The sequence below is a fragment of the Algoriphagus sp. PAP.12 genome, assembly GCF_026652115.1.
Lineage (GTDB): Bacteria > Bacteroidota > Bacteroidia > Cytophagales > Cyclobacteriaceae > Algoriphagus.
In genome coordinates this window covers 1-57671 of record NZ_JAPPSQ010000006.1, presented here as the reverse complement: position 1 = coordinate 57671, position 57671 = coordinate 1, and the positions used below count along the sequence as shown (strand labels likewise).

General features: G+C 40.3%; 43 protein-coding genes and 1 pseudogene (1 of these 44 running past the window's edge). 36 read left to right on the top strand and 8 right to left on the bottom strand.

Annotation, left to right across the window (positions count from 1 at the left end):
- From O0V13_RS09005 to O0V13_RS08995, 3 genes are all read left to right on the top strand, one after another.
- Nucleotides 1-391, top strand: partial view of a tetratricopeptide repeat protein gene (locus O0V13_RS09005; RefSeq protein ID WP_268034652.1) — the 3' end only. 500 nt of this gene lie to the left of the window's left edge; only the last 391 of its 891 coding nucleotides appear in the window; the start codon falls outside the window, past its left edge; it ends in the stop codon at nt 389-391.
- A 57-nt stretch (nt 392-448) separates the two neighbouring features.
- Complete coding sequence (locus O0V13_RS09000; RefSeq protein WP_268034651.1) at nt 449-1903, top strand: serine hydrolase domain-containing protein; 1455 nt, start codon at nt 449-451, stop codon at nt 1901-1903.
- A 90-nt stretch (nt 1904-1993) separates the two neighbouring features.
- A complete protein-coding gene (locus O0V13_RS08995; RefSeq protein WP_268034650.1) occupies nt 1994-2473 on the top strand; it encodes a DUF5362 family protein in 480 nt (159 codons plus the stop codon).
- 56 nt (nt 2474-2529) lie between these two features.
- On the opposite strand, the gene katG is transcribed toward O0V13_RS08995, so the two are convergent.
- Entirely contained in the window at nt 2530-4752 is a 2223-nt protein-coding gene (katG, locus tag O0V13_RS08990; protein WP_268034649.1) for a catalase/peroxidase HPI, read from the bottom strand.
- A gap of 283 nt (nt 4753-5035) precedes the next feature.
- Between katG and O0V13_RS08985 the strand changes: the two genes are divergently transcribed.
- The 7 genes from O0V13_RS08985 to O0V13_RS08955 all read left to right on the top strand — a co-directional run bounded on the left by O0V13_RS08985 (nt 5036) and on the right by O0V13_RS08955 (nt 12049).
- Entirely contained in the window at nt 5036-5803 is a 768-nt protein-coding gene (locus O0V13_RS08985; RefSeq protein ID WP_268034648.1) for a hypothetical protein, read from the top strand.
- 143 nt (nt 5804-5946) lie between these two features.
- Complete coding sequence (locus tag O0V13_RS08980; RefSeq protein WP_268034647.1) at nt 5947-7278, top strand: GntP family permease; 1332 nt, start codon at nt 5947-5949, stop codon at nt 7276-7278.
- A gap of 81 nt (nt 7279-7359) precedes the next feature.
- Nucleotides 7360-8574, top strand: coding sequence for an RNA methylase (locus tag O0V13_RS08975; protein WP_268034646.1), 1215 nt, complete (start codon nt 7360-7362; stop codon nt 8572-8574).
- A gap of 105 nt (nt 8575-8679) precedes the next feature.
- Complete coding sequence (locus tag O0V13_RS08970) at nt 8680-8967, top strand: hypothetical protein (protein WP_268034645.1); 288 nt, start codon at nt 8680-8682, stop codon at nt 8965-8967.
- A gap of 109 nt (nt 8968-9076) precedes the next feature.
- Nucleotides 9077-9670 carry a dihydrofolate reductase family protein gene (locus O0V13_RS08965; RefSeq protein ID WP_268034644.1) on the top strand — a complete coding sequence of 198 codons (594 nt, stop codon included), beginning with the start codon at nt 9077-9079 and terminating at the stop codon, nt 9668-9670.
- Nucleotides 9671-9768: 98 nt separating this feature from the next.
- Nucleotides 9769-10839 carry a glycoside hydrolase family protein gene (locus O0V13_RS08960; protein ID WP_268034643.1) on the top strand — a complete coding sequence of 357 codons (1071 nt, stop codon included), beginning with the start codon at nt 9769-9771 and terminating at the stop codon, nt 10837-10839.
- A 154-nt stretch (nt 10840-10993) separates the two neighbouring features.
- Nucleotides 10994-12049: an alpha/beta fold hydrolase gene (locus tag O0V13_RS08955; RefSeq protein WP_268034642.1), complete on the top strand. Its 1056-nt coding sequence runs from the start codon at nt 10994-10996 to the stop codon at nt 12047-12049.
- Between the two features lie 10 nt (nt 12050-12059).
- On the opposite strand, the gene O0V13_RS08950 is transcribed toward O0V13_RS08955, so the two are convergent.
- From O0V13_RS08950 to O0V13_RS08940, 3 genes are all read right to left on the bottom strand, one after another.
- Nucleotides 12060-12806 carry an SDR family NAD(P)-dependent oxidoreductase gene (locus tag O0V13_RS08950; protein ID WP_268034641.1) on the bottom strand — a complete coding sequence of 249 codons (747 nt, stop codon included), beginning with the start codon at nt 12804-12806 and terminating at the stop codon, nt 12060-12062.
- Nucleotides 12807-12879: 73 nt separating this feature from the next.
- On the bottom strand, nt 12880-13950 hold the full coding sequence (locus O0V13_RS08945) for a sugar phosphate isomerase/epimerase family protein (RefSeq protein WP_268034640.1): 1071 nt from the start codon (nt 13948-13950) through the stop codon (nt 12880-12882).
- Nucleotides 13947-16490, bottom strand: coding sequence for a DUF7133 domain-containing protein (locus tag O0V13_RS08940; RefSeq protein ID WP_268034639.1), 2544 nt, complete (start codon nt 16488-16490; stop codon nt 13947-13949). Before O0V13_RS08940 ends, O0V13_RS08945 begins: the two co-directional genes overlap by 4 nt.
- Nucleotides 16491-16809: 319 nt before the next feature.
- Here O0V13_RS08940 and O0V13_RS08935 point away from each other — a divergent pair, with 319 nt between their 5' ends.
- From O0V13_RS08935 to O0V13_RS08905, 7 genes are all read left to right on the top strand, one after another.
- Entirely contained in the window at nt 16810-17337 is a 528-nt protein-coding gene (locus O0V13_RS08935) for a hypothetical protein (protein WP_268034638.1), read from the top strand.
- Between the two features lie 59 nt (nt 17338-17396).
- Nucleotides 17397-19802 carry a TonB-dependent receptor plug domain-containing protein gene (locus O0V13_RS08930; RefSeq protein ID WP_268034637.1) on the top strand — a complete coding sequence of 802 codons (2406 nt, stop codon included), beginning with the start codon at nt 17397-17399 and terminating at the stop codon, nt 19800-19802.
- A 72-nt stretch (nt 19803-19874) separates the two neighbouring features.
- On the top strand, nt 19875-22430 hold the full coding sequence (locus O0V13_RS08925; RefSeq protein WP_268034636.1) for a cation-translocating P-type ATPase: 2556 nt from the start codon (nt 19875-19877) through the stop codon (nt 22428-22430).
- 50 nt (nt 22431-22480) lie between these two features.
- The gene (locus tag O0V13_RS08920; protein ID WP_268034635.1) at nt 22481-23320 is read left to right on the top strand and encodes a metallophosphoesterase; all 840 of its coding nucleotides are present in this window, start codon (nt 22481-22483) and stop codon (nt 23318-23320) included.
- A gap of 73 nt (nt 23321-23393) precedes the next feature.
- On the top strand, nt 23394-24692 hold the full coding sequence (locus O0V13_RS08915) for an APC family permease (protein ID WP_268034634.1): 1299 nt from the start codon (nt 23394-23396) through the stop codon (nt 24690-24692).
- Between the two features lie 74 nt (nt 24693-24766).
- Nucleotides 24767-25636: a cation diffusion facilitator family transporter gene (locus O0V13_RS08910; protein WP_268034633.1), complete on the top strand. Its 870-nt coding sequence runs from the start codon at nt 24767-24769 to the stop codon at nt 25634-25636.
- 78 nt (nt 25637-25714) lie between these two features.
- Nucleotides 25715-26254, top strand: a complete 540-nt coding sequence (locus O0V13_RS08905) for a methylated-DNA--[protein]-cysteine S-methyltransferase (RefSeq protein ID WP_268034632.1) — start codon at nt 25715-25717, stop codon at nt 26252-26254.
- 292 nt (nt 26255-26546) lie between these two features.
- On the opposite strand, the gene O0V13_RS08900 is transcribed toward O0V13_RS08905, so the two are convergent.
- Nucleotides 26547-27680 (bottom strand): DUF819 family protein, encoded by a 1134-nt coding sequence (locus O0V13_RS08900; protein WP_268034631.1) that lies wholly within the window; start codon nt 27678-27680, stop codon nt 26547-26549.
- Nucleotides 27681-27819: 139 nt separating this feature from the next.
- Here O0V13_RS08900 and O0V13_RS08895 point away from each other — a divergent pair, with 139 nt between their 5' ends.
- Both O0V13_RS08895 and O0V13_RS08890 read left to right on the top strand, forming a co-directional pair.
- Nucleotides 27820-28662, top strand: coding sequence for a VOC family protein (locus O0V13_RS08895; protein ID WP_268034630.1), 843 nt, complete (start codon nt 27820-27822; stop codon nt 28660-28662).
- A gap of 10 nt (nt 28663-28672) precedes the next feature.
- Nucleotides 28673-28849: a hypothetical protein gene (locus O0V13_RS08890; RefSeq protein ID WP_268034629.1), complete on the top strand. Its 177-nt coding sequence runs from the start codon at nt 28673-28675 to the stop codon at nt 28847-28849.
- A gap of 83 nt (nt 28850-28932) precedes the next feature.
- On the opposite strand, the pseudogene O0V13_RS08885 reads toward O0V13_RS08890, so the two are convergent.
- The 3 genes and pseudogenes from O0V13_RS08885 to O0V13_RS08875 all read right to left on the bottom strand — a co-directional run bounded on the left by O0V13_RS08885 (nt 28933) and on the right by O0V13_RS08875 (nt 32838).
- A pseudogene (locus O0V13_RS08885) lies at nt 28933-29949 on the bottom strand (DegT/DnrJ/EryC1/StrS family aminotransferase).
- A 10-nt stretch (nt 29950-29959) separates the two neighbouring features.
- The gene (locus O0V13_RS08880; protein WP_268034628.1) at nt 29960-31261 is read right to left on the bottom strand and encodes a glycosyltransferase family 4 protein; all 1302 of its coding nucleotides are present in this window, start codon (nt 31259-31261) and stop codon (nt 29960-29962) included.
- Nucleotides 31262-31383: 122 nt separating this feature from the next.
- Entirely contained in the window at nt 31384-32838 is a 1455-nt protein-coding gene (locus O0V13_RS08875) for an NADP-dependent isocitrate dehydrogenase (RefSeq protein WP_268034627.1), read from the bottom strand.
- A gap of 202 nt (nt 32839-33040) precedes the next feature.
- Between O0V13_RS08875 and O0V13_RS08870 the strand changes: the two genes are divergently transcribed.
- The 17 genes from O0V13_RS08870 to O0V13_RS08790 form a co-directional block, all read left to right on the top strand.
- On the top strand, nt 33041-33826 hold the full coding sequence (locus tag O0V13_RS08870; protein WP_268034626.1) for an enoyl-CoA hydratase/isomerase family protein: 786 nt from the start codon (nt 33041-33043) through the stop codon (nt 33824-33826).
- 15 nt (nt 33827-33841) lie between these two features.
- On the top strand, nt 33842-35341 hold the full coding sequence (locus O0V13_RS08865; protein WP_268034625.1) for a lipopolysaccharide biosynthesis protein: 1500 nt from the start codon (nt 33842-33844) through the stop codon (nt 35339-35341).
- Nucleotides 35342-35464: 123 nt separating this feature from the next.
- Entirely contained in the window at nt 35465-37192 is a 1728-nt protein-coding gene (locus tag O0V13_RS08860) for a tetratricopeptide repeat protein (RefSeq protein ID WP_268034624.1), read from the top strand.
- Nucleotides 37185-37925: a DUF4292 domain-containing protein gene (locus O0V13_RS08855; protein WP_268034623.1), complete on the top strand. Its 741-nt coding sequence runs from the start codon at nt 37185-37187 to the stop codon at nt 37923-37925. Before O0V13_RS08860 ends, O0V13_RS08855 begins: the two co-directional genes overlap by 8 nt.
- A gap of 9 nt (nt 37926-37934) precedes the next feature.
- Complete coding sequence (locus tag O0V13_RS08850) at nt 37935-39179, top strand: murein hydrolase activator EnvC family protein (protein ID WP_268034622.1); 1245 nt, start codon at nt 37935-37937, stop codon at nt 39177-39179.
- 112 nt (nt 39180-39291) lie between these two features.
- The gene (tatA, locus tag O0V13_RS08845) at nt 39292-39489 is read left to right on the top strand and encodes a twin-arginine translocase TatA/TatE family subunit (protein WP_026956738.1); all 198 of its coding nucleotides are present in this window, start codon (nt 39292-39294) and stop codon (nt 39487-39489) included.
- Between the two features lie 19 nt (nt 39490-39508).
- Nucleotides 39509-40936 (top strand): Asp-tRNA(Asn)/Glu-tRNA(Gln) amidotransferase subunit GatA, encoded by a 1428-nt coding sequence (gene gatA, locus O0V13_RS08840; protein ID WP_268034621.1) that lies wholly within the window; start codon nt 39509-39511, stop codon nt 40934-40936.
- A gap of 16 nt (nt 40937-40952) precedes the next feature.
- Nucleotides 40953-42344 carry a LysM peptidoglycan-binding domain-containing protein gene (locus tag O0V13_RS08835; protein ID WP_326492713.1) on the top strand — a complete coding sequence of 464 codons (1392 nt, stop codon included), beginning with the start codon at nt 40953-40955 and terminating at the stop codon, nt 42342-42344.
- A 135-nt stretch (nt 42345-42479) separates the two neighbouring features.
- Nucleotides 42480-43577 carry a DUF4837 family protein gene (locus O0V13_RS08830; protein WP_268034619.1) on the top strand — a complete coding sequence of 366 codons (1098 nt, stop codon included), beginning with the start codon at nt 42480-42482 and terminating at the stop codon, nt 43575-43577.
- A 21-nt stretch (nt 43578-43598) separates the two neighbouring features.
- Nucleotides 43599-45869, top strand: coding sequence for an NADP-dependent malic enzyme (locus O0V13_RS08825; RefSeq protein WP_268034618.1), 2271 nt, complete (start codon nt 43599-43601; stop codon nt 45867-45869).
- Nucleotides 45866-46462: a Holliday junction branch migration protein RuvA gene (ruvA, locus tag O0V13_RS08820; protein WP_268034617.1), complete on the top strand. Its 597-nt coding sequence runs from the start codon at nt 45866-45868 to the stop codon at nt 46460-46462. The genes O0V13_RS08825 and ruvA overlap by 4 nt, the downstream gene beginning before the upstream one ends.
- 180 nt (nt 46463-46642) lie before the next feature.
- Nucleotides 46643-53614, top strand: coding sequence for a T9SS outer membrane translocon Sov/SprA (gene sov, locus O0V13_RS08815; RefSeq protein WP_268034616.1), 6972 nt, complete (start codon nt 46643-46645; stop codon nt 53612-53614).
- A 57-nt stretch (nt 53615-53671) separates the two neighbouring features.
- Complete coding sequence (gcvH, locus tag O0V13_RS08810) at nt 53672-54052, top strand: glycine cleavage system protein GcvH (RefSeq protein WP_268034615.1); 381 nt, start codon at nt 53672-53674, stop codon at nt 54050-54052.
- Between the two features lie 6 nt (nt 54053-54058).
- Nucleotides 54059-54427 (top strand): VanZ family protein, encoded by a 369-nt coding sequence (locus O0V13_RS08805; protein ID WP_268034614.1) that lies wholly within the window; start codon nt 54059-54061, stop codon nt 54425-54427.
- 68 nt (nt 54428-54495) lie between these two features.
- Nucleotides 54496-55173, top strand: coding sequence for an energy transducer TonB (locus O0V13_RS08800; RefSeq protein WP_268034613.1), 678 nt, complete (start codon nt 54496-54498; stop codon nt 55171-55173).
- A 172-nt stretch (nt 55174-55345) separates the two neighbouring features.
- A complete protein-coding gene (locus O0V13_RS08795; RefSeq protein ID WP_268034611.1) occupies nt 55346-56017 on the top strand; it encodes an energy transducer TonB in 672 nt (223 codons plus the stop codon).
- A 99-nt stretch (nt 56018-56116) separates the two neighbouring features.
- On the top strand, nt 56117-57671 hold a 1555-nt coding region (locus O0V13_RS08790), incomplete at its 3' end, for an N-acyl-D-amino-acid deacylase family protein (RefSeq protein WP_268034610.1).

Genomic DNA, 57671 nt, shown 5'->3' with positions numbered 1-57671 from the left:
ATACTTTCCTGCATACAATCACATGGGCTATGCCTGTCTGAAACTCAATCAAAAGGAAGAAGCGATTCAGGCATTTGAAACTTTCCTGCAAAAAGACTCCTTAAATCCCAGCGCTTATGATTCCTATGCGGAAGCTTGGTTTGAAAGCGGAAATACTGAAAAAGCCATTGCCTGCCTCAATAAGGCAGTAAAACTCGATCCCTATTTCGCCTATGGCTGGAATCATATGGGAGATATCTATTATCAAATAGGAAAAACTGAGGATGCTATTCATGCATTCGAACAAGGGAAAAAGGTAGCCAAATATTACGGTCCGGAATTTACCCAATCACTGGATCAGAAATTGGAAGACTTGAAGAAAGAGTACAAAATCGGAAAAGCTGAAAAATAAGGTTTGAATAAGAACCTTCCTCATTTTTCTTAAATTCAGACTAGATTCTACCTTAGTATGAAAAAACCAGAAATCCTTCTCCTCATTTCCCTGATGATTATTAGTTCTTGCCAAAAGCAGTCCGAAGCCACATTGGGAGAGGAGATTATTCAAATTGAGAATGGATTATTAACACCTTATCGATCTTCTTCAGATTCCATTTCATCTTTTAATATTTATGATAGAATGGACTTTTACCATGTTCCGGGTGTCAGTATAGCTGTGGTGCAAAATGGTGAAACCAAATGGGCAAAAGGCTATGGGATAGCGGATACGGAAACAGGATTAGAAGTCAATCCAACAACCCTTTTTCAAGCTGGGTCGATCAGTAAACCGGTGGCGGCTTTGGGAGCTTTAAAACTCATGGAGCAAGGAAAATTGGATTTGGATCAAAATGTAAATGACTATCTGCAAGGATACCAAGTTCCTGAAAATGAATTTACTTCAGAGCAAAAAGTCACTGTGAGAAGGCTATTGACCCATTCAGCAGGAACCACCGTCCACGGTTTCCCGGGCTATTCACAAAATGATACATTCCCCTCTGTCATCGAAGTGCTTCAAGGAGAAGGAAATACTCCAATAGTCTTAGTAGACACGATTCCGGGAAGCATATGGAGGTATTCTGGAGGCGGATATACGATCATGGAAAAAGTAGTCGAGGATATTTCTGGACGGCCTTTAGAAGTGTTCTTGGAGGAGCAGATTTTGAAGCCGATGGGTATGACAAACAGCACATACCAGCAGCCTTTGGGAGAAAAATGGCAATCAAATGCAAGCGCAGCTTACAATCGACAAGGCGAAATCATTGAAGGAAAATGGCATAATTACCCGGAACAGGCAGCTGCAGGACTTTGGACAACACCTTCCGATTTGGCAAAATATTGCATAGAAATCCAAAACATCAAAGCAGGTAAAATAGATGGGGTCTTGAAGCAAGAAACTGTAGAGGCAATGCTCAGCAAGCATTTAAACGATTGGGGTTTAGGCCCAGGATTGACTGGAGAGGGAGAATCCTTACTTTTCCGGCATGGAGGAAAGAACGCGGGCTTTTCAAATAATATGGTTGCCTTTGCCAATAGCGGTGAGGCAGTCATCATCATGACCAATGCAGATCAGGGAGTAAACCTTATGGCAGAAATCTTAAGATCGATTTCTACTTATTATGATTGGGGGATTGACGAGCAGAAAGTAATAGAAACCATCCCATTGCCCAAAGAGCATATTCAGGAATATCTGGGCACATATTTGTTGGATCAGCAAGTTTCTGGCATTGGAGACTATTACATCGAGGTAGAAATCATTGATGGTAAATTCCAGGTGACAGATCCAAACAATGGCGAAATCAATATTTTAAGCGCTTTGACCCAAGACAACTATTTCGATCTATCCTCGGGAGCTGAGGTTACTCTTGAAAAAGATGGAGAAGACCTAAAAATAATATTTGATCAACAATTTACTTTTTACAAGCAATAAGACAGATTTTTTTTAGAAGGTATTTAGCATTACACTTAAAATATCTTTATTGGCAACTAATCATTTTTCAATAAACTTGTCAATCAAACTATGGAAGAGAATAACACCTTTCAGGAAGAAACACCATTCAAAAAACCATCATTAACAATTCCAGACACTTCTCTCCCACTACTGGCCGAAACAGGAAGATGGGGAAATTTCTTGGCGATTTTGGGATTTATCGGAACAGGCTTAATGGTTCTGGTCGGATTATTTGCCGGATCAATTTTCTCTTCCTTAGGAAGTGAATTTAGCAACAATCCATTCAGTGGTGGAATGGGCATCTTTATGGGCTTATTCTACGCCTTAATTGGTCTGGTTTATTTCTTCCCATCCTTGTACTTGTATCGCTTCTCTGACAAAATCAAAAAAGCAATTATCCAAAGAGATTCCGATGTCTTGGCATCTGCACTTGAAAATCAAAAATCACTTTACAAATTCATGGGGGTTTTCTGCATAGTATCCATTGGATTGTATGTCTTGATTTTTGTTTTTGCAATGATTGGAGGAGCTATAGGAGCGATGATGTAAACGAAAAAAGCCCCGAATTGCTTCGGGGCCTTTAAGGTATATTCTAAACTGATTATTTAAGCTAGATCAAAACGATCTAGGTTCATCACTTTCTCCCAGGCTTTCACGAAATCCTTCACGAATTTTTCCTTGGAGTCTGAACTCGCATAAACTTCTGCATAAGATCTAAGTTCTGGATGAGAGCCGAATACTAAATCAACTCTAGTTCCTGTCCATTTCAAGGCTCCGGTTTCTCGGTCTTTACCTTCGAAGTATTCTTTGGTCTCATCGGTGGCACTCCAAACAGTTCCCATGTCCAATAGATTGGTAAAGAAATCATTGGTCAATGATCCTGGAGTCTCGGTCAACACACCTGATTTAGAGCCATTGAAATTCGCGCCCATCGCTCTCATGCCACCAACTAACACCGTCATTTCTGGCGGAGATAGAGTAAGCAATTGTGCTTTGTCGATCAAAAGACTTTCGGTAGAAGCTGTAGTTTTTCCTTTTAGATAGTTTCTGAATCCATCAGCTACTGGCTCCAAGAAACCAAACAATTCTACATCTGTTTGCTCTTGAGTAGCATCTACTCGACCTTTGGTAAATCCAACAGTCACATCTACACCAGCATTCTTCGCAGCTGTTTCCACACCTACATTTCCTGCCAATACTATTAAGTCTGCCAAAGAAACTTTTTTACCTGATTGATTTGCATTGTACTCAGATTGGATTTGCTCCAAGGTGTCCAATACTTTGCTCAATTGAGTCGGATTATTTACTTCCCAGAATTTCTGAGGGGCCAATCGGATTCTTGCACCGTTTGCTCCACCTCTTTTATCAGAACCTCTGAATGTAGAAGCAGAAGCCCAAGCTGTAGTGACCAATTCAGAAACAGAAAGCCCTGAAGCTGCAATTTTTGATTTCAAAGACTTAATATCCTGATCCTCGATAGCATCATAATCAGCTGTTGGAAGAGGATCTTGCCATACCAAATCTTCTGCGGGCACTTCTGGTCCCAAATATCTGGATTTAGGTCCCATATCACGGTGAACCAGCTTAAACCAAGCTCTTGCGAAAGCATCAGCAAACTCATCTGGGTTTTCGTAGAATCTTCTGGAGATTTTCTCATACGCCGGATCAAACCTCAATGACAAATCCGTAGTCAACATGGAAGGTGCAATTTTGCCACCCAAATCTGCTGTAGGAACTGTTCCAGAACCTGCCCCATTTTTAGGTTTCCACTGATGTGCTCCTGCTGGGCTTTTGGTCAATTCCCAATCATATTCGAATAAGTGTGTAAAGAAGTCATTGCTCCACTGAGTAGGCTTGGTAGTCCAAGTCACCTCAAGGCCAGATGTAATGGCATCTACCCCAACACCTGATTTATAACTGTTTTTCCAACCGAATCCCTGCAATTCCAAATCAGCCGCCTCTGGCTCTGGTCCAACATGATCTTCAACTGTTGATGCACCATGAGTTTTTCCAAAGGTATGCCCCCCAGCGATCAACGCCACCGTCTCTTCATCATTCATACCCATGTTTCCAAAGGTCTTTCTAATAGATTTGGCTGCAAGCACAGGATCAGGGTTCGCGTCAGGACCTTCAGGATTTACATAAATCAGCCCCATTTCGGTTGCACCGAGTGGATTTGCTAATGTTTCAGGGTTTCTATGAGATCCTACCCACTCTTTTTCATCACCCCAATAGATATCTCTGTCAGCTTCCCAGACATCAGCACGGCCACCTCCGAATCCAAAAGTCTTGAAACCCATAGATTCCAAAGCAACGTTTCCTGTTAAAATCATCAAATCTGCCCATGAAATCTTGCTGCCATATTTTTGCTTGATCGGCCAAAGCAATCTTCTTGCCTTATCCAAGCTGACATTGTCTGGCCAAGAGTTCAAAGGAGCAAATCTTTGCTGACCTCTACCTCCACCACCTCGTCCATCTTGCTGACGGTATGTACCTGCACTATGCCATGCCATACGGATAAAGAATGGTCCATAATGACCAAAATCTGCAGGCCACCAATCTTTAGAGTCGGTCATCAGATCAGTCAGATCCTTTTTCAAACCTTCGTAATCAATACTTTCAAAAGCTTTGGCATAATCGAAGCCAGTGCCCATAGGGTCAACCAAAGACGAATGTTGTCTTAAAATATCCAAGGAAAGGTGCTTTGGCCACCAGTCTTTATTCTGGGTGCCTTCTACACTGATTTTTTCCTGCTCTAATGTTCCATTATGAAAAGGGCATTTGCTGATGTCTCCATTTCCATTGTGATCAAAAGCTTTGTCTGACATAATCTTGTGTTATTTATAAATGGTTAAGGTTAATTTCTGAAACCAATTTACCTAAAAGTTTTTAGATAAAAATATTTTTTCGATTGATAAAAACTATGACTCTTGTCATTTTTTAATGAGGTCTCAATCCTTTCTTAAGGTACAAAAGATGCGACTTGAGGTCAACAAAACAGGAAAGATTCATAGAAGCTTAAAATCAGACATTCAATCTTGAAATCTTCCTGCTTTCACTTATATTCAGATTAATTTTAAACCTCCTAATAGCCTAGAATTCAAAACTTAGATGTTTCTTTTCTTTAAAAAAATCAAGAAAAAACTTATCGCAGAAAATCGAATCAAAAACTACCTGGTCTATGCCTTAGGTGAAATTGTATTGGTTGTGCTTGGTATTCTTATTGCCCTTTGGATCAACAATAGCAGCCAATACTATCAGCTTCGTAAAAAGGAACAAACCTACCTCATGGGCTTAGAAAAGGAGTTCCTTATCACACAACAGAAGCTCGATACCCTTATAAAAATCAATCAAAAAAACATTCAAGGAGCCCAGGAAATCATACAGGCCATGGATCAAAGGCCTATTAATATTTCTGAAAGGAAATTTTCCAATTTGCTGTATCAAGCTTTAGCTTTTGATATATCCTTGAATTCAAATAATTCACTTTTGACAGAAATCATCAATTCGGGGAGTTTGAAAGACATCACCAACCAGGAATTGAAACAATCCCTCACCACTTGGATGGCAACATTGGAGGATATTAAGCAGCAGGAAAGAGATCAAGAAGATCAGAGACAAACTTTGTTAGACTTTTTTAAATCCGATCAATACAGCTTAAAAACAATTTTAAATGAAGTTGGAGTACTTGAAAGCAATCAAGAAAGAAGTCCAGGTGAAAACCGAAACAATATGGATCTCTTGAATTCTGTTGCCTTCGAGAACGCATTATTGCTATTTATATTTTCTGCTGAAGGAACAGATCAATCTCATTACCTGCCTTTAAAGGAAGACATTGAAAAAATCTTAATGCTTATCCGTCAAGAAATAAAAGAATAAGCCAATCTCCTTTTCAAAACAAAACTTTCTTCCTAACCACTTGAATTAAAGCTCTTTTTTATTTCGCATTTTTAGGTAATTTTTAGCTAATTGATTGAACCACTATCGGATTTCAATTTTTTATAAATACTCAAAAACCCAAAATGCTGACTATTTTCCTGATTCTAATTGTGCTGGCTATGATCCTGCTGGCCATAGTTAAATTTGACATCCATCCATTTCTGGCTCTTTTTGGAGGCGCTATTTTATATGGACTTTTATCGGGAATGTCTCCTAAATTAATTCTTCAATCAATTTCTGATGGTTTCGGAGGAGTTTTAGGCTCAGTGGGGCTTTTAATTATTCTCGGAGTCATGCTGGGGACTTTTTTGGAAAAAACCGGCGGAGCTATTGTCATCGCAGAAAAAATCCTCTCTTGGATTGGAAAGAAAGCCGTAAATCTCACTATGATGTTGGGAGGCTATATCCTTTCTATTCCTGTTTTTGGAGATTCTACTATCATTATGATGAATCCAATTGCCAAGTCCTTGGCATTGAAAAGTAATCGATCCTATGCAGGAACTATGATTGCGCTGTCTTTAGGAGCTATGTGCTCTCACTCTTTGGTTCCTCCTACTCCTGGACCGATTGCCACGGCGGGGATTCTTGGTGCTGACCTAGGTCAAATGATTTTCTTTGGTTTCATTGTTTCTCTTTTGACCTTGATCCCGGGCTATATTTTTGTCAATAAGTTCGTTTCGAAAATTCCTTTAACTCCAAAATTATCCACTTCAGAGGAAAGCCTCAACAGAAAGCATTATCCGACAGCTTTCCGCTCATTTCTTCCGATAATACTTCCTTTGGTGCTAATCATTTTAGCTTCTGTAGCCAATTATCCCACCAAACCTTTGGGAGAAGGATCTTGGATCAAAGTAATCGAGTTTATAGGAGCTCCAGTCATCGCACTTCTGATAGGAGCTATCCTTTCTTTCACTTTACCTCATAAATTTGATAAAAAGATGCTGTCCTCCTCTGGCTGGGTTGGTGAAGCTTTATTGATTGCAGCACCGGTTATTTTCATTACAGGATCTGGGGCAGTCTTTGGAAAAATGCTTCAAAACTCAGGAATTGGTGATATGATCAGTAGCGGGATGAAAGAAGCCAATTGGGGTATTTTTCTACCTTTCTTGATAGCCTTCACTTTAAAAACTGCTCAAGGATCTACCACTGTGGCCATGATTACAACTGCTTCTATTGTCGCGCCATTACTTGGACCTTTAGGACTGGATTCAGAGACTATGAAGGTATTGACGGCCTTGTCATGTGGAGCGGGAGCCGTGGCGATTTCTCATGCAAATGACAGCGGCTTTTGGGTAGTTACCCAACTTTCTGGTATGACGATCAAGCAAGGAAATCAATCTCATAGCTTAGGGACACTTATTATGGGAACTGCCGCAATCTTGATCATTTATGTAATCAGTTTGATTGTGGGATAGTCAAATCCAAATCTTATATTCACATAAGTTGCCTATTATAGGGATTAGCAGGCATTTTTTAAATCACCTTTCCAAATCCAAATGAAAAATCAAATCTGGGAAAAGCTATATCATGAATCCTCCTCATTGACTAGACCGGTAATGGCAGAAGGACTAATTCCTGAAAATCAAATAGAGGAATTCAAATCCCTTCTCTTATCAATCATCCGAGAATTTCTTAGAAAAGGGGATCTGCATCTGGGACTAAAAACCTATATCGACAATATTCAACGTCAGGAAATCCCAGAAATCATGGCTTCAAAACTTCCTCAACAAGACGAGACCTTAGAAAACTGGGCCTATTCAATTTTTGGAGATCAAAAATTTGGAGTTATTCTGAACTATTTGGAAGACTATAGCAATGAATTTTCTGAAAAAGTGGCCATTTTGATTAAGCCGCTTTTAGAAAAAGCTGGTTTACCATTGGAAGGGATTTCCTTCCTCTTTTTCATGGGAAATTATGGATTCACTCCTTTTGGAATCCATAAAGAAAATGTAGGAGAAGAAGGGGTATTGTTCCATTTAGGACCAGGCGAAAAGCAATTTTATACTTGGGACAAGCCTGAATACAATGTCATTGAGCATAATTCGCAAATATTCCGCAACATAGATGAAATGCTTCCTGAAAGTGTTTCCCATAATCTAAAGCCAGGGAATGCAATGTTTATTCCTCATCAAGTTTTTCATGTTGCCGATACCCCTGAGTTTTCGATCAGCTTTGTGATGGATTATATCAATCCTCCTATGGATAGATTTGAAAATGAATTACTGAAGGCAGCGAATGAAGAAAATATTATCCTCCAGAACAACTATCAAAGTCCTTTAAAATCATCAAGTAAACCTACCGAATGGAGTCAAAATCTAAATCAAGATTCTCTTCAAAAAAAGCTCGAAATCGCATTGCGAAGACATATTCTAAGTTTAAAAAGTAATGGAGGAATCAAAAGAAAATCAAAAATCAACAATTCTGCCCACCTTCCAAACGGTAACTTTTTGATAATAGGAAAATCAATCTTTCCTATTCAATATGATAAACAACTAGATGGAGGCTTTTTGCTTTTTGCCAGAGGTCATAGGATCAAATCTAAGGATCATCCCAAACTCTCTCTAATCATTCATAGGCTTAATAATGGAGAATCCTTTGACCTAAATACCATTCAAAATCTATTGCTTCCTGATTGGGATATGGTTGACATTTTTAGCCTAATTGCAGAATTACACAAGACAGAAACTATTGAAATTCAGCCGAAAAAATAAAAAGAGACTTTAAAGACTTAAAATCGACTTTCTTAGTCAATTCAATTTTTAGTAGTTAAATTTATTAAAAACGAAAGGTGATTTTTTTACTAAAACCCAAAAGCCATGATTATCCAAACAATCCGATTCAAATCTGCACTAGAAAAAATAGCTGTGGTTAAAGCCGCTATTCAAAGAGAAAAAGAAATGCTATTAGTTCCGGGACTCATGCAAAAATATTACGTTAAGCCAGAAGAGAATGGCAATTATTCTGGAATTTTCGTCTGGGATTCCTCTGACTCTATGAATACTTATTGGAAATCAGACCTAGCAACTAGATTTAAAAGAGACTACGGAGTTGATGGGGAGCCCGCATTATTTTCTGAGGAGGTACTTTTTCAACTTAGAGATTAATATCTACCATAGCAAAATTTGTCGCATTCCATCCGGCGGATTGACGGAAATCAGATCCCTAATTAGGCTTTATATTTTCGAGATTTGACATGAACCAAAGTCTAATAAAATGAGACAAATCACAGTAATTTCCATGATTACTTTGGATGGAGTGATCCAAGGTCCTGGTGGACCTGAGGAAGACAAGTCCAATGGATTCGAATGGGGAGGGTGGGCTGCAGGATATGATGATGAATTATCAGATAAAATTCTCATGGAGGAACTCAAACCAGCCTCTTATTTATTGGGAAGGAGAACTTTTGAAATCTGGGAAGCCTACTGGCCCAAACACGGAGAATACTGGCCTGCAATTAATGAAGGGATTAAATATGTTTTTTCAAATTCTCGGACCTCCTCTGACTGGCAAAACACCTTTTTCATCAACAGTGTAGAAGAAATCAAACAACTCAAAAAAACAGAGGGACTCCCAATACATGTCTGGGGAAGTGGGGAATTGATTCAATTACTCTTGGAGAATGACCTAGTAGACGAATTGAGACTGAAAATCTTCCCAATCACCTTGGGGAAAGGAAAAAAGCTTTTCCAAAATGGAGCAATTTCAGCCGCCTTTAACTTGAAAGAAAGCTTTACAAATACCAAAGGACTTGTGATTCTTAATCTTGAAAGAGCGGGGAAAGTAAAAACTGGAATTGCCGGAGCATAATTTATTCTCAAAACATCAGTTTTTTTGAGATTACCTTCATAATGGATTTGAATAATTAGGTCAATTGGTCTATTTTTCAATTTCTAATCCAAATACTAATGATCTCTAATAGACTCCTTTTCTCTCTTGGACTGTATTTCAGTTTATCAATTCATCTATTTGGGCAGGAAAAACCAAGCTCTTTTGCAGATCAATGGGAGTTTGTAGGAGTTGCAGTCGAAGAACCGGGATATACCATTTGGGGATCATCTCCTATTCTGGATGAAGATGGTAAAACACATCTTTTTGTGGCTCGATGGCCAGGTAACACCGTGGAGCCGGGATGGAGGACTCATAGCGAAATCGCTCATTATGTTTCCGATTCACCCGAAGGACCTTTTGTCTTTTCAGAAATAGCAGTAAAGGGTGATATTGAAGGATTAGGCATAAAGTCAATGGATGATCAAAAAGCCTTTGCTCCTCACAATCCAGCTATTCACAAAGTTGGAGGCCAATATGCGCTCTTTTACATTATGAATGATGGCATAGAGAAGCATCCTTCCAATCAGTACATCTGCCTTTCTGTATCCGAAAGCCTTTATGGCCCTTGGAAAAAAGTAGGTGAGGATGGGGTAATTTTAAAACCTTCAGAAAATGAAAACTATTGGACTCACAATGCCAGCAATGGAGTTAATAATCCTGCTTTCCTCCAACATCCAAACGGAGGTTTCTTTTTGTATTTCAAATCAGAAAAAGCAAAAATGGGTTTGGCTGTTGCCGAAAAACTGGAAGGCCCCTATGTTCAGTTACCTTTCCCTGTTTCAGCCAATGACAGAAATATCGAAGATGGGTATGCCTTTATTTATGATGGAAATTTTGCTCTTCTAACAACCGATAATCATGGAATCTTAGAAGAAGGTGGTGGTTTACTCTGGAAATCAAAAGATGGAATTCATTTCGATTCCTACGAAAAGGGCTTCCACAGAATCAATGATTACACCTCGGTAGATATGAACCAAGTTGCTGTCCACTATGGCTCCAAAAACAGGCCATATGCGAAGTTTGAAAGACCTCAAGTTTTACTCATCGACGGAAAACCAAAATACCTCTATGTAGCTGGTGGAACCCATATTTATGGAGGTCCTTTTACGGTTTCTTATGTTTTGAAAAACAAAAACACTGAGAAATAAACCTTGTGATCAATTCCATCATTTTGGAATCAACTCAATCAATACCTATATTTTAACACCTGAAAATCAATAACTTAAAATTAATCTCAACGAAGTTTTCATTCTTCAACCTTTGATTGTGATTGGTATCTTTTTTACTTGAAAGCTTAAAAAAATGAACCGACTTATTTTTCGCCTGTCTTTCCTATTAGCATCTCCATTCCTAGTTTCCGCTTGCTCAAATTCGAAGAAACTCCAATATCCGATTGAAAACATGGTGGAGGTAAATGGTCTGATGACTCATTACTTGGACTTTGGAGGAGAGGGAGCACCCATTATTTTATTGCATTCAGAAAGTTGGGATGCTACTACCTATAAAGACTTCGGGCCACTTTTGACAAGCAATAATCATGTTTACGCCATTACAAGGTCAGGATATGGCAAATCCGAAAAAGGGGATTACTCTGTGGAAGGGCAAGGAATTCACATTATTGCATTCGCAAATGAAATGAACATCGATCAAGCCATTTTTATGGGCAATTCATCCCAAACCTCGGAGCTCACCTATTTGGCTGAAAATTTCCCAGAGAGAGTTGCTGCATTAGTTTATTTTAGTGGCCTGGGAGGCTTTCCGATAGATGAATTATATGATGACCCAACCAATTCTTATGAAATGTTTGCCCGAGTTGGCCCGGCATCCAATGCTCAAGACAATGATAAATTCGCCATTAATTTGACTAGAAGGTCTTACAGGCCCAATTTCCTCCACTCAGATTCCGCAAAAATAAACATTGCCACATTGGCATTTAAACCTAATAAGGAGAACCACGGAATGATGCTTGGCCCACCTTCCCTATTATTTGCAGGATCAAGACTAATGGATTCTGTAAGAGCCAGTTTTCCTCCCTCCGGTTTAAAAGATTATTTGGACAAAGTAGCTATGGACTCGTCTTTCCGAAAGGAAATAATCAATGAAATCCAAGATCCGGAAGCAAAGGAATATTTTCTCCGATTGGACCAGGACACCGCATTTCAAAGAGAAGTTTATCAAACTCATTTTGACCTGATCTTGCCTGCCCTAGTAGAAGCCAGGGAAAGGCACCGAAATGCAATTGGTGAGAATTTAAGGCTGATCCAATTAGAAATTCCTGAGATCTCTGGCTACGAATACCGAGACAATCCGGATTTAATCATTGATCATATTTTGCAATTTCTGGAAAACCTAAACTGAACACTCCAAATTACCGAGCCGTCCAACCACCATCTACCGTGACCATGGAACCTACCAAATAAGTAGCCGCCGGAGAAGCAAGAAAAATGGCCACTCCCTGGATTTCTTTCAGCTCTCCCCATCGACCCAAGGCAGTAGCACCTACAATGAATTTCTTCCCCTCTTCAGTATCTGCAATAGGTGCATTCATTTCAGTCAAAAATGGTCCTGGGCAGATAGCATTCACATTGATATTCCAAGGGGAAAGCTCCAAACCCAATGCCTTGGTCATATTCACAATTGCTCCTTTACTAGCTGTATAAGGCGTTCTGTTAGCCAAACCAACCAATCCCAAAGTGCTGGCCAAGTTGATGATAGCACCGCTCTTTTGATTCTTCATTGTTGGAATCACCGCTTTGGAGGCCAACCAAGTTCCATTGACATTGATATCCATCACTTTTTTGAAATCCTCCTCAGATATTTCATCAATTGCACCTCTGATATTGATTCCAGCCGAGTTGATCAGTGTATCAATTCTTCCGAAAGTATCCAGCGCTTTTTGAGCCATGGCTTCCATATCCGAGCTTTTGGTGACGTCTCCTGCAAAACCGATAGCTTTCACCCCATATTCCTGAGCAATTTCAGTAGCGGCCTGTTTGCATTCTTCCTCATTTCTAGCAACTAACATGACATCTGCACCAGCCGATGCCAATCCTGCGGCCATGGCCAATCCCAATCCTTTGGAACCACCGGTAATGATGGCTGCTTTGCCTTTCATTGAAAAAAGTCCTATTCCGGGTAATTTGCTAAAATCAGTCATCTTATATCTTTTAAATATTCTTCAATTATATCTATTGGCTATTTGCCCACTGGATGCACTGGACTACATTTTTTTCCTCAAGATTCAATTTTTCTGAATCAGTTAAACCCGAAGTTTTTTGCAATCCACCAGAAAAGCTTTTCTTTTTGATCATGGCTAAATGTCTGGCAAAATCCCGGGCTTTAGGATTATCGAAAGTTCCCCAATAGCCATCTGTCAAGCAAGGAACTTTCAAGGGATCACGAGTGATCATTTCCAGTGAAAATGTAACCTGAGGATTATATTTTTTACACAAATCCATCCCCTTTTTCAAATCCACAATCCCTTCACCCAAAGGAACTTCGGAAAGTAGAAAACCATCCTCATATTCCTGAACTCCCATGTCTTTGATATGGGTTGAAAATGCATAAGGAGCTAAAGTTTCAATGACCTCATTGGGATCTTCGATCAGGGATACATTATTACCGAAATCTACCGTCGCTCCTACCCATTCCGAACCCAATTGCTTTAAAATTTCAGCCAATTCAGCAGCTTTCCAATCCTTATGGTTTTCGATAGCCAGCTTGATTTGATGTTTTCTGACTGTGGGTTCAGCTAGATGTAATGATTGAATAGCCCCCTTTTTGAAATCCATAAACTCCTGCCGAGAACTGAAATTTTCATAACGCCTTCCATTCAAACAAACCGAACGAACCACTGTGGCTCCAGCCTCTTTGGCAGCAAGAATATCAGCTTCAAATCGAGCAACATCTTCATTTGTTTTTGGAAGTCCGATGCTTCCCTCCAAATACATTCCTTTTCGCTCCCTCTCCTCTCTAACCTTTTTGCTAAAATCACTTTGCCAGCCATTGACCACAGTTTGTATCCCTCTGGCTCCAATTTCATGGCAATGGTTCATAAAGTCCAATGCATTCTGAAAAGCCGGAAATTCGGCACTTTGTAATCGCCCACTGGAACGCATCCCATAAGAATGAACTACTATTCCCAACTCATACCCTTTCATGAAATTGGGAATTTCAGGAAATGGAAAACTTAAGGATATTCCAGCAAGACTCGCTTTTTTCACAAATTCTCTTCTGCTATTCCAATTGGAGTTTTTCATGGATTGGTTTCATTTAGCGTTTTCATATGCTCAACCAATTCAGTGACAGACCAAGGATAAACTCTTCCTTGTGAGGAATGACGAATTCCCCCAATAGTTTGTCTCGTGATCGGGTCCGCTTGATTTCCCCATTCATTTCGGATATAGGTCAAAATCGCAGCGATATTTCCATCATCCATGGTCGAGTGAGAAGGCATTACCGGCAAAATCTCAGGTTCGTCATACACTTTTCCTCGTACCGTAATCGGCCCTTCTATTCCATGCAATAGAATCAAGGCTAATTGGCGCTCATCTCCCAACACCCATTCAGAACCTACCAAAGGAGGCCCCATATGATCAACCCCTTTTCCATTGCTTCCGTGACATCCAGCACAAGAAGCCAAAAACTTTTGCCTTCCAGACGCAAAAAGCTCCAAAGCATTTCCTTCTAAATTGTGTGATCCTGAAGCCATTGATTCTGGGGAATATCCTGGCCAAGAAAATAGCCTTTGAACTCTTGTCAACTGAAATGAATCAAGTCCAACAATCTCTTTTTTGAAGAAATCAGGTTTTTGAGTAAACTTAACCTTCCCCAGATTCTCTGAATCTGCAGCTTGAATGGACAAGCCTGCCAAGGCAATTTCACCTTTCCAATCCTGCTTATTTTCCTCAATCAAAGCCAAAAGCTTTAGGATTTCATTGGGCTCTTGATTCTTGATAATCGAAGCAGTTAGAGTTTCAATAAAAATTTCTCTATCTGGATTTGATTCCCCCCAATTTTGAACCAAATATTCCAAAAAGTCATACTCACGATTTTCTAAACCACTCATAATCGCATCCTTAAACAAGGCTTGATTTCCATATTTATTGAAAATGGAAGTCAATCCCGAAAATTGATCTTCCTCTACCAAAGTATAGGAAGAAAGTGCCATTTGCAGGGCCAAAACTTCAGAATCAGTACCACTATTCTTCTGGTAGAAATCTGCAAGCATCTGCCTCACTTTTGGATCAGAAGCAAATGGTTCCAGCAATCTCAACACATGGGCCTGAATCTGTTTATTGGGAGTTTCTAAGGCGGTAAGCAAAACACCCGCGCTCAGATACCCCATACCTTCCAAGGTATATAGGGAATGGGTTTTCACTAAAACCCCAGAATTTGGATCCATTGCAATTTCTTCTAATCTTTTAGCAACAGACTGCCCTCCTTTTTCCACTATCAATCGCTGGGCTTGCTCTCGATAATAAGCATCAGAATGCCCAAGGAAAATGATCAAATCTTCTGGGCTTTTTTGAGACAGTTTTTCAGCTTTTTGAGGTTTGGATCCTTTCGGGGCTACCCTCCAAATCCTTCCCATCTGAGCTGGTGCTTCTAAATGTCTTTCCAAGGTTTGCTCCGTTAAATAAGGAGTCATATAGGTCTCATGTTGAATAATCCCCTGGTACATATCTACGATATACAAAGCACCGTCAGGACCAACCGCCCCATAGACAGGTCGAAATCGCTCATCCGTAGAAGCCATAAATTCCCTACCTGGATTAGGGTCGTGAGCTTTCAATGTAGCCCCATCCTGAGTGACCACATTTCTTTTCACCAAATTCCCTGCACTTTCCATCACAAAGACATTTCCGTAATATTCCTCTGGAAAAAGCCTGCTTCGATACATCACTGGCCCTCCCGCAGAAGTGAATTCCAAAAGCCTTCCCAAGGAATCCAAAACTCCAGGAATATAACCTCGGTTTACCGCCAAAGTCTTTCTGATCGGATAAACTTTCCTATCGATAGTCAACCCATGATCAATCCCCGTACTTGGTTGATGATTCGAATTTCTTGTCAAGGAATTGGGCGGAACCAAATCCCCATGCAGCTGGGACCAATTGTAATTGTATAAAAGCCGACCCTGATCATCCTGGGAGATTCCCCATTGTCCACGAAACTCAGTCGTATCACGGATCCATTTTCCATTTTCATATCGATATCTCAATCGGGATTTGGCACTGTAATACCAGTTGTCCAGATTTCTCAACATACCATTATCCGTATGCTCGGGGTTGGCACTTGCAGCATAGGTTGAGTCCAAAAGGATCATACTATCAGCAATCCAGTCTCCATTTTTGGAATCCTCAGTTAACCAAAGGGACTGATTGGCAACTACAAGCGCTCCTCTACCAAAAGGTGTCACTGTACGCGGCATCACCAAACTATCCAGATAAACGGTTCTTTGATCCATTACCCCGTCTCCATCTCTATCTTCCAGAATCGTGATTCTCCCGATCGGATCAGGTTCTTCAGATCCTTCCATATCGGTCATATACCCTCTCATTTCCACAACCCACATCCGACCATCTTCATCAAATTGGATCATTACCGGGGATTCTACCATAGGCTCTGAGGCCACCAACTGGATATCAAACCCTTCATCTACTTGAAAATGTAACAATTCCTCATCTGGAGACCGAACTGGACTATCAGCTGTCTCGGGCAGGGGTTCTCTTGACTTTTCTTGACAAGACTGGAAAAAAACTAGTAGGAGAATAAGCTTCAGCCAATGGACTGTGCGCATAAGAAATTTGGAATTTTGGGTTCTATGCAATTAGAATTTATACTTCCTCACGAAAGCGCCATCAATAATAAACATATCACCCTCATTAACAAGAATTTATTTTTAAACGGAGAGTTTCCACTATTAATTATTGCAAAAAGAAAAATATAATCTGCTTCAACCCTGATTTGTTCATCAAAATAGATACCCATTTCCAAAAGGAATTGACTACTCAATTCTAGAAATCAAAAACCTCACATCCCTCATTTTTTCCCTAAACATAATTCTGGCTGTACTTCGGATATTTTTTAAGAAATTGAAGTTAGATCAACCCTTTTGAATGTTTAGAATCCAGTCCATATCACTACTGATAGCACTGATTGCCCCTTTATTTTTGGCAATTGGATGGGTGAAACTGGACTTGGTCACCCATCAAAAAAAAGTAAAAAAGGAAATCAAAGAGGGGATCGAATCTTCCGAAAGAATTACCGAACTCACATTCTCTTTGGAAGAAACTAAAACGGAATTAAACTGGGAGCATGACCGTGAATTTGAATTTCAAGGTCAGATGTACGATATCCTAGAAAGCCATCTCGAAGGAGACTCGATCACTTATTTAGTGTATGCCGATCATGAGGAAACCAAAATGAAAGGCCTTCTCTCCAAACTACTTAAAGAGGGATTTGGTGAGGAAGAAGAAGATGCTTCAGTTCAAAAAATCAACTTTTTATTATTCTTCCAACTGAGTTCATCCGAAGAAGAAAGCCTACTCAATTTTGATCTTGATTTGAATTCTTCAATCAGGAATTCAATATATCAATCACCCTATTTAGGAAATCCCTGCCCACCTCCTGACATTTTGGTTTAAACCTGTTTTATAAAAATCCTGCATTCCAGGATGTATTTACACGTTTTAACCAATACCATATGAAATATGCACTTGTATTGGTTGGGATGCTGTGCGTGCTATTTAGTGCCATGGGTCAAACCATCACACTGATCGATCCCACTACATCCGAACCAATCAAAGACGCTACGGTCAGTAGCGAATTTCCTCCTGCCTTCGAAATCAGCAACTCAAAAGGACAGGTGGACATCAGTGCTTTTGTCGATTCTGATAAAATCACTATCAGTAGCTTTGGCTACCAAACAATTGAAATCTCTTATGCATCACTAATTGAGGCAGGCCCAATATTGAAACTGAATCTATCCAACCTCAATCTGAATGAAGTAGTGATTTCTGGGAGCAGATGGGCTCGAGATTCAGATGAAACACCTTCAAAAATCATCTCGATCTCTCCTAAGTCCATTGAATTCCAAAACCCGCAGACAGCTGCAGATCTTTTGGGTATTTCAGGAAAAGTATACATCCAAAAAAGCCAGCAAGGCGGAGGCAGTCCTATGATCAGGGGCTTTGCCACTAATAGACTTCTTTATTCAGTAGATAGAGTTCGAATGAATTCGGCAATTTTCAGAGGAGGAAATATCCAAAACGTACTCAATCTCGATCCATTTACCATGGAGCATACTGAGGTCTTTTTCGGCCCTGGCTCAGTGATCTATGGAAGCGATGCGATTGGTGGTGTAATGAGTTTCAAAACCTTGACACCTAAGCTTTCCCTTGATGATGAAACATTAGTCAGCGGAAATGCTGTCACTCGTTTTTCATCAGCTAACAAAGAGAAAACCGGACATTTCGATTTGAATTTGGGCTGGAAAAAATGGGCATCTGTCACCAGCGTTTCTTATTGGGATTACGATGATTTGAGACAAGGGAAAAATGGACCTGATGATTATCTCAAATCCGTCTATGTCCAAAGAATCGGAATTGAAGATGTCGTTTTGACTCAGGACGATCCTTTACTCCAGGTCCCATCGGCATACTCACAATTGAACCTCATGCAGAAAGTCCGATTCAAACCTTCTCAGAAGTGGGATTTTCAATATGGCTTCCATTATTCGGAAACTTCTTCTTACGGCCGATATGATCGGCATAACCGCATGAGAGATGGACTTCCTCGCTACGCTGAGTGGGATTACGGACCTCAAAAGTGGATGATGAACAATTTGAGCATCAGTCATTTCACTAAAAATGGACTGTTTGACCAAATGAGCATTCGCATAGCTCAGCAACGATTTGAGGAAAGTAGAATTGATAGAAGTTTAAATAAACCTACCCGTTCAACTCAAGAAGAAATGGTGGATGCATTTTCTGCAAACCTTGATTTCACCAAAGTTTTGGATTCCCACAATACCTTGATCTATGGAGCTGAATATGTAATCAACAAGGTGAATTCAACCGGTTTTACAACTGATATCACAGATGGGACCATGGAGGAAGGTCCTGCTCGATATCCTGAATCCACTTGGAATTCATTCGGGGTATTTATTAATGAGGAGCACTATTTCAATAAAAAAGTCAATTTGAAAGCTGGCTTGAGATACAATATCTTCGGCTTAAACGCTGATTTTGACACACGCTTCTATGATTTTCCTTTTTCAGAGGCAAAATCCACCAATTCTTCTTTGACTGGGAGCTTGGGAGCAGTTTGGAGACCTTCGGAAACCTGGGTGTTTAGCGGGAATTTCGGAACTGCTTTCAGAGCTCCGAATGTAGATGATATGGGAAAAGTATTTGATTCTGAGCCAGGTGCTGTCACTATCCCAAATCCAGATCTGGAAGCTGAATATGCCTACAATTTAGATTTAGGCTTTGCCAAGAAGTTTGGAAACTTCGCCAAGTTTGACTTGACCGGTTATTATACTATTCTAAACAATGCTTTGGTAAGAAGAGACTATCTACTCAACGGACAGGATAGCATTCTTTATCAAGGTGAATTGAGTCAGGTTCAGGCCATGCAAAATGCAGCTCAGGCGCGAGTTTATGGATTGCAGGCAGGTATTGAAGTTCAGCTGACATCCAAATTGACTTTCAATTCTGACATCAATTTCCAAAGAGGGGAAGAAGAATTAGACGATGGTACCACCAGTCCTTCAAGACATGCAGCTCCGACCTTTGGTGTTTCAAGACTTACTTATGCCTTCAAAAAGCTTCAGGTTCAGTTTTATGCCCAGTATCAAGGAGAAAGATCCTTTGACAAACTACCTGAAGAGGAAAAAGGCAAAGATGAAATCTATGCCAAGGACTCCAATGGGAACAATTATGCACCTGCATGGCACACCTTGAATCTGAAAGCAAGTTATTCTTTATTTGACTTTCTGAAAGTTAATGCAGGTCTAGAAAATATTACTGATCAACGTTATCGACCGTATAGTTCCGGAATTTCTGGAGCAGGAAGGAATTGGGTTTTATCCCTGAAAGCCAGTTTCTAAAAGTATTTAAAGGTCTGGAGAAGAATGTTTCTCCAGACTTTTTTTATTTTCAGGAAAAGATCCCACTTTTTCATGGCTACTTTTCCTTCCAACAAATCTGAAATTCAAAATCTAATCAAATCTGGCCTTTCCGAACAGGTGGCTGAACAACGATTAGAAGAGTTTGGACCTAATTCCCTGAAAGAAAAAGCCAAAAAACCTTCGTGGAAGCTTTTTCTAGGTCAGTTTCAAGATTTCATGATCATGGTCCTGCTTGTAGCAGCACTGATTTCTGGAGTCGCTGGAGAATGGACTGACTCGATCATTATTTTGATCATTGTTGTATTAAACGCGATTCTGGGATTCATTCAGGAATATCGCGCCGAAAAGGCCATGGAATCACTCAAAAAAATGAGTGAGGTCCAGGTTCAGACCAAGCGCAATGGTCAAATCAAAAGAATTCCCTCCCACCTCTTGGTCCCGGGAGATTTGGTCTTTTTGGAAGCAGGCAGCATGATCCCTGCCGACATGCAATTGCTAGAGGAAGCTTCTCTGCAAGTAGATGAGTCATCCTTGACCGGAGAGTCAATTCCAGTAGAAAAAACCACATTTTCTGAGAAAATCAATTCAGAAATATCAATCGAAAACTCCTTTCAGGTTTTTAAAGGCACACTGGCTACTCATGGTCGGGCCACGGCTATAGTCCTCAAAACAGGAATGGAAACCCAGTTGGGAAAGATTGCAGACTTACTTCAGGAAGAGCAACCCAAGACTCCATTGCAAGAGAAGATGGAGCGGTTTGGCAAGACTATTTCCTATATGGTCTTGCTGATTTGTCTGTTGATTTTTGGTTTGGGCATTTTAAGAGGAGAAGAGCCCCTTCCCTTGTTATTGATATCTGTTAGCCTTGCTGTCGCAGCCATTCCGGAAGCCCTACCAGCTTTGATCACCATAGCCCTTTCATTGGGATCAGCCAGATTGGCAAAAAAGAATTCTCTGATCCGAAAACTCCCAGCAGTGGAAAGCCTCGGCTCCATCACATTTATCTGCACGGATAAAACCGGGACTTTGACCAAAAATCAAATGACAGTCCAGCAGGTGGAGCTTAGTGATTTACCGGCATTTTCTTCAAACTATTCCAATCTGGAACTGGCTATGGGACTCAACCATGATGTGAAAGAGGGAAAAGATGGAGGGCTAGTTGGAGAGGCTACCGAATTGGCTTTGGTCAATTGGGTTTTAAATGATTTGGGAGAAGAAAAGCTTCATCAACTGGAAAAGGACTTTCCACGGATAGGTGAGCTACCTTTTGATTCGGACAGGAAACGAATGAGTACTTTCCATCAAATCGGAGATCAGGTTCTTGTCCTTTGCAAAGGGGCTTTTGAAGCAATTGATGATACGTTAAAAACCACCATTCATCTCCAGACTATCAAAAAAACAAGTTTGGAATGGGCCAAAAATGGAGAGCGTGTTTTGGCATTTTCTGGCAAACTTATCCCATCACTTCCACCAAAAAAAGACTGGTCTACATTAGAATCTGAACTTGATTTTATCGGGATTTGTGGAATGATTGACCCACCACGAGAGGAAGCTATTCAAGCCATTCATGAATGCAAAACAGCAGGAATTACTCCTGTGATGATTACCGGTGATCATCCTGAAACAGCCAAGGCGATTGCTCGAAAAGTAGGCATTCTTGATGAACATAGACAAGTCATTACTGGAGCGGAATTAAGAGAAATTTCGGATCAAGAGTTTGAAGAAATGGTGGAATCCATTGCTGTTTATGCCCGGGTATCTCCTGATCAAAAGCTTAAAATCGTCAAAGCACTTCAGAAAAAAGGAAACTATGTTGCCATGACAGGAGATGGTGTCAACGACGCACCTTCTCTTCGAAGTAGTACAATTGGAGTTGCTATGGGGATCACTGGAACAGACGTGAGCAAGGAAGCCGCTCACATGATTCTATTGGATGACAATTTTGCCACCATCGTGAAGGCCATCCGGGAAGGAAGAAGGATTTTTGATAACATCCGGAAATTTGTCAAATACATCATGACCTGTAATGGGGCTGAGATATGGACTATTGCATTGGCTCCTTTTTTAGGTCTCCCTGTCCCTCTACTCCCTGTCCATATCCTTTGGATTAACTTGGTGACAGACGGAGTTCCAGCATTGGCATTGGCAGGAGAAAAAGCCGAAAAGGATATCATGAAACGTCCTCCCAGACCACCCAAGCAAAGTTTATTTGCCGAAGGCGTCGGCTTTCATATAATCTGGGTAGGTATTTTGATGGCAGCAGTGACTCTCTTCACCCAATACTGGGCAATTCGTCAGGGATGGCATTGGCAGACTATGGTTTTCTCAGTTTTGGCTTTTTCACAACTTGGTCATGTTATGGGAGTTAGAAGTGAGCGCCAATTTTTATTCCGATTGGGGATTTTTACCAATACACCCATGATTATTTCTATAGCCGTCACATTAGTCCTACAACTAGCAGTAATTTATTTACCTCCAATGAATGAAATATTTCACACCTCTCCACTTTCATTTGCGGAACTTGGGTTCAGTACAGCAATGGGCTTGGTCGTATTTCATGCAGTGGAATTTGAGAAGTGGATCAAAAAAATGGTCAAAAAATCTTAAAAAATTAGGACTCCCTACCCCTTTGGTATTTTTATGGTTGACAGATAAACATGAAACGAAGAACATTTTTAAAGGCGGGAATTGGCTTGGGTTCCGCAGCAGTTCTAGGAGGACTTTATGCTTGGCAAATCGAGCCCTATTGGTTAGAGTTTGTGAAGCTCCCAATGCCAATAAAAAATTTGCCCCAAGAATTAATTGGTAAAAAACTAGTTCAGATTTCTGACATCCATGTCGGGAATCGATTTTCCCATCATTACCTAGTGGATTCATTTTTCAAAGCACAAGAGCTGGACCCAGACTGGGTGGTATACACCGGGGATTTCACCCATTTTGAAGATTCCGAGCAATATGAACAATTGTCAAAAGTCATGAAATCTGCGACCAAAGGCAAAATAGGCACTTTTGCTTCTATGGGAAACCATGATTATGGTCATGGTTGGTCCATGCCTGAGGTAGCAGATGAAACTCAAAGCATTCTTGAAAAATCAGGGATTCAGACTCTCAGGGATGAAAAACAAAACTCTGAAGGCTTGATGATCTATGGTCTTGAAGATCTTTGGGGCACCAATTTCAATCCCAAAAAAGTGATGGAAACCTGGAATCCTGATGAGGCAAGCATCGCACTTTGTCATAATCCAGATGTGTGTGATCTAGAAGTTTGGAATGGGTTTGATAGTTGGATTCTAGCAGGACATACCCATGGAGGTCAAGTAAAACCACCCTTTTTGCCTGCCCCGATTTTACCTGTCAAAAATCGAAGATATAGTCAGGGGAAAATAGATTTTGATGATGGCAGAACACTTTACATCAACCGGGCATTAGGCCATTTGGTACCGCTTCGGGTAAATGTTCGTCCTGAGATTACAGTTTTCACTTTGGCTCAAGCCTAAATAAAATTTCGATTTAATTCTAAGCTCTTTCTGGTTATATTCCCCGAATAGTTTTTCACCCAAATCAAATTTTGTGTCTCAGGAAACTCAGGAGAAATTACCCAGAAATCTAGGCCTTTGGGGCATTTGGATGCTTGTTGTCAACGGATTAATCGGTGCCGGAATTTTTGGACTTCCCAGTGGAGCCGTCGCCCTTGCCGGAGAATATAGCGTCTTAATGTATGCCTTTTGTGCCATTTTGATTTTGCCTGTAATCTTATGTTTTGCTGAGTTGGGTAGCTATTTCCGGGGGACTGGCGGACCAATCCGTTATGGAACCCTTGCCTTTGGCCCATTTGTCGGGTTTCAGGGAGGTTGGCTTTACTACCTGGCAAGACTGATTTCTTTCGCTGCCAACACCGTATTACTAACCGACAGCATTGTTTATTTTTTACCGATGGCAGGTGAAGGCATGGGTCGCCTGATCACCATAGCCTTGACTTGTGTAGCTTTGAGTCTAGTTAATATGATTGGTTCTATGGAATCCATTCGATCCATGACACTTTTCACTATTATCAAATTTGCTGTGCTTTTAGGGTTGATATTTGGTGGAATGGTGATTCTGGGGGATCAAGTCTTACCCAATTTCAATACGCCACATCCTTCTACTTCTGATTTGGGAAAAGCCGCCCTATTGTTGATTTATGCCTTTGTAGGTTTTGAAGGAGCGGTAGTTCCTGCCGGGGAAGCTAAAAAACCTGAGAGAGACATGCCGATGGGACTTTTATTAGGCCTAGTTGTGGTAGCAGTCCTCTATATGTTGATTCAATTAGTTTCTCAGGCCGCAGTTCCGGATTTGGCAAATTCCACCACTCCTCTCTTAGATGCTTCTTCTGCTCTTTTTGGAGAAAGTGGAGCTTGGATTTTAATGGTGGGTGTGGCCACATCTGTGATCGCGAACTTGATCGGGAGCATGTTTTCTGCTACACGTGTGACCTATGCTCTTTCTTTAGAAAACAGCCTTCCAGCTTGGTTTGGAAAGGTTCATCCGAAGTATCTGACACCATTCAATTCAGTGATTTTCTTTGGAGTTGCTGCATTTGCTCTTTCAGCCATGGGTTCCTTTATATTTTTGGCTGCCATGACAGTATTGGCGAGACTTTTCCTTTTTGGAATGAGTTGTGCCGCTATTCCGGTTCTCAGACCTAAATTCCGTGGACCTGGAAGATTCATTTTAAGAGGGGGATATTTGATTCCAGCATTGGGAATTTTATCCTGCCTTTGGTTAATGCTTCAAGTGAGTTGGACATCAGTCTGGATGACAACACTTTTTGTTGCTATAGGAACTATTCTCTATTGGTTTGGAAAAAAACAAAACCCAAAAAGCGCCTAATCCTTTTTCGACGGGAGGTAAAATGGATCAGGTAAAAGACCGTTGAATCTAGGAGTCTTTTGTAATTTTGCGCAATGCCACGATCCCAATTAGCCATACGAACAGTAATCTTCAGCATGCTGGGAAATGTAGCCTTGGCATTGATCAAATTCCTGAGTGGTTTTTTGGGAAATTCATTTGCTCTGATTGCTGATGCAATTGAGTCTGTAGTAGATGTATTTGCAAGTATTTTGGTTTTGTTGGGATTGAGGTATGCCGCTCGACCTGCCGATGACAATCACCCTTATGGGCATGGAAAAGCCGAGCCCCTCGTCACCTTTCTGATCGTCGGGTTTCTGATTTTTTCTGCCACCGTCATCGCCTATCAAGCAGTACAACATATTCGAATTCCTCACCAGGGCCCTGAACCTTGGACTTTATTGGTCCTGGCGGCGATCATACTTTGGAAAGAAGTTTCCTTTCAGTTGGTGATGAGTCGCAGTAAAAAGCTAAAAAGCTCTGCCCTCAAAGCCGAAGCTTGGCACCACCGGAGCGACGCCATTACTTCTGTCGCTGCTTTTATCGGAATTGTAATCGCTATCTGGGGAGGAGAAGGTTATGAAGTGGCAGACGATTATGCGGCATTGCTTGCGGTAGCTTTTATTTTATACAATTGTTATAAAATCTTCAGACCAGCGCTAAGTGAGGTGATGGATGAGGATAATCATGAGGATTTGGCTCAAGAAATCCGAGATATTGCCATTCAGGTCAAGGGAGTAAAAGACACAGAAAAGCTGTTTATCAGAAAAGCAGGAATGAAATATCATGTGGATCTGCATGCGCATGTCATCGGCGAATTAACAGTTCGAGAGGGGCATGAAATTTCCCACAGACTGAAGGACAAACTCAAAAAAGAAATTCCTCAACTGGGTCACATTTTGATCCACATCGAACCCTTCGATTGATTTTGTGACAGTTGGTGAGAAAAGTTTGATCCTACGCCCGAAAAGCTGCATTTTCAGCTTTTACTAATCCAGAGAAAAATGAATACCATTCTAATCCAAGACTTCAAAACAGCGGTTGGGGAACTGACTTTGGGTGTATTTGAGGATCAACTTTGTCTTTGCGATTGGAAGTATAGAAAGATGAGATCTGCTGTCGACGATCGGATCAAAAAAGGCTTAAATGCTGAATTTCAAGTCGGGAATCATCCATTGATGGAAGTAGCCAAATTACAGATTCAGGATTATTTGGATGGAAAAAGAAAAGAATTTGATATCCCTTTAATGATGGTAGGCTCTGAATTCCAACAAGGAGTTTGGAAAGCCTTGATTCAGATTCCATTTGGAGAAACCCGAAGTTATTTGCAATTGTCCCAGGACTTGGGAAACCCTGATGCCATCCGTGCAGTAGCTTCAGCAAATGGCGCCAATGCCATTTCTATATTGATTCCTTGTCATCGAATTATTGGTTCGGACGGAAGTTTGGTTGGCTATGCCGGAGGCTTAGATGCCAAGAAAAAGTTGCTCAAACTGGAGAATGCCAAGGCCATGCAGCCAAAAGGACAAACGAGTTTGTTTTGAGATTTCAATCTCTCAAGCCTCTTCATTTTCCCACAGATATCCACAGAAAAAATCACAGATTTTCTCAGATTTAGGTTCGGAAAGTCTCCTATTCATAGGCCTCCATGAGTGACTTCACTAGTGGTCTCTCAAATAGTTTTTGAAGCAATTTCGATTGCTCCTGAAAAAGAAATGACAATATTAAAAAGTCCAAAATATTTCTTGTTCGTGGAGACCTTCTTACCGAAGCCAGTCACAAACAGGAGCGAAGTTATAATTTTTCAATTTTCTAATTTTCCAATTTTTAAATTCCTCAAAGCATCCCCACTACCATAAATCCCAAATAGGTCCCCAAAGCATTCCCAAGGCTTCCAACCAAAACTCCTGGAATCAACAAATCAGGCCTTTCCAAACTTTCGGCTGCTGCCAAGGCGGTGGTATTTCCTCCCACATTTGCCAAAGAAGCAACTGATACTACATCCCAATCCATTTTAATCAGTCCTCCTATTCCAAAAATGAAAATCCCATGGATCAGGACCATTAGAAACACGAATAGAATTAAAGTACCAGCCAAACTTCCTATTCCCGAAATTGCCCCAACATCACAGAGGGTACCGATCACTGCCAAAAACAAAAGAATGAAAAAGAAACCTATCGTTTGCTTGCCTTTCAATTTTTGAATAATCGGAAACTGGGCCAAAATCAATGCAATTGTGGTCAAGGTGATAATTTCTGGAATATGTGGAAACACCAATGAGACTCCTTGGCTAATAATCATAGCCAAAAACCCCAAGGCTAAAATTGCTCCCAAGGATCCAATAGAAACCTCCTCCGAGTGGGAAGCCTTTTCTTGTTCGGGTTTTGCAATCAACTTTTTCCTTGGATATAATTTCTGAAGGTATCGGGGTAAAATCAATGAAATCACAATCCAAGGTGTTCCGATAAGGTTATCCACCACAGTAGTAGCAGCAAACAAAACTCCATTTTCGTTCACTCCATAACTGAGAGCTATCGCATTGAAATTGATACTTCCTCCTATATAAGTTCCTGCAAACATACCGGCAACCGCGGAAGCCATATCTCCGATTTCAACTGCAGGCCTGACCAAAAACCAAGAGGCAAAAACACCAATCAGCGTTCCGATTGTTCCTAGCCCAAACATCAATAAAATGGGCCCTCCTGCTTTTTTGAGACTTTTCAAATCCACTTCCAATAAGGCTATAAAAATCCCCAATGGTGCTAGATATAGAAACACTCCATCGTAGACCACATTCCCGTCCATTGCACTGGGAATGATCCCCAAATTGGAAATCAGCGCGCAGATTAGTATAGAAAAAATGGGAGTTCCAATGGTTTTTCCCCAAGTGAATCGAGTCAACCATGTAGCCACGAATACTGTCAAACAAAGCATCCCTGCTACAAACAGGGGATTTTCAAGAAAAGCCATTGCGGAAAATACAAATAGAATCAATTCTAAGTGACTCCATTGATAAAAAATGAGCAATTTGATTTTAAATTAATCCCGGTTAATAAATTGGTTTTCAGGTATTGCATACTTAACTTAATTCTAACTAATCTTCAACTTTATGAAAAAGCTTTTTTCCCTTTTGGCCTTTCTAGGCCTATTGGCTTCTTGTACTCCGGGAGCAGCTCCTCCAATTTTGACAGAAGTAGGTGACGCAGGTTATCACCCAGGAAGAGTCGTTTGGTATAATTTGGCTTCTCCAAACCCCGAAGCTTCTAAGACTTTTTATGAGACAGTTTTTGGTTGGAATACCGTCCCGTATGGAGATGACAAAAAGAAAATCTGGGTTTTCCGTGATGGAGATCAACCAGTGGCTTTGATGGCACTTTATGATAGTGACAATAATTCCGGTGAATGGATTGGGGCTATTTCTGTACCTGATGTCGCCGAAGCTACCGATGCAGCAAAAAGCCAGGGAGCCAGAATCATGAGAAAACCAGATCAAATCGAAAATCAGGGAACAATTTCCTTTGTCCAAGATCCTCAGGGTGCTCATTTTTCTTTGATCAAATTGGCAAATGGAGATCCGGATGTAAAAGTGGCTCCGACAAATCAATTCTTAGGGTTGGAACTTTGGTCCAATGATCCTACGCAATCTCAAGGTTTTTATAAATCTGTGATTGGTTATGAAACTAGCGAAATGCAACAAGGAACCATCGATTACACGGTATTCAAAATGGGTGATATGAACTGTGCCGGAATGCTCCAAAATCCTTCCACAGCGGTACGGAGCCATTGGCTTCCCTATATCCGAGTAGCTGATGTGAATGCGACTTTGGCCAAGGCCAAAACTGCTGGTGCAAAGGTTTTGATCGAACCGAATGCTTCTATCCGAAATGGTTCTGTTGCGGTGATTTTAGACCCAACAGGAGCCCCATTAGCCATTCAAGTTTACAATCCTTAATTCCGAAATCATGAAAAAGAAACTTATAACTTTTGTAGCCATAGTAGCCGTATCCATGATTCTTCCAGCATGTTCTAATGTGCATATGACCGGAGGAGTGGGATTGAATTTCCATGGAGGACCTTATGGTATGAGCGTTAGTCCATCCATCAATGTGGGCATGTATGGAGGTGGATACCGTTGGTAAATCTTCGATTCTAAATTGAATTTCAAATTCAGCATCTATCAAAATTTAAGAGGTTTTGGTAGGTGCTGATTTTTTTTGTTAGCTCACCCATTAAAAAACTCCCTCACCAACCCACAAACCTCCATCACTTCCTTCTCCTCCAGCCAAGGGTTCAAAGGTAGAGAAAGTCCATTTTGACTGAGTTTTCTGGCTTTGGCAAAATCACCTTCCTGTTTGTAAACTTGAATATCAGGAACAATAGTGGGATAATGAATGGCTGTTCCAACACCATTGCTTTGAAGGAATTCTTTTAATAAATCCCGCTTTTCGGTTTAGATCACAAAAAAATGAAGATTGGAATCTTCTGCTGCTGGAGGCAAAGTCAATTCTTTTATTCCAACCAGCTCCTGCCAATAGATTCCAGCCAGCTTCTTTCTTTTCTCTTGAAACTTATCAAATCTATCCAGCAATACATTAAAAAAAGCAGCCTGTAGCGTATCGATCCGACTATTTCTTCCCACCAAAGTATGTTCATCACGTTGGGCTTGACCATGATTGGAAAGGAGCCTGATTTTTTCAGCAAGAGCTTTTTGGTTTGTCAAACACATCCCGCCTTCTCCCAGGGCTCCCAAGTTTTTGGTTGGGTAAAAACTCAAACAACCCACATCTCCCCAAGTACCGGCGGCTTTTCCATCCTGAAAGGTTCCAAAAGCCTGTGCTGCATCTTCAATGACAGAAATATTAGCCTTTTTGGCCTGAGTCATCAATTCAGACATAGGAATCATTTTCCCATACAAATGAACAGGAATCACTGCCTTGGTTTTTGGGGGCTATCGCTTTTTCCCAATCTGATTTCAGCAGACCACATGCATCTGTATCCCAAAAAATAGGTTTGCCCCAACCATCAAAACTACTTCAGCTGTACTCACCCAAGTCATGGCAGGAACGATTACTTCATCACCAGCATCGGTCCCATTGGCACAAGAAACGGCATGGGGACTTTTTAGCTTATCTCCCACTCTTTTTTCAAAAGTCCAGACCTCTTCCCCAAAGGAAAATCTACCTTCTAGCAAAACCTTTGCAAACTTGTCTTTCAAGTCGGTTTGCAAGACCTCATCCATTCGACTTAAATCAAGAAAGGGAATTTTCATCGAGGATTCCTCCAAGTTTGATTGCTAAATTCTTTCGGGAATACTCATCAGGATTCCCACCACTTTCTCCGGCAAAATCTCCATCCATTATTTTCCTCAAAGCTACTTGAATGCCTACCAAATTTTCATGAGAAAGCACTTGATTTTGAATTGAAGCTTTTAAAAGCTGAGCAGAATCTCCATTAGGATCTCCAAGAGCTAAAACAGGTATTCCTATCGCTAAATATTCAAAAAGCTTCCCGGGAATATTGCCTTTTGCGTTTTTGGTATCGGTCAGGATCAACACCAAAGCATCTGCATTGGCATAAAAATCAAATACCTCTTGATGACTTACATATCCAGGAAACTTGATGTGCTCTTTTAACCAATTGTCATTTTTTACAAATTCCTGAACCGGCTCACTTACTTTTCCTACGAAACTCATACTTACCTCTTCTCCCGTCCCTTTGAACTCTTCTTTGATAGATTTCAAAAGTGGAATTGGATTTCGGATAGCATCAATGATTCCTGTATAAACCAAATGCAGCTTTCCTTTTTCTTTTTTCTTCGACTGAAATCCTTGAGGTAAATCTGCTGGATCAAAGCCATTGGTTAATAATTTGATTTTCCGCCTGCTGATTTTCTCCAAATCCCTCTGAAAAGTTGGGGAAATAGTCAATACCTGATCCGCTTCTTTCAAAACTTCTTTCTCGAGTTTTTGATGCTTTTGGCGAACAGAATCCTTCATAGGAAGTGTGTCCAAAAACTCCCATTCGGACCAAGGGTCACGAAAATCCGCAATCCATTTGATGCCCGTTTTCCTTTTCAGATCTCTACCGATCAAGTGCATGGAATGGGGAGGCCCGGTCGTAATTATGGCCTCAAATTGTCCATTGGAAAGCAAATCAGTCAAAAATTTAACCGAAGGCTTCACCCAAAACACTCTTGGGTCCGGCACCAGGTAATTAGCTCTCAACCAAATGGATGCTTTCTCAATCCATCCTTTATCTTTTTGTTCCAGCATCCTAGCTGGATGACTTTTTCCTTTTCCCCTGATTTTTGAAACCAAGGAATAAGGTTCCCAAATAGGGAATTTGATCACTTCTAAGGATTCTGGAATCTCTTTTAACAAGGATTCATCTTGCAAATCAAAATCTGGGTTTTCCGGAGTAAAAATGACTGGTTCCCAATAGGCCTCAGGAAGATATTTGGCAAATTTCAGCCAGCGCTGAACCCCTGAACCCGCACTAGGCGGCCAATAATAGGTAATGATTAGTACTCTTTTGGAAAGTTTGTGCTCCATACAACACCGAAATTGGAAAAATATAGGACAAAAAGAAAGGGAGAAATTCCTTCCTCCCTTAATCTTTAATTTTATTGTAAATCGAAATCCAATTTCAAATCTTGAATTTCAAATTTCAAGTCTTATTCTCCTTGAGCCAAGGAATAACCTCTCACGCCGTCGAAAGAATACAAATTAGCAACTTGGATGAATTCCAATCCTAAGTCTCCGATTTGCTTCAATAGATCCAGAATCTGAGCTGGAGAAATTTCTGATTGCTCAGCATTTTGGAATCTACATCTCCAGTGATCAGTACAGAAAGATTCCTTCATTCCACCTGGGAATACTTTGATACCACGGTTAGTGATCAAGGTCAACTGAAGACCCGCTGCATTGGCTTTTCTCAAAGTCTCACCCAATACTTGAGGATCTCTTCCGCTTTCATTCCAATCAACGAAAACATCAACCCCAATCAACTTTTTATCTTGCTTTGGCTTGTCAGTAACGAAGATATTCATTGGCTCTGTATCTTCAGTATTGAAAGAGGCAGGAGTCATTTTCTCTGGCTTCTGCCCCATTCTTTCAATGACAGCGGCAGCAAATTCCTGAGTACCTACTTTCTTGGTAGAAAGTTCTTCTTGATAGATATCTCCTGTGTGGATTCCGTCCTCCAAAGTTTTCATCCAAGCATTGGCAACTTTCTCAGCAACTTCTGGCTGACCGATATGCACCAACATCATGATTGCACCGTTCAACAAACCTGAAGGGTTTGCAAGGTCCATTCCTGCGATATCTGGAGCAGATCCGTGGATTGCTTCGAACATAGCCACTTCCTCACCTACGTTGGCAGAACCTCCCAAACCAACTGAACCAGTTACTTGAGCAGCTACATCGGAAATAATATCACCATACAAGTTCAAAGTAACAACCACATCGAACATCTCCGGTCTATCAGCGATCAAAGCAGTTCCGATATCTATGATTTTGTGATCAGCTTTGATATCTGGGTATTCTTTTGCGATTTCATCAAAAGTCTTGTGGAATAATCCATCCGCCAACTTCATGATGTTATCCTTGGTCATACAAGTCACTTTTTGACGACCGTTTTTCTTAGCATATTCAAATGCATAACGGATAATTTTCTCAGATCCCGGTCTAGAAATCAATTTCAAAGACTGTACAACTTCCTGAGTTTGTCTGTGCTCTATTCCTGCATATAAATCCTCTTCGTTCTCACGAATGATGACCATATCAGTCTCAGGAAAATGAGTCTGAATGAATGGAGAGAAAGATTTACAAGGTCTTACGTTCGCATACAAACCGAAAGAAGTACGGGTTGTCACGTTCAATGACTTAAATCCACCACCTTGAGGAGTGGTAATTGGAGACTTCAAAAATACTTTGGTTTCACGAAGAGAATCGAAAGCACTAGGTTCCATTCCGGAAGAAATTCCTTTCAAATAAACCTGCTCACCGATTTCAATCACATCATATTCTAATTGCGCACCAGCGGCTTCTAGAATATTCAATGTGGCTTTCATGATCTCTGGTCCGATACCATCACCGTAGGCAACAGTGATTTTTCTTTTTGAAGACATATATAATTTGGATTTGGTTTAAATTTTTCTGGGGCAAAAGTAAATAAAAAATGCTGGACGGAGCCTTGAAAATGATTAATTTAGATCAAAAAGCTGGACACATTTCTTATTTGAGGATTTCACAGTTTTTGGATTTTCCCAAGATGTAATTTGGGATTGGCTACCCCTCTTGTATATTTGTTTCTTACTGAATTCATATTCTATGGAAGATTTTCGAAATATTCTAACTGAAGAAAAAGACGGCGTTCTTTACCTGACCGTAAACAGGGAAGACAAAATGAATGCACTCAATTTTGCTACGTTAGACGAACTGAGGGAGATTTTCGAGGAGGTTGTCGATAACAAAGGCATCAAGGCTGTAATTATCACAGGATCTGGAGAAAAAGCTTTCGTAGCTGGTGCTGATATCCAAGAAATCTCAGAATTGAATGAGGTGAATGCCCGCAAATTTGCTGAGAACGGTCAAGAAATTTTTGCCATGATTGAAAACTGCCACAAACCGGTTATTGCTGTAACAAACGGCTATACTTTGGGTGGTGGATGTGAATTGGCGATGGCTTGTCATATTCGTATTGCTACAGCAAATGCAAAATTTGGCCAACCTGAAGTAAACTTGGGAATTATACCAGGTTACGGTGGCACTCAGCGCTTAACCATTTTGGTAGGCAGAGGCAAAGCCAATGAATTGATGATGACAGGAGATATGATCGGAGCCGATGAGGCACTCAAATTGAATCTGGTCAATTATGTTTTACCTACCAAAATAGACGCTATGGACAAGGCAGAAGAAATCATTGCCAAAATTATGTCCAAAGCTCCTCTTGCAATTGGAATGATTGTTGACTGTGTCAATGCAGCCTTTTTATCGGATGAAAACGGATTCCAAACAGAGGCAAACAGCTTTGCACGTTGCGTGAAATCCGGAGATTATGTGGAGGGAACCAGTGCATTTTTAGAGAAAAGAAAACCAATTTTCAAGGGAGAATAAGTCCCTTGGTACTTCATGAGTAGTTTAAAAAAACTCGCCGGGCAAACCGCAATTTATGGACTGAGCAGCATTTTGGGCCGGTCCATTAATTTTTTACTGATTATTCTATATACAGAGTATCTGAGCACGGAATCCATGGGTTCCTTTACAAGTATCTATGCTCTGGTCGGATTTTTAAATATCATTTTCACCTACGGAATGGAAACCAGTTTTTTCCGTTTTTCAACCGGAAAAAACTTAGATCCCAATCGAGTTTACAACAATACTCAGTCCTTACTAATCCTAACAACTCTCGGTCTTGGAACCGGGCTTTATTTGTTAGCTCCATCTCTATCAATTTGGATGGATTATCCAGGCCAAGCTTATCTATTTAGATGGACAGCCTTAATTCTATCTTTTGACGCGATTCTGGCTATTCCATTTGCAAAGCTGAGATTAGACAACAGGCCTATTGTCTTTGCAACAGCCAAACTTCTCAACATCTTCATGAATGTGGCTTTCAATATTCTTTTGATTGCCATTTTTCCAAAAATGATTGCAGAAGGAATCATTCCGGATGGATTCTTAGGATATCGTTCAGATTGGGGGGTTGAATATATTTTGCTGGCCAACCTTTTTGCCAATGGATTGATTATTCCATTTGTCTGGTGGAAAGCCGGACTTTTCAGATTCAAACTGGAAAAAGAAATCCTCAAACCCATGTGGGATTATTCCATTCCTCTTCTTTTCATGGGATTGGCAGGAGTTACCAATGAATTACTATCAAGATTTCTTTTCGAATATTTACTCCCTGAGAATTTCTATTCCGGAATGACGAGCAGGGAAGCAGGGGGTGTTTTCGGGGCAAATTTCAAACTCGCTATTCTAATGAATTTGGTGGTTCAAGCCTTCAAATATGCAGCAGAACCATTTTTCTTTAGTAATTCCAATGATAAAGACAGCCCGCAGCTTTATGGGAAAGTGATGCATGCTTTTATCATTTTCTGTTCATTCCTGATGGTGGCTATATCGGTCAATTTGTTTTGGGTAGGCCCCCTATTTTTAAGAAATGAAGTTTATGAATCCGGAATGTTTATCGTACCTATGCTCTTGATGGGATATTTACTATTGGGTATTTATTTCAATCTTTCCATTTGGTTCAAAATCACTGACCAGACCAAATATAGCTTTTGGATTACTCTAGCAGGTGCTGTAGTCACTTTGCTTGTGATCTTCCTTATAGTTCCAAAATACGGATATATAGGAGGGTCCCTGAGCACAATTCTTTGCTATTTGGTGATGTGTATCCTTTGCTTTGTTTATGGCCAAAAGTTTTATCCAATCCCATATCAGACAGGTAAAGATGTACTCTATCTCATATTTGCATTTGCACTCAGTTACGCTGGATTCTTTATGGATCTAGGCAGTCCAGTTTTAAACTTCATTGGCAAAAATGGACTACTGATTCCATTTGCACTTATTTTGATTTTATTGGAAAAAGAGACCCTAAAAAATCTAAAGAGAAAAACTTCCTAAAATAATTGGGATCATTTTTTGCTTTTGTATGTTACACACCTGATTCTTTTTGAAAGAATCTTTCTAAAAGCCTTTCATCAAAAGGCATTATGTTTGTGATCTGATTCTCAACACCTGTATCTCGTGATTTCAAAGAAATTTCTAATTCTATATACACTTCTCTCACTGATTGTCTGGAATGGTTTTTCTCAAGAAAAGCTTTCCAAAAAAGAGAGAAAACAGCAAGAAACGGAGGCCATGGCCAGTCGTTATTTTATAGAAGGCACTAAGCAAATGAACTTAGGCGACCTTGACAAAGCATTTTTTTATTTTCAAAAATCACTGGAACTCACTCCTGACGAACCTGCTATTAACTACAAAATTGCAGAAATCTATTCTCGAGCAAACCAAGCTGAAAAAGCACTTCCATTTGCTGAAAAGGCAGTAGAACTTGATCCTCAAAATAAATATTACGCCTTGATGGTGGCTGAGATTTATACCAATCTCAAACAACCACTAAAGGCTGCCGAGATTCTGGATCAATTGACTGCAGACGGGGAGCATAACCAACAGTACAATTTGGATTTAGCATCTATTCTTTTGAATGCCAAAGAATTTGATAAAGCTTTGGTGGTTTTAGACAGAGCAGAGGAATATTATGGTGTAATGGAACCAATTACGATCCAAAAACAACGAATTTATCTTCAAAAAAATGAACTTTCAAAAGCAATTGAAGAGGGCGAAAAGCTAATCGAAGCAAGACCAGGCAACCCGAATTACGTACTCAACCTAGTCGAAATCTTATATAACAATAACCGGCTGGATGATGCTCTTGATTTGGTAAATACTGAAATGGGCAAATACCCAAATCAACCGGAATTGCAGATGGCTGCCCATTCTCTTTGGAAAGAAAAAGGAGACATCCAAAAGTCTAATAAATACCTAATTCAAGCTTTTTCAAGTCCGGACTTAGATCCAGAGGTCAAATCCAGAGCTTTTATTTCATTTTTGAATGAGATTAAAACGCCGGAAAGAGAAAAGCTTTTGGATACGCTCTCAGGCTATATGATGGAGACAGAACCAGAGAATGCGGCGATCTATGAGGCTTTGGGAGAAAGAAAGGCTAGAGAAAACCAACAGGAAGAAGCCATTGGTCTTTTTAAAAAATCACTTAATCTGAATCCGAAAAACGCCAAATTATTGGAGCAGGTGATTTTGGGTTCTTTTGGTGAAAACCCTGATTTCGTTGAGGCAGAAAAATACACCGTCATGGGAGTAGATGAATTTCCTGAGAATCCAGAATTCTGGTTCTACGATGGAGTGGTAAAGTCTGCAGTAAAAAAAGACAGTGCGGCAGTCGTTTCTTTGGAGAAAGCAATTGAATTAAACAATAATGCCAATGCCCAAATGGATCAAGTTGCTTTTGGCTCTTTAGGAAGTTCCCTTTACAATTTGGGAGAAAAAGATTCGGCCTTCAGTTACTTTGAAAAAGCACTTGCTTTAAACCCGAATGACGAGCAAACACTGAACAATTACGCCTATTTCCTTTCCCTAGAAAAGCAGGATTTGGAGAAAGCAAAAACCATGTCTGAAAAAGTTGTTAAGAAATTTCCAGACAATGGCACTTTTTTGGATACATACGCTTGGGTATTATTCCAGCTGGGAGATTATGAAGATGCTAAAAAGTATATGGCTTTGGCCATGGAGCATGAAAATGAGCCTAGTGGTGTAATGCTGGAACATTTTGGAGATATCCTTTATCATTTAGGTGACAAAACAGAGGCGATTAGCTATTGGAAGAAAGCTGCAGATAGCCCTGAGGCTTCTGAAAAATTGCCCTTAAAAATCAAAGATGGAAAATACCATGAGTAAATTTCTGACCCCACTCCTACTGATCGTAAGTGTGATTTTTTTGAATTCTTGTGCTAAAAAAACTGTCTTATTTGAATCTGATGGAAAAATGGAGGACTTCTCCCCTGTCTATGCAGACTTTGATTTTATCAGTGCCAAAGCCAAAATAGTAATTGAGGAAGAGTCCGGTAAAATCACCAGAGGAACCATGAACCTTCGGGCAAAAAAAGACAGTGTTCTTTGGTTTACAATCTCTCCAGGAATGGGAATGGAGGCAGTTAGAGGTTTGATTACTCAAGAAAAAATCCAAATAAAGGACAGACTGGGAAAAGAGGATGTGAATTTGACATTTGCCGAATTTGAAAATTATTATGGTTTAAAGCTTTCACTTGATCTTTTTCAAAACCTCCTTTGGGCCAATCCACCCTATGTTTTTGATTACAGTGACCGCCTAGTCCGAGTGGGCAAAGCCTATGAATTAACACAAGTACGCGAGCGGGTACGCTATTTTAGCAAAGTAGACGTTAACTATGCAAAAGTCTCAGAACTTGTCAGTAATTCTCTGGATGACCGAGGCAGTTTATTGGCTAGCTTTGCAACTTATCAAGACATCAATGGCAAACCGTTTCCAGCCGACGTTCTTTATAAATTGGCCTATAAACTTCCAGAAGGAACCCAGAATACCATCATTAATTTGGAATGGGTAAATATCGATCCTCAATCATCTCCATTAAGCTTCCCATTTAGATTCTAAAAAGCTAGCATGCGTCAATTTGCCCTGATTTTTGGTTTTACATTATTTCTTTTTGGACTTGTTTCCGGCAATGCCTTCTCGCAGACAAGCAAAACAAGAGAAGAATTAGAGAAGGAAAAAGCTGAAGTTCAAGCAAAATTGAGAGAGTTTGATGCAATCTTAAAGCAAACGACAGCTACCAAAAAAACCTCCATTGGAGAGTTGAATGCCATCACTAGACAGTTTCAAACTCAAACTAGATTAGTTAACACCTTAGCTAGAGAGGTGAAGCTATTGGACCAAGAAATCAATGAAAACGAGGATAAGATTTCAAGTTTGGAACAAGAACTGAAAGACTTGAAAGCTGAATATGCTCGAATGGTTTACAATGCTTCCAAAATGAATAGGAACTTATCCATAGTAGCCTTCGTTTTTAGCTCAGGATCTTTCAATCAGCTTTACATGAGATTAAAGTATCTCAAGCAGTATACCGACAGCAGAAAACAACAGGCGGCACAAATAGAAGTCCTTTCTGTGGAGCTGGAAGAAGAGAGAAAGCTTTTGGATGTCAGAAAAGCTGACAAACAAAAGGTTCTTGCTGAGGAACAAAGCGAACGAGCCAAATTGGAACAACTTCGCAAAGACCAGCAGGGAATGGTCAATATTCTGACTAGAAAAGAAACAGATATCAAAAAACAGATCACTGCCACCAAAAAGCAACAGCAGCAATTGGAGTCGATGATCAGAAGAGCTATTGAAGAAGAAATTCGTCTTGCAGAAGCAGCAGCTAAAAAAGAAAATAGTACCGCAACCAAATCTTCCGGAAGTAGTATGCCGCTCACACCAGAAGCCGCAGCTTTGTCCAGTTCTTTCGCAGGAAATAAAGGAAGATTACCTTGGCCTGTGGAAACGGGTTTTGTTACGATGACTTATGGAAACAACCCCCATCCATCATTGAAGGGGATTTATGTTCAAAATGATGGAATCAATATCAGAACCCAACCAAATTCCAATGTTCGATCAGTCTTTGATGGGACAGTTGCCAAAGTAGCTTCCATGCCGGGATATGGCGAGACCGTTTTGATCAAACATGGGGAATATTATACCTTATACAGTAAGCTTAAGTCCGTTTCTGTAAAATCAGGTCAGACTGTCAAGGCAAAAGACGTAATTGGCCAAGTCGCTACCGATGCAAACGGTGAGGCAGAGGTCCACTTCCAAACTTGGAAAGGCCTTCAAAAAATGAATCCTTCTACTTGGATCACGTCCAAATAGGTTTAAAATTCGTATATTCAATAAAAAGATTCACAGAGTTACAAAGCTTCTTTGTCTAAGCCAATGACAGTTATATCTTTGTGATCCTATTTACCCTAAACCAAAAGTAATCATGACAACATTGGGTTTTATTCAAAACATGGGCGGTGGCTCGATCGTATTGATCGTTTTAGTTATCCTCCTTTTATTTGGTGCTAAAAGAATCCCTGAATTGGCAAGAGGCCTAGGCCGTGGAATCAGAGAGTTCAAAGATGCTACCAAAGACATTCAAAACGATCTTGAAGAGGGACTTAAAGACAAGAAAAAGTAATCCCTTAAGCCAATAAGCTTTGGAAAAATTTATTTCATTCGACGAAATTCAAAAATCGCTCGAGAAAAAAGAGACTGATTGTCAAGCGATAGTCAGTCATTATTTACAAAACATTCAAACGAAGGCGCATCTCAACGCCTTCGTTGAAGTTTATGAGCAATCCGCTTTAGAAAAGGCCAAAGAAATCGATGAAAAGCTAGCTGCCGGAAAAGCCGGAAAACTGGCTGGAATGGTCATCGGAATCAAAGACGTATTGTGCTATCAAGGACATGAGTCAAATGCCTCTTCTGCTATTTTAGAAGGATACGAAGCTCAATTCACCACCACTGCGATACAAAGACTTATAGATCAAGACGCCATTATTTTGGGCCGACTGAACTGTGACGAATTTGGAATGGGTTCTTCGAACGAGAATTCTGCTCATGGAAAGGTTTTGAATGCTGTAGATGAGAACAGAGTTCCAGGGGGTTCCTCTGGGGGTTCGGCCGTAGCTGTTCAGGCTAACTTATGTACTGCATCTTTGGGAACTGACACTGGTGGATCTGTGAGACAACCAGCAGCTTTTACTGGAGTGATCGGAATGAAGCCTACTTACTCGAGAGTTTCGAGATGGGGGCTGATTGCTTATGCCTCATCTTTTGATACCATTGGAGTATTCTCCCATACAGTGAAAGATAATGCACTGATCATGGAAGTAATGGCTGGACATGATGAGTTTGACAGCACATCTTCCCGAAAGCCAGTCTTGCATTATTCAGAATTGTTGCATTTTGAGAAAAAAGCCAAAGTTGCTTACCTCAAAGAAACCATTGAATCCCCTTCCTTACAGCCGGAAATCAAGGAACATACTTTGGCTATTTTAGAAAAGCTAAAAAGTGAAGGTCATGAGATACAGGAAGTGAATTTCCCTTTATTAGAATACGTTCTTCCTACCTATTACATCTTGACCACTGCTGAAGCCAGTTCCAACCTTTCGAGGTTTGATGGTGTCAAATATGGCTATAGGAGCCCAAATGCACACAATCTTGAAAGCATGTATAAACTAACCAGATCCGAAGGATTTGGGGAGGAAGTGAAAAAGCGCATCATGTTGGGTACTTTTGTTTTAAGTGCCAGCTATTATGATGCTTATTTTACAAAAGCACAGAAAGTCAGAAGATTAATTAAAGACTTCACAGAAGATCTTTTGAATGATTTTGATTATATTATTATGCCAACTACGCCAACTTCAGCGTTTAAGTTTGGTGAGCATAGAGATGATCCTGTTGCTATGTACTTAGAAGATTTATTTACTGTACAGGCTTCTGTATCAGGTGTTCCGGCGATTTCGATTCCCAATGGAACTGATTCAGAAGGAATGCCAATCGGGCTTCAAGTGATTTCCAATTCCTTCAAAGAAGCAGAACTCTACGCATTCAGTAATTATTTGACAAAACTAACTCCATAACAAAAACCCAATGAAAATGACTTGGTCCAGACCATTCCTACTCGCCGTTCTTACGTGTACGATACATCTGCCCCAAGCCTTTTCTCAAGAGGAAGGAGATGAAGTTGCAGCAGCCACCACTTTTTCCGAAGAAGAGGTACTGCCCAATTACCAATACGAGTACATTCCTGACTTTACCTATGATCAGATTGATAGCAGGATAAAGTCAATGGACCTTGAAATGCCTTTCAAGCTAAATGATCGTATTTTTTCTTTTATACAGTACTTTACAGTAAGGAATCGAGACTACACCAAAATGGTTTTAGCTCGAAAAGACCTGTTTTTCCCAATGTTTGATGAAATGTTGGAAAAACATGAGATGCCCCTTGAGGTAAAATATTTGGCTATTATTGAATCAGGCCTTGACCCTCAAATTAGGTCAAGAGTTGGAGCAATGGGACTTTGGCAATTCATGCCAGCAACAGGCAGGATGTATGGCATGAATGTTAATCCTTATGTAGATGATAGAATGGATCCCGAACTAGCTACCGAATCTGCAGCAAAATATCTCAAATCACTTTACAGAATGTTCGGCGATTGGGAGCTGGCTTTGGCAGCATACAATTGTGGCCCTGGAAATGTAAGGAAAGCGATCAGGAGATCAGGAGGAAAGAAGACTTTCTGGGAAATCTACAATTACCTTCCTAGAGAGACTAGAGGCTATATACCTCAATTCCAGGCTATGCTCTATATTCTAAATCATTTGGATGAGCATAACTTCCACCCAGAGGAACCTACCTATGCAGTAGCCTATGAAAAGATCAGGTTTGATCGGGCATTGAGTCTAGAAAAACTAGCTGAATTGACCAATCTTTGTGTTGCTGATCTGGAAAAACTAAACCCATCCATTAAAAACCGGAAGGTTCCTGAGAGTAACCGAACAATGGCTTTGAGAGTACCCAAATCAAAAGCACCGTTTATTCAAGAAAACCTTGCTTGGATTTCTGACTCTTTGGGAAATGCTCCCTTGCCATTATTGGCTAGCGACAAACTCATCGTTCAACCTGTAGAATCCTTAGCTCAGGAAATTCAAAGAGAAGGGATTACATATCGAGTAAAATCTGGAGATGTGTTGGGAAAAATCGCCAGTAGACATGGAGTAAGTGTTTCCCAGATCAAATCATGGAATGGCCTTTCTTCCAATTTGATTCGAGTGGGACAAAGGTTGACCATTTATTCGGCCTCCACAGGCGCTATCGCACAGGTTCAAACTAACTCCAATGGTCAGAAAACCTATACCGTACAACCTGGAGACTCTTTGTGGATTATTTCAAGACGTCATGAAGGCCTGACAGTGGAGCAAATCAAGCGCCTTAATAATCTTCACAACAATAATATCAAACCAGGACAGAAGTTGATTATCGGCTAAAATGGCCTCAGGGCCCAAATTTCAACTAGAAAAAAGTTAATTTTTTTTAACAAAAGCCAAAAGATGTGATCACTTTCTGATTTACTATGGGAAATAGTTTATTTTGACTTTCCCAAAGAATCAAACCGTATCTGAATGAAAACCCTTTCAAAAATTATAGGCTTATTTATCCTTTGCGTAGCACTTTACTCTTGCGGAGGAGATGGAGCTGGCATAGATAGTACCAAACCAAGAGCACGCGGCTCAATCGGTGAGATAATTTTAGTCATTGATTCAGCTAAATATGCAGGACCTGTTGGGGATGAGTTGAAAGGCATACTCGAGGCAGACCTACCGGGCATGTTGCGTTCTGAAGCTATTTTCAAAGTTCATCAAGTGGACCCAAGAGCAATGACTCGTATGCTCAAAATGTCTACTAACTTGATCTATGTTACCACTTTTGATGACAAAAGTTCTGCTTCACAGGTGATCAACCAACAATTTTCGAAGGAATCCAAAGAAAAAGCTCTAAATGATCCAAACATCTATTCTCTAAGAGTGGAAGATGAATATGCGATTGGTCAAGAGGTATTATACCTTTTTGGGAACAATGACGAGCAATTGATCAAAAACTTAAAGGCAAATGCTGATAAACTTCAAAACCTTTTTGAAGTAAGAGAAAGAGGAAGATTGGAAAAGGTCCTTTTGGCGAGAAAAAATTCTGAAGCGAATGCTGAAGCAGAAAAAAACCTTGGAATCCAAATTAATGTACCAGCTTCTTATCAGGTCGCAAAGTCAGAACCGGGCTTTTTATGGGTAAGGCAACCCACACCAAATGGAAATCGTGCTGATATTAGTCTCTTTTTTTATGAAACCGACTATGTATCAGAAGAGCAAACTTTCCCAGAGAACATCCTGAAACTCAGAGACTCTATCACTCACGACCACATTTATGGAGACCCGGAAGACCCTAATTCCTTTGTAGTCACTGAAAAACAAATCGTTCCCGCTTTCCGAAACATGGAGATTAATGGTAATTTTACCACAGAAATCAGGGCTTCCTGGAAGACCAACAACATCAGTATGGGAGGATCTTATCTAGGATATCTCATGGTTGATGCGAAAAAAGGGAAATTGTATTACCTCGAAGGGTTTGTGTATTATCCGAATGAAGTTCATCGGGATGCCCTTAGAGAAATCCAAACCATTTTGCTCAATACAGATGTGAGTTGGACTCCGGATCAAGGGGCCTAAAACCCAAATAATTGAGCTTTTATGGCAATCAAAATTCGCAAGGAGGACGCGCTAAATTATCATACGCAAGGTTCTCCAGGGAAAATTGAGGTAATTCCCACCAAACCACTTTCCAGCCAATTGGATTTGGCTTTGGCCTATTCACCAGGTGTAGCAGAACCATGCAAAGAGATTCATCAGGATGTTGAAAATGTCTACAAATACACAGCTAAGGGAAACCTGGTAGCAGTTATTTCAAATGGAACAGCTGTTCTAGGTCTTGGGGACATCGGCCCTGAAGCAGGAAAACCCGTAATGGAAGGAAAAGGTGTCCTTTTCAAAAAATTTGCTGGCATTGATGTTTTTGACATTGAAATCAACGAAAAAGATCCAAAAAAACTAATTGAAATCATCCGATCTCTTGAGCCAACTTTTGGCGGAGTGAATCTCGAAGATATCAAAGCGCCAGAATGTTTTGAAATCGAGCAGACTCTCAAAAAAGAGATGAATATTCCTGTCATGCATGATGATCAGCATGGCACAGCTATTATTTCAGGTGCAGCATTGTTGAATGCTCTTGAGATTGTAGAAAAAGACATCACCAAAATCAAGCTAGTAGTCAATGGTGCCGGAGCTTCTGCAGTATCCTGTACCAGATTCTATATGTCCCTCGGAGTAAAGCGTGAAAATTTAGTCATGTGTGACAAGGAGGGTGTAATTCGCCAAGATCGACCTGAATTGGATGAAATCAAGCAAGAATTTGCAACTGACAGAGATATCCACACCTTGAGTGATGCTTTGACGGGAGCAGATGTATTCTTGGGCCTTTCTGCTGGAAATGTGGTCTCTCAAGACCAAATGAAACTAATGGCCTCCGATCCTATCGTTTTTGCTTTGGCAAACCCAGACCCGGAAATCCCTTATGAATTGGCAGTTTCTGCCAGAGAAGACTTGATCATGGCTACAGGTAGATCTGATCATCCTAATCAGGTGAACAATGTTTTGGGATTCCCATACATTTTCCGTGGGGCCTTGGATGTAAGAGCTACTGCCATCAATGAAGAAATGAAACTGGCTGCGGCAAAAGCAATCGCAAAACTTGCCAAAGAACCAGTTCCAGATATTGTGAACAAAGCATATGGAGAAAGTAAATTAGGCTTTGGTAGATTATACCTCATTCCAAAGCCACTTGATCCAAGATTGATCACGACAATCGCTCCTGCAGTGGCAAAAGCTGCAATTGAAACAGGAGTAGCGAAAAACCCGATCACTGATTGGGATGCTTACGAATTGGAGCTTCAAGAAAGAATTGGAATCGATCAGCGATTGATGTCTGTGGTAATTGCAAGAGCGAAGAAAGATCCTAAAAGAGTGGTTTTTGCTGAAGCAGATAACCGTAAAATTCTAAAGGCTGCTCAAACTGTTAGAGATGAAAAAATTGCTATTCCTATCCTATTGGGTAACAAGGAACGCATCCTAACCTTGATTGAGGAAAACTCACTAGATCTTCAGGGGGTTACGATCATCGATCCAATGGAAGAAGGTAAAACCCTTTCTCAGTTCGCTGACATTCTTTATAAAAAGAGAATGCGAAAAGGAATGACTCATGGTGATGCTGCCAGATTGGTAACCCAAAGAAACTACTTTGGTGCAATGATGGTGGAAACAGGAATGGCTGATGCATTTATTTCTGGTTTGACTAGAGATTACCCTAAAACAATCTTGCCTTCCTTGCATTCTATTGGTGTAAAAAACGGTACAAAGAGAGTGGCAGGTATGTATATCATGAATACAGACAAAGGCCCTTATTTCTTTGCTGATGCAACGGTTAATCTAAATCCAACTGCCGAGGAATTGGTTGAAATTATCGGATTGACTGCAGATGCTGTAAGATTCTTCAACATGGAACCAAGAATAGCCATGCTTTCTTACTCTAATTTTGGATCTGCTAAAGGTGAAATCGCTGAAAAAATGGCTAAAGCAACAGCTTTGGCAAAAGCGAAATACCCTGAACTGATCATCGAAGGAGAAATGCAGGCAAATGTTGCTTTGAATGATGAGATCCAGAAAGAGGTTTATCCTTTCTCCAATTTGATTGGCAAGAGAGTTAACACTTTGATCTTCCCTGACCTAAGCTCTGGTAACATTGCCTATAAATTAATGGCTGAACTAGGAAATGCTGAAGCAATTGGACCGATCTTATTGGGTATGGACAAGCCGGTTCACATTCTTCAATTGGGAAGTTCAATTCGTGAAATTGTAAATATGGTGGCTATCGCTGTGGTTGATGCTCAAACCCTTGGCCAATCATGATAACATATTTGCAGGGAAGGCTTGTATTTAAAGATCCTACTTATGTCATTATTGACGTGGGGGGAATTGGATATCAGGTAAAAATATCCCTTCAAACTTATAGTAAAATTAAGGATGAGGAGCAGATCAAGCTCCTCACCTTTTTACATATCAAAGAAGACGCTCACACACTTTATGGCTTCAAAGAAGAAGATGAAAAGCGTTTATTTTTATTATTGATTTCCATCAATGGGGTTGGCCCAAACACGGGTTTGATGATTCTTTCTTCGCTTTCTTCTGATGAAATTGAACAAGCTATTTTGGCTGGAGACGTGGCGACAATTCAACACGTGAAAGGTATTGGGGCAAAGACCGCTCAGCGGATTATTTTAGAACTGAAGGACAAAGTTGCCAAAGGATCTTCTGAAACTGCTCCTTCCCAAATGGGCTTCCTTAAATCAAGCAATAAAATCCGTGAGGAAGCGTTACAAGCCTTGATTACCTTAGGATTTCCAAAAGCTGCGGCTGAGAAAAATATCACTCAGGTCCTCAAAAAAACCACAGGAGAAATTTCCTTAGAAGATTTAATTAAAGCATCTTTAAAGACAACATAATTTGAATTTGGATTGAACTTTCGGACGATACTGACTTTTTGCAGGGGAAGGTTTCGGGGCAGTTGGCCTGTTTGCTTCATCCTGTTTGGATTGTTTCTGAGCTTCTCATCCACTCAGGCCCAACAAACAGCCACCGATACCACTAGCCAATCCCGGATCGACTCTCTAAACCAGAGACGAATGTCTCCTTCTTTTTTGCTATGGCAAAATATGAGGACCAATCCGCTATTTCCCAATCGCAACCCATTTTTATATCAACGTTCTCCTTTTATTCCCAACTCTTTGCTTCGCCAAAATGTCGAAGTAAAAATAGACTCTACTTTACGATATAACATTGTCGATGAACTTGACAGTACTCGATATGGGAATGAACAAGAGTATGACTTTGATGAGTTTTCGAAAATCCAGGAATACAAAGTTCGACAGGATTACTGGAGAAGCAGGGCCAGAGGCGGAGATGGTGAAAGTGCCGTAGAAGGAAGAGGCTTGATTCCTCCACTGACTGTCAGTCCGAGTTTCGACAGGATTTTCGGTGGTAGCGACATCAACATCACCCCAACTGGGTATGTGAATTTGGACTTTGGGGCAATCTTTAGAAGGATAGATAACCCTACCCTACCGATTCGTCAGCAAAGAAACGGAGGATTCAATTTTGATCAGCAAATCCAAATGGCAGTTAATGGCTCTTTGGGGGAGAAAATGAAAATTGCTGCCAATTTTGACTCAAACAACTCCTTTGATTTTCAAAATCAAATGAAGTTAGAGTACAATGGCTTTGAAGAGGATATAATCCAGTCCATTGAAATCGGGAATGTTTCCATGCCTGTTCAAAACCGACTGATTCAAGGAGCACAGAACTTATTTGGAGTAAAAACCCAAATGCAATTTGGAAAATTAACGGCTACAGCGGTAGCTTCAACTCAACGAGGCAGACGGGATAACTTGGTGATTGACGCCAATGGCCAAGGAAGATCTTTTGATATTCAGGCTTCTAAATATGATGAAAACAGGCACTTTTTCTTATCTCATTTCTTCCGAGAAAACTATGAAAGATGGCTGAGAGGGCTTCCACAAGTTCTTTCTGGGGTAAATGTGACTCGTATTGAAGTTTACATTATGAATAGGGCTGCCAATACCGAGACTCTTCGAAATTTTGCTGCTTTTATGGATATTGGTGAAGGAAGAGTGATGCTCAACCCCACCAATCCAAATGTAGGCCCAGGAGACCCTGCCTCCCCCGCTCAAAACAGCGCAAACAGACTCTTTTCTAACATTACAGGTAATCCAGCCTTTAGGCCTTTTGACACTGGATCCAGAGCGATGGAAAGCTCACTTGGTCTGAAAAAGGGAGTAGATTTTGAACAAATCAATGGTGCAAGGAAATTAGATCAATCTGAGTTTTTCTTCAATCCTCAATTGGGTTACCTCTCTCTTTTTAGAAAACTTCAGAATGATGAAGTCCTAGCCGTGTCTTATGAATACACCTACAATGGGCAAGTTTATAAGGTTGGTGAATTGACAGAAGATTACCAGAATAGACAAGAGGATGAATTGATCTTTTTGAAACTTCTTCGTCCTGCCCGAATCAACCCTAGGGTTCCGACTTGGGATTTGATGATGAAAAATGTCTATAGCCTAAATGCTAGCCAGATTCTTAGAGATGGCTTCCAGCTTCAGGTGATTTACAGAGACGATAGAACTGGATTGGACAACCCTTCACTTTTGGAAGGACAAAATGTAAAAGATATTCCTCTGATCAGGCTGACGGGATTGGATAACCTCAATCCTCAAAATGACCCTGCCCCTGATGGAAATTTTGATTTTGTAGAAGGTCTTACCATGATTTCAAATCGAGGCTTATTAATATTCCCTGTCTTGGAACCCTTCGGGTCCAATTTGGATAGTAAATTCTTAGATTCTGAAAAGATCCTCAAAGAAAAATACGTTTACGACACCTTGTATAATACTACTCAGGCTGATGCTGAGTTAGTCACTAGATTAAACAAATACTTTATCAAAGGTCGTCTGACTGCTGGTTCCGCCAGTGAAATCCAACTCCCCGGATTGAATATTTCTCCTGGTTCCGTTATCGTAATGGCAGGAAATATTCCACTGACTGAAGGAGTAGATTTCACTATCGATTACAATGTAGGCCGATTGGTAATTATCAATGATGCCATTCTCCAATCTGGAAAGCAACTGAACATCAGTTTTGAAAAAGCCGATTTGGTTTCATTCCAAACCCGAAGCCTTTTAGGGACGAGATTAGATTACTTATTTAGTGACAAATTCAATTTGGGAGGTACATTCCTTTATCTTAATGAAAGACCTAATGTCACTCGAATTGCCACAGGTAGCGAGACTTTGAGAAACAGTCTTTGGGGCTTGGACGCCAACTACTCTGATGAGTCAAGAATGCTAACCAAACTTGCAGATGCATTGCCATTCACAGACACGAAAGAAACCTCAATGGTTCAGGCAAGTGCTGAATTTGCCCATTTAATACCTGGAACTTCAAACACTGTCGATGGAGAACCAGCCTCTTATATTGATGATTTTGAAGCAGCTATTACTCCATTCAATTTAGGAGCAGCAGCCAATCAAAACTGGAAACTTGCCTCAACTCCTAAAACTCCAGACAATCGATTTGACCTAAGTATGCAAACCGAAGACAACCTAGGATCAGCATACAGAAGGGCTCGATTAGCTTGGTACAATATTGATAATATTTTTTACAGAGAAAGTGGACCAGGGGTTCCTACCAATATCACACGAGAAGACAGACAAAATCATTATGTCAGAAGAGTCGTTCCTCAAGAAATTTTCCCTCAGCAAGATAGAGATGTGATTATCACTCCTCAACCGCTGTTTGAGATGGCCTATTTCCCAAGTGAAAGGGGAATGTATAACTACAACCCGAACTTGACGCAAGATGGTTTGTTACCTGATCCAAAGAAAAACTTTGGCGGTGTCACAAGAGCTATTACTACTGAAGTGGATTTTGACAGGACCAATATCGAATATGTAGAATTTTGGTTGTTGGATCCTTTTATTGAAGGAGAAAATGGTCGAGTTTTGGATGGGATTTACAACCAAAATAACACCACAGGTGGTAAGTTATTCCTGAACTTGGGAGACATTTCGGAAGACGTCATGAAAGACGGAAGTCACGCCTTCGAAAATGGATTGCCGGCTGATGGTGATCCTGCTGAAACTCGATCAAATGAATGGGGAAGAATTACAAGAGAACAATTCTTATTACCAGCATTTGACAACACAGAAACTTCTAGAGAGAATCAAGATGTTGGCTTGGATGGATTGAAAAACGAGGATGAGGCAGCCTTTTTTCAAAACAGATTTTTGGACCGATTGAATGTTAATCAACAGGCACTAAGCCAAATCCGCCAAGACGTTTCTGGAGATTTATTTGAATATTATCTGAATGATGATTTTGATCAGCAAGACATCAAAATTTTGGAGAGATACAAAAAATACAACGGGATGGAAGGTAACTCACCGGTTACCTTGAACCAAAACTCACCTTATACTCCTTCCGGAACAAATAACCCAGACAACGAAGATCTCAACACAGATAATACGATCAACGAACTTGAAAATTATTATGAGTATGAGATTGACCTAAGACCGGGCAATCTCGAAGTCGGACAAAATTACATTGTGGATAAAGTTACAGCTACCCAAAATGGGGATGAGGTAAATTGGTATCTATTTAGAATTCCTGTCCGTCAACCAGATCGTACCGAAGGGGACATTACAGGCTTCAAATCTATCCGTTGGATGAGAACCTATTTAACGGACTTCGAGCAGCCTGTTGTATTGAGAATGGCCAATTTTAGAATGGTCGGCAGCCAATGGAGAGTCTTCCAGGAATCTCTATACGAAAGAGGTTTCTTCGAAATTCCTGAGCCTGACAATTCTAATGTGACAGTAGATGTAGTCGGTATAGAGCAAAATTCTCAAGGAAGTGATACAGAAAGCCCCTACGTATTGCCTCCAGGAATCAATCGAGATAGAGATAATACTTCTACAGTTGAAAGACGACTGAATGAACAATCATTAAGAGTATGTGTAGAAGATCTGGCAGCTCGTGATGCAAGAGCAGTATTTAAAAATGTCACTTTGGATTTGGTTCAATTTGAACGTATCAAAATGTTTTTCCATGCCGAGAGTGAAGACGCCTTGGATGGGGAATTGACTGCATTCTTGAGATTAGGCACTGACTACACAGACAATTACTATGAAATAGAGGTCCCATTGATTTTAACACCAAAAGGAACCAGAGACCCAAGACAAATTTGGCCACTAGAAAACGAAATTGATATTGCCATACAAGATGTTGTAGATGTCAAAATAGAGCGAGACAACAATCATATTCCTCAAAATCTACCTTATTCGAAGCAAGTAGGGCAATATACAGTTACGGTTGTTGGACGACCAGAGCTCAATCAAACTCAGGGAAGTATGATTGGAGTTAGAAATCCTGGAGATGGAGTTGGAGGAAGCAGAAGTATTTGTATCTGGGCAAATGAGCTCCGAGTAACTGGATTTACTAAATCGAATGGTTGGGCAGCAAATGCCTTTGTCAATGCAAAAATCGCTGATTTAGCGGTTGTCTCTGCCTCTGTTCGCCATAGTTCAATTGGGTTTGGAGGTCTGGAAACTCGCCTTTCACAAAGATCAAGGAATGCGACTACTCAATATGACATTTCTACCAATGTCAACGTCGACAAACTTCTTCCTCAACAATTAGGGGTAAGTATCCCCATGTATTTCAGTGTTGAGAACTCTTCAACAAGACCTGAATACGACCCATTGAATCCCGATGTACCATTTGAACTGGCCTTGGCTAAGTATGAAACTGAAGCCGAAAGAGAGCAGTACAGGCAAATTGCTTTGGATCAGTTGAATCGAAGAAATATTAGTTTTAGTAATGTTAGAAAATTGAAATTGAACCCAGAGTCGCCATCACGATTTTATGACTTCAGCAATTTCTCTTTCTCCTATTCGGTAGGTACAGTTACCCAAACTAATGCCCAAATACAACAATACAACTTCAAGACGAACAAAGGGAATATCACCTATTCGTTTCAGCCAAAAGCACTAAGTATTCAACCTTTCAAAGGATCGGAATGGCTAAATTCCCCTCATTTGAAGTTGATAAAGGATTTTAATTTGAATCTTTCCCCTACACTCTTATTGGCTAGATTGGATGTGGATAGAAGATTCCTGAGGTCCCAATATAGAAATGACCAATTGAGCACATCAGGAGTAGATCCTTTATTCCAAAAATCTTTCTTTATGAATAGATTTTATACTGTCAATTGGGACCTGACCCAAAATTTAAGAGTGGATTACTCAGGAACTGTAATGGCAGTGGTAGATGAACCGGAAGGTGACTTGGACACCCAAGCAAAACAAGACTCAGTCAAATCCAATTTCTGGCGCTTCGGGAGAAAAACCAATTACAACCATAGTGTCAACCTTAATTACACCATTCCATTTGCCAAAATCCCAGTTTTGAATTGGGTAAGAACAGACTATAAATACAATACAACATATACCTGGTTGACAGGGGCTATCGGGCAAAAAGACACATTAGGAAACTCTATTCAAAACACCAGACAACAAACTTTGAATGGGAAATTTGACTTAATCAGTCTTTACAATAAAAATAAAAAATTGGAGGCCTTGAATGCCCCAAAAAGACCGAGTATTCCAGGAAGGAATTCCGTTTCTGCTGAAGATACTATTGGGACTCCTTTCAGCAATAAGCTTTTGAAGTTCCTGATGATGGTCAAGGAAATCACTTTCAATTACAATGTAGCTGAAGGAACTTTCTTACCAGGATATTTGCCAAATACAGGTCTTTTAGGAATGGATAGAGCTTTCTCAAATCCTGGATTGGCTTTCCTTTTTGGTAGCCAAGATCCTATGATAAGAAATGATCTCGCTATGCGAGGACTCATGGCTCCTAGCGCAGAATTAACCCAGACGTTTAGACAAAATAAATCAGTCAACTTAACCTTGGGAGCCTTGGTAAGGCCTGTTCAGGACTTTACCATCAACCTAAATGCTATCAAACGGGAAACGGGAGATTATAATGAGATATTCCGTAACTCAACAGAAAATCCCGGAGAGTATGTTTCCATCAGTCCAAATCGAATGATGCAGGCCTACTCTGTTACTACAATTCTTCTTGGTACAAGTTTTTCAAGAGATGATAATGAGAACAATTCTGCTTTATTCACAGATTTTGAAAATAACCGGTCCATCATCAAAGCCCGATTGGATGCTTTGAACAATAATGATGGAGAGTATGGAATCAATGGACAGGATGTTTTGGTTCCGGCATTTTTGGCAGCATATAGAGGAAAAGATGCCAACTCGGCGGATTTGAATCCATTCCCTAAAACTCCACTTCCAAACTGGAGATTGAACTATACTGGATTATCTAGACTAAAGGGGATAAGAGATGTATTCACCAACTTTACCATCTCTCATGGCTATACGTCCACCTATGACGCCAGCAATTTTTCCAATTCCCTTCAATACCAACAGGGTCTAGAACTCTACAATTCCTTGCAAAGGACAAGGCTTCCTAATCAAATCAATACAGAAGGTCAATTCATCCCTATTTACATCCTGAATCAGGTAATATTGACTGAAAGATTTGCTCCATTAATTGGTTTGGATCTTTTGACAAAAGACCGACTGAATATTGGCATCATTTATAACAAAGAAAGATCACTGGGCTTGAATTTCTCCAATGCTCAGGTAACCGAACAAAGAAGCAATGATTTTGGTTTTGACATTGGATATATCAAATCTGGAATGAGGATTCCTTTCAAAATCCAAGGAAAAGAAACCATCCTTAAAAATGACCTGACAATGAGAATGGGTCTAAAAGTGGTGGATACAAGACAGGTCCAAAGAAAAATTGAAGAGGGAAGTACTGTTACCAATGGCAACTTGAATATTCAGTTCAGACCGACCATTGGCTATGTGATAAACCAAAACCTTAATCTCACCATTTATTTCGACAGAACGATCAATGATCCGAGGGTAACGACCGCCTACAAACGCGCTTCGACCTCCTTTGGTGGACAATTGAGATTTAATTTATCCCAATAGATTTTTTATAGATCGGAATCATCTTATTTTTGGGCTTCCTTTTAAAAAATAGCAAACATGAATTTTCCACAGGAATTAAAGTACACCAAAGATCACGAGTGGGTAAAAATTGAAGGCGACATCGCAACTATCGGTATTACTGAGTTTGCTCAGGCTGAGTTGGGTGACATCGTTTATGTTGAAGTTGAAACAGTAGGTGAAACCATCGAAACAGGTGAAGTATTCGGAACTGTAGAAGCCGTAAAAACCGTTTCTGACTTGTTCATGCCTCTAACTGGTGAAATTCTTGAATTCAATGAAGAATTGGAAGGCTCTCCAGAACTAGTAAACGAATCTCCATACGAGACCGGCTGGATGGTGAAGGTGAAAATTGATGGAGATTTGCCAAGTGATCTATTGAGCAGCGAAGAATACGCTGAATTGGTAGGAAAAGACTAATCAATTTTGAGGCTATTTCTTAGCATTTCTTGGTCCATCATTTTGGCTTTTGCCATGCTGACTCCCGGAGATCGCTTCCCCGAAATAGATGCATTTGATTTTCAGGACAAGGTTATTCATTTAATTTGTTTCGCTCTCCTCGCTTTTTTGTGGATGGGAGTAGGTAGAAAAAGTAAATCTGAACCCTGGACCAAAAATAATTTGATCATGTTGGTGGTCTTCATAGGGATTCCATCGGTGGCTTTTGAATTTGCACAACTATATATTCCCAATCGCTCATTTGATATATATGACCTGATTGTCAATCAACTAGGTGTATTAACAGGAATATTAGCATATTTTAAGACTCCAACCATCCCTTTCCACTTGCATTAATGCATCATTATCCTTACAATTGTTAGACTGAAATAGAAAAAAATTAACCTGTATAAACCAAATTCGCAATGGAAGCAAAAAAGACTCCTAGTGCTGATCTAACCAAAAAGACGGGAATGTTCCTGAACTTAGGTTTGGCAGTGGCAGTAGGCCTTACTCTTGCTGCCTTCGAATGGAAGTCATTTGATGACGGAGCCCTTAAGGATCTAGGCATGACAGATGACAACTTTGAAGAGCTGCTGGATATTCCTATTACTGAACAACCGCCACCACCGCCACCGCCACCGGTAGAGCAGCCTATCATTCAGGAAATTCCTGATGAGGTAGAAATCGAAGAAAAAATTGAGGTAAACTTTGACGTTGACGTTAAAGAAGAAACTGTAATCAAAGAGGTAGTTATCGCTGAAGCTCCAGTAGAAGAAAAAGCTGACGAAATCTTTGATGTAGTGGAAACTCAGCCTACTCCTCCAGGTGGAATGTCTGGATGGAATCAATATCTTTCTAAAAACTTGAAATACCCTACTCAAGCTAGACGAATGGGTATCGAAGGAACTGTAATTGTGGTTTTCGTAATCAACACTGATGGTTCTATTCAAGATGTGGAAGTATTGAGAGGTATCGGTGGAGGATGTGATGAAGAAGCCGTTAAGGTTGTTCAAGAAGCTCCTAACTGGGAACCAGGTAAGCAAAGAGGTCGTCCAGTACGTACTCGTATGAGACTTCCAATCCGATTCAAATTGAGCTAATTAATTCTAGCGATATATTGAAAGCCCTGAATTATTCGGGGCTTTTTTTATGCCTAAGCAAAAAATCAATTGACAACTTTTAACATAGTTAACATTAGTTAATTAACAGATTTTCAGACCATTACTAGGTAAATTCTATGGTAAATAATTTTCAACCTAATCTACAATTACCATGGAAACCAAAAAGTACCCCAGAGCAGATCTGAAGAAATGGTCTGGCACTTTACTCAATTTAGGGTTGGCTACTAGCATAGGCATCTCCTTAGTTGCCTTTGAGTGGAAAAGCTATTCAGAAGGACCATTAAAAGAAATCAGAGCATCTCAAGAACAATGGGAAGATTTAGATGTCCCTATCTCTATCCAAGCACCTCCTACCCCTCCTCCACAAGTGGCTCCAGTTATTATCCAAAGACCAGACGACATCAAGCTTGACGATTTGGATATTGATATTGATGTGAACACAACAGAAACAACTGAAATACCAGTTGTTGTTTTAGTCGACAGTCCTCCCATTGAGGAAGATCCAGATGAAATCGTCGATTTTACAGAAGTACAGGCTTCTTTCAAAGGAGGGATGGAAGCTTGGTACGAATACTTAAGAAAAAACTTAAATTATCCATCGCAGGCAAGAAGAATGGGAACAGAAGGCACTGTCCTGGTTCGCTTCGTAGTGAATAAAGATGGCTCTGTACAAGATGTAGAATTACTTCGAACCATTGGTGGTGGTTGCGATGAAGAAGCTATGAAAGTCATCCAGAATTCACCAGCATGGAATCCAGGAAAAATGAGAGGTATTCCAGTCCGATCAAGACAAGTAATTCCCATCAAATTTAAATTAAACTAACAAAAAGGGCTTCGGCCCTTTTTTTATTACCCATGTTTTGATATTTGGCTGAATCTTCTCCTTAGAATGCATTATTTTGATCCTACCAACCCAATATCTATGAAAAAGCTTCTTTTTATTATTTGTTTAATCGGCTTCTTTTCCTGCACTGAAGAATCTTATGACATTATCATTTTAAATGGAACTGTATATGACGGTACTGGAAGTGATGGTCAACAGATGGATATAGGAATAACTGGTGAAAGAATTAGCAAAATTGGAAACTTAGCAAAGGCAAACGCCAAAATGACAATTGATGCTTCTGGAAAGGCGGTTAGCCCAGGCTTCATCGATATGCATACCCACTTAGAACCAATCATGGAAATGCCTGAGGCAGAGAGCTTGGTAAGGCAAGGAGTTACGTTAGCCCTAGGAGGTCCTGATGGTAGTAGTCCTTGGCCATTTGGCGAGTATTTGGATTCCTTGGAAAATATGGAAGTTGGACCAAATCTAGCCTATTTGGTAGGACATAATACAATTAGAAGAACCGTAATGGGAAATGAAGATAGAGATCCGACTCCCCAAGAATTAGGCACCATGAAATCCTATGTTCAAAAAGCTATGGATGAAGGGGCTTATGGAATCTCTACGGGTTTAAAGTATTTACCAGGAACATTTGCTAAACGAGATGAAGTAGTTGCACTTTCTCAAATCGCTGCACACCAAGGAGGAATTTATACTTCCCATCTTCGAGAAGAAGGTCTCGGGTTAATTGATGCAGTAAAAGAAGCAATTTTGATTTCTCAAGAAGCAAACATCCCTGTTGTATTAACTCACCATAAAGCAATTGGAGTCAAAATGTGGGGTGCAAGTTCTAAGACATTGGCATTGGTTGACTCTGCAAGAAATGTTGGCTTAGACATCATGATGGACCAATATCCATACACTGCCAGTCACACCGGAATTTCTGTATTGATCCCAAGTTGGGCTCTAGAAGGGACAGAATTTGGTGAAAGGGTAAGTAACCCTACGTTAAGAGATAGCATCAAAGCAGGCATTGTATTCAATATCCTCAATGACAGAGGCGGAAGTGACTTAAGACGAATTCAATTCTCAAGAGTATCTTGGAAAAAAGAATTAGAAGGAAAAACTCTTCATGATTGGGCTATTTTGGAAGGCTTAGAGCCTACAGTTGAAAATGGAGCCGATTTGGTAATCCAAGCCCAATTAAATGGAGGAACCGGAACCATCTATCATGCTATTGATGCTGGAGATGTTGCAAATATCATGAAACATCCTATGACCATGATCGGATCAGATGGGAGACTCTCTAGACCAGGAGATGGACATCCTCATCCTAGAGCTTACGGCACCTTTCCTCGCGTCTTAGGGTATTATGTTAGGGAAGAAAAAGTTTTAGACCTACCCACAGCAATTCATAAAATGACTGGGCTTTCTTCTAATAGACTGGGGATTACTGATAGAGGAATCATCAAGGAAGGAGCTTTTGCGGATATCACGATTTTTAATCCTGAAACTATCCTAGATCAATCAACTTTCACGGATCCTCATCAATACCCAATTGGAATAGAATATGTCATCATAAATGGAAAACAAGCAGTAGAAAAAGGAGAATTTAAAAATATCCGACCTGGGAAAATTCTTCGCAAGAATC

Coding starts and splice junctions, on each gene's coding strand:
- O0V13_RS09000 (WP_268034651.1), top strand. CDS start 449: ATGAAAAAACCAGAAATCCTTCTCCTCATTTCCCTGATGATTATTAGT.
- O0V13_RS08995 (WP_268034650.1), top strand. CDS start 1,994: ATGGAAGAGAATAACACCTTTCAGGAAGAAACACCATTCAAAAAACCA.
- katG (WP_268034649.1), bottom strand. CDS start 4,752: ATGTCAGACAAAGCTTTTGATCACAATGGAAATGGAGACATCAGCAAA.
- O0V13_RS08985 (WP_268034648.1), top strand. CDS start 5,036: ATGTTTCTTTTCTTTAAAAAAATCAAGAAAAAACTTATCGCAGAAAAT.
- O0V13_RS08980 (WP_268034647.1), top strand. CDS start 5,947: ATGCTGACTATTTTCCTGATTCTAATTGTGCTGGCTATGATCCTGCTG.
- O0V13_RS08975 (WP_268034646.1), top strand. CDS start 7,360: ATGAAAAATCAAATCTGGGAAAAGCTATATCATGAATCCTCCTCATTG.
- O0V13_RS08970 (WP_268034645.1), top strand. CDS start 8,680: ATGATTATCCAAACAATCCGATTCAAATCTGCACTAGAAAAAATAGCT.
- O0V13_RS08965 (WP_268034644.1), top strand. CDS start 9,077: ATGAGACAAATCACAGTAATTTCCATGATTACTTTGGATGGAGTGATC.
- O0V13_RS08960 (WP_268034643.1), top strand. CDS start 9,769: ATGATCTCTAATAGACTCCTTTTCTCTCTTGGACTGTATTTCAGTTTA.
- O0V13_RS08955 (WP_268034642.1), top strand. CDS start 10,994: ATGAACCGACTTATTTTTCGCCTGTCTTTCCTATTAGCATCTCCATTC.
- O0V13_RS08950 (WP_268034641.1), bottom strand. CDS start 12,806: ATGAAAGGCAAAGCAGCCATCATTACCGGTGGTTCCAAAGGATTGGGA.
- O0V13_RS08945 (WP_268034640.1), bottom strand. CDS start 13,950: ATGAAAAACTCCAATTGGAATAGCAGAAGAGAATTTGTGAAAAAAGCG.
- O0V13_RS08940 (WP_268034639.1), bottom strand. CDS start 16,490: ATGCGCACAGTCCATTGGCTGAAGCTTATTCTCCTACTAGTTTTTTTC.
- O0V13_RS08935 (WP_268034638.1), top strand. CDS start 16,810: ATGTTTAGAATCCAGTCCATATCACTACTGATAGCACTGATTGCCCCT.
- O0V13_RS08930 (WP_268034637.1), top strand. CDS start 17,397: ATGAAATATGCACTTGTATTGGTTGGGATGCTGTGCGTGCTATTTAGT.
- O0V13_RS08925 (WP_268034636.1), top strand. CDS start 19,875: ATGGCTACTTTTCCTTCCAACAAATCTGAAATTCAAAATCTAATCAAA.
- O0V13_RS08920 (WP_268034635.1), top strand. CDS start 22,481: ATGAAACGAAGAACATTTTTAAAGGCGGGAATTGGCTTGGGTTCCGCA.
- O0V13_RS08910 (WP_268034633.1), top strand. CDS start 24,767: ATGCCACGATCCCAATTAGCCATACGAACAGTAATCTTCAGCATGCTG.
- O0V13_RS08905 (WP_268034632.1), top strand. CDS start 25,715: ATGAATACCATTCTAATCCAAGACTTCAAAACAGCGGTTGGGGAACTG.
- O0V13_RS08900 (WP_268034631.1), bottom strand. CDS start 27,680: ATGGCTTTTCTTGAAAATCCCCTGTTTGTAGCAGGGATGCTTTGTTTG.
- O0V13_RS08895 (WP_268034630.1), top strand. CDS start 27,820: ATGAAAAAGCTTTTTTCCCTTTTGGCCTTTCTAGGCCTATTGGCTTCT.
- O0V13_RS08890 (WP_268034629.1), top strand. CDS start 28,673: ATGAAAAAGAAACTTATAACTTTTGTAGCCATAGTAGCCGTATCCATG.
- O0V13_RS08880 (WP_268034628.1), bottom strand. CDS start 31,261: ATGGAGCACAAACTTTCCAAAAGAGTACTAATCATTACCTATTATTGG.
- O0V13_RS08875 (WP_268034627.1), bottom strand. CDS start 32,838: ATGTCTTCAAAAAGAAAAATCACTGTTGCCTACGGTGATGGTATCGGA.
- O0V13_RS08870 (WP_268034626.1), top strand. CDS start 33,041: ATGGAAGATTTTCGAAATATTCTAACTGAAGAAAAAGACGGCGTTCTT.
- O0V13_RS08865 (WP_268034625.1), top strand. CDS start 33,842: ATGAGTAGTTTAAAAAAACTCGCCGGGCAAACCGCAATTTATGGACTG.
- O0V13_RS08855 (WP_268034623.1), top strand. CDS start 37,185: ATGAGTAAATTTCTGACCCCACTCCTACTGATCGTAAGTGTGATTTTT.
- O0V13_RS08850 (WP_268034622.1), top strand. CDS start 37,935: ATGCGTCAATTTGCCCTGATTTTTGGTTTTACATTATTTCTTTTTGGA.
- tatA (WP_026956738.1), top strand. CDS start 39,292: ATGACAACATTGGGTTTTATTCAAAACATGGGCGGTGGCTCGATCGTA.
- O0V13_RS08835 (WP_326492713.1), top strand. CDS start 40,953: ATGACTTGGTCCAGACCATTCCTACTCGCCGTTCTTACGTGTACGATA.
- O0V13_RS08830 (WP_268034619.1), top strand. CDS start 42,480: ATGAAAACCCTTTCAAAAATTATAGGCTTATTTATCCTTTGCGTAGCA.
- O0V13_RS08825 (WP_268034618.1), top strand. CDS start 43,599: ATGGCAATCAAAATTCGCAAGGAGGACGCGCTAAATTATCATACGCAA.
- ruvA (WP_268034617.1), top strand. CDS start 45,866: ATGATAACATATTTGCAGGGAAGGCTTGTATTTAAAGATCCTACTTAT.
- sov (WP_268034616.1), top strand. CDS start 46,643: ATGTCTCCTTCTTTTTTGCTATGGCAAAATATGAGGACCAATCCGCTA.
- gcvH (WP_268034615.1), top strand. CDS start 53,672: ATGAATTTTCCACAGGAATTAAAGTACACCAAAGATCACGAGTGGGTA.
- O0V13_RS08800 (WP_268034613.1), top strand. CDS start 54,496: ATGGAAGCAAAAAAGACTCCTAGTGCTGATCTAACCAAAAAGACGGGA.
- O0V13_RS08795 (WP_268034611.1), top strand. CDS start 55,346: ATGGAAACCAAAAAGTACCCCAGAGCAGATCTGAAGAAATGGTCTGGC.